Raw genomic sequence first — 49,250 nt, forward strand, 5'->3', positions numbered from 1 at the left:
ACTGGATTAAATGCGGGTACATGTTATGATTTTTATGTAAGAGGTGTTTGCTCGGCAACTGATACTGGACCATGGTCTCCAGTAAAAAATGCAACTACATTACCAGGTTGTGGAGGAGGTTTCTTCGATACTGGAGGGCCTACTGCAATTTACGGAAATAGTGAAAATTCAACTATTACAATATGTCCAACTAATCCTGGTGATATTGTTACGGTAACTTTTACATCATTCGATACTGAAGCAACATGGGACGGATTATATGTTTTTGACGGAAATTCAGTTGCTGCTCCGCAAATAGCTAGCACAAACCCTGCAGGAAATGTACCTGGAGGATTGGCTGGATCTTATTGGGGTACTGCAATTCCAGGGCCATTTACATCATCAAGTACAGATGGTTGTTTAACTTTTAGATTTAGAAGTGATACTAGTGGTACAGCAGCTGGTTGGAGTGCTAATGTGACTTGTGGGCCACCACCACCATGTGCTAAACCAAAATTGTTAACAGTTTCTAATATAACACAAACAACAGCAATATTAGGTTGGAACCAACCATTAAACCCTAATGGTAGCCAAGCTACAACATGGCAAGTTTTGGTTTTGCCTTGTGGATCTCCAGCTCCAACAGCTACATCTACAGGTTGGACTACAGCAACTACAAATCCTTATATAACTACAGGATTACTTCCTGGTACTTGTTATGAATATTATGTGAGAGCAAGTTGTTCTGCTACAGAGGTTAGTCTTTGGAACGGACCTAAAAACTTTACTACTTTACTTATAAATGACGAATGTATAGGGTCTATACTTGCGCCTGTAAATCAAAACACTAATTGTTTACAAACAGTTTTAGGAACTGTTAATGCAGCTACTGCATCACCAGAAGCTAATTCTTGTGGAGCAACAGCAGATAACGATGATGTTTGGTACCATTTTACTGCTACATCAACCACGCATCATATTTCATTATTAGGTGTAAATTATGCTACAAATCCTACAGGGTTGCAATATGCCTTGTACACAGGTAGTTGTGGCGCAATGACACAATTTGGAGGTTGTGTTACCGCAACAGAAGCAAACAATACAACTGGATTAACGATTGGTCAAACGTATTATGTAAGAGTATACTCTACAGCAACAACTGCTTCAACGATACAATTTGAATTATGTATAGGAACAACCCAAATTACTTGTCCTACTGCATTGCCGTTATGTGCTATAGCTCCAATTATAATACCTAATAATGTAGGAGTTCCTACGTTACCCAATCCCGTGAGTCCATATTCTACTACGAGTGCTACTGTTGGATGTTTGGGAAGTGCGCCAGCGCCAACTTTTTATTACTTAACAATACCTTCAAATGGTAATTATACCTTTTTCTTAGAACAAAATAGTAATAATACATTTACAGGGACAGGTTTAGATGTCGATTTTGCAGCTTGGGGTCCTTATGCTAGTACATCGGCAGCTTGTGGTGCTATAAGTACAACTAATGCGCCTCCTACAGGTCTTACTTGTAGTTTTTCTGCCGCATTTACAGAAACATTTACTGTAAATGGCGCAATTGCTGGACAAGTTTATGTTCTTATGATTACAAATTATTCTCAAGATAAAGGTTTTGTAAGAATTACTCAAACATCAGGCCCAATTCCGACTTTTTGTTGTCCTTATACTAACTTTAGTTATCCAGGATCATTTTTCTGTCAGAATAGTGCAAATATTTTTCCAACTCTTCAATCAGGTGGTACGGCTGGTACATTTAGCTCTACACCAGGTTTAGTAATTAATCCAGTAACTGGGGAAATAAATATTGGAGCAAGTGCTTTAGGTTCTTATACTGTTACTAATACTATTGTAGGTGCAGGTAGTTGTACAACATCAGCATCTACTTGGCTTATTAAGATATCTGCACCAGCAAATGCTACTATAGCATATAGCGCACCAGTCTATTGTAGTAATGATACTGTTATAAAAAATGTAACACAAACAGGTACAGCAGGCGGTAATTATTATGCCGTTCCAGCAGGTTTAACTATTAACAATACTACTGGAGCAATTAATCCAAGTACAAGTACTCCTGGTACATATACTGTAAACTATGCTATTGCATCAGTTGCTGGTTGCCCAACATTTTTAGCAACTACTTCGGTAGTTATAACAAGATTACCAGTTGCAACATTCAACTATGGTTTATTACCATATTGTCAAAATGGAGGTAACGCTTCACCAACATATACTGGTGGTGGTGTTGCGGGAGTGTTTACTTCAACAACAGGTTTAGTAATTAGTCCTACAACAGGAGTTATAGATTTGACAACTAGTACACCAGGTACTTATACAGTTACAAATACAATTGCAGCTTCGGGAGGTTGTGGAATTGTTGTATCTACAAATACAATAACAATTACAACATTACCAATTGCAACCTTTAACTATATTGGTTCTCCGTATTGTCAAAATGTAGGAACTGCGTCTCCAACGTTTATAGGTGGTGGTTTTGCAGGAGCATTCACTTCTACAACAGGTCTAGTTATAAATGGAGCTACTGGCGATGTAGATTTAGCTGCAAGTACCGCAGGAACGTATGTTGTAACAAATACAATTCCTGCTACAAATGGTTGTCCTCAGATTATAGAAACAGCAAGTATTACAATTAATCAAAATCCAACAGCAACAATAGCTTCATCGGATGCGGACAATACAATTTGTAGTAATGATTCGGCAACTATAATTGTGACACCAACAAATTATACTACTGGTGCTACCTATTCCTGGACTTTAAATGGGAATCCTATTGCAGGAACGACAAATACTGTTCCAGTAACTACAACAGGAACTTATGCTGTAACAATAATGCTTAACGGATGTACGAATGTTATACCATTATCATTAGCGTTTACAGTTAGTCCAATTCCGAGTTTTACATTATCAGGGATCAACACTGTTAAATGTCTTAATGAGACTGCAGTACTTTCAGTAGTGCCTACAAATTTTTCATTAACTGATCCAACAATAACTTACACATGGAGTTATAATGGAACTGTAGATGCTTCACTAACAACAAGTTCTATAAATGTTACAAACTATGGTACTTATTCAGTAGCTATTAATAATTTAGGTTGTACAACAACTCATCAAATAGATGTAACTCTAGACACAATAGATATTCCAATTGGAACAAATGGAGAATGTGTAGGTACAAATTATATTTTGACGGCATCTCCTATAAATGGATCATTTACACCAGGAATTGGTAATGTTTCCTATGTTTGGACAAACGGATCGGGTACTGTAGTTGGAACAAATGATAATACATTTAATGTTTCTGATTATGTTAGAAATAACCCATCAATAACTTTTCCAACAACATTTACAGTAACAATTAACACAATACCTGAAGGTTGTTCAGATTCTCAATCATTTGTTGTTGAAAGTTCAGTATGTACTATACAAAGGGGTATTTCTCCAAACGGAGATGGGGATAATGATTATTTTGATTTAAGAGGGTTAAACGTAAAACAATTAGAGATCTTTAATAGATACGGAAAGAAAGTTTATAGTTTAGCTAATTATACTAACCAATGGAATGGACAATCTGAGAATGGTCATGAATTACCAGACGGTACGTACTATTATGTGATAGATCAAAATAATGGAGAGACTAAGACAGGTTGGATTTACATTAATAAATAATTAAAAATAATGGTAGATTGTTTAAAAAGCAGTCTGCCATTTATTAAAATAAAAATAGACTAAAATGAAAAAATTATTTTTCACGTCAATTCTAGCGTTACTAGCTTTTTTTGATGCTCATGCCCAACAAGATCCGCATTATACACAATATATGTATAATATGAATGTTATAAATCCGGCTTATGCAGGATCAAAAGAAAATTTATCTATAGGACTTTTGTTCAGAAAACAATGGGTTGAAATAGAGGATGCCCCAACAACATTTACCGCTACAGGACATTCTCCTGTTGGTAAAAATGTAGGTGCTGGACTTTCTATAATTAGCGATAAGATTGGACCTGTAGAAGAAAGTAATGTCTACGGGGATTTTTCATACACATTAAAACTTGGTGATGAGGCTAGATTAGCAATGGGAATGAAAGCTGGAGTGTCTTTACTAAAAGTAAACAATGGTATAATATCTCCAACTTTAGCAGTTCCAACAGATGGTGCTTTTGCAGCAAATACATCAACAGCTAATCTAAACATTGGAGCAGGATTATTTTATTATACAAATAAATATTATTTAGCTTTTTCTATTCCTAATATGTTAAAATCAGCACATTTAGATTATAATGGAGTGCAATATGGATCTGAGATTCAACATTATTTTTTAACTGGAGGATATGTTTTCGATTTGAGTCCAACATTAAAATTTAAACCATTTTTTATGGTTAAATCTGCTTTTGGAGCACCCGTTTCTTTAGATTTATCGACAAATTTCTTGTTTTTTGAAAAATTTGAAATAGGAGCAAGTTATAGATTGCAAGATTCATTTGGAGCCATGGTAAACTATAAAATATCTGATGGTATTCGTGTAGGTTACGCTTATGATCATATCGTTTCGGATTTGAAAGTGGCTACACCATCATCACATGAATTTATTTTATTATTCGATTTGAATTTCCCTAAGAAAGTATCAACATCGCCACGTTATTTCTAATATAAACGAACTCAAAATGAAAAATATATATATAACTTTAAGTTTTGTCCTAGCCTTAACAAGTCTTAAGGCACAAAATAAAGATACAAAAACTGCAGATAAACTTTTTGAACGTTACGAATATGTAGATGCGACTAAAGAATATTTAAAATTGACAGATAAAGGTAAAGCCGATAATTATGTTTTTAAACAATTAGGAGATTGCTATTATAATGTTTTTAATTCTATTGAAGCAGAAAAATGGTATGCACAAGCAGTTACAAAGCAACAAGATGCGGAAACGTATTTTCGATATGCACAAATGTTAAAAGCAAATACAAAATATAATGATGCTAATGAGCAAATGAAAAAATTTGCATCTTTAGCGCCAAATGACAAAAGAACCCAAAACTTAAATGAGGATGGTACTTATTTAAATAAATTATTGGGAAAAGCTAAGTTATTTGATTTACAATCATTAGAGTTTAACTCTAAATATTCAGATTTTGGAGCGTATCTAAAGGATAATGTTATTTATTTTGCAAGTGCAAGAAATACAGCTAGGAAAAGTTACCAGTGGAATGACCAACCGTTTTTAGATATTTATAAAACCGATTATAAAGATGGTAAAGTAAATAGTTTGTCAGTTCCTGCGGATGATTTAAATACTGCATATCATGAAGGACCTGTTACTATTAGTAGTGATGGGAATACATTGTATTTTTCTCGTGAAAGTTTCTTTGATAAGAAATTTGTAAAAACCCAAGACAAAAAGTTAAAATTGGGTAAAATGAATATTTTTAAAGCAACTAAAGAAAATGATAAATGGACAAACATAGTGCCAGTATCATTTAACTCAAAAGAGTATAATACAAGTAGTCCTTCCTTAAGTAGCGACGGAAAAACATTATACTTTATTTCTGATATGCCAGGAACATTAGGGAAAACTGATGTTTGGAAAGTTGCTGTTAATGAAGACGGAACTTTTGGAACACCAGAAAATTTAGGAGAAAATGTAAATACAGAAGGAAACGAATTATCAGCATTTATAGCGGATAATAACATTCTATATTTTGCTTCTAACGGAAAGAAAGGATTAGGTGGATTAGATGTTTTTGCTTTTGATACAACTAAGAACAATGAGGCAATAAATCTTGGAAAACCTGTAAATAGTGAAAAAGACGATTTTGGTTTTACGTTCAACCAATCGCAAAATATTGCTTTCTTGTCTAGTAATCGTGACGGGGGAAAAGGCGATGATGATATTTATCTTGCATTGCCTGTGTGTAATGTGGATTTAATAGTAACGGTACATGATAAAAAAACTGGATTGGTTTTATCAAACGCAAAAATCACTATTGTTGATGAAAATAAAAATGTGGTTTCGAATCTGATTTCTAACGATATGGGAATCGTTAATTCTCAGTTAGAATGCAATAAAGCATATTTGCTTAATGTAGATAGAGATGGTTATATAAGTGATGTTTTCTCTATGGATAAAGCCAAAGGAGGAGAATTGGCATTGAATGCTGATTTAAGCCCTACTGAGGCGATTGTTACTGAAACAGAAGTAATACTTAATGATATCAACTTTGAGTTTAATAAAAGTAATATAACGCAACAAGGAGCATCTGAATTAGATAAGTTAGTTGCTGTGATGAATCAATATCCAGAAATGGTAATATTTGCTAAATCCCATACAGATTCGCGTGGTGATGATAAATATAATATGAATTTATCTGATCGTAGAGCAAAATCTACTGTTCAATATGTAATTTCTAAAGGAATTGAAGCAACAAGAATTTCTGGGAAAGGTTTTGGAGAATCTGAACCAAAAGTAGATTGTGGTAATGATTGTACTGAAGAACAATTTGCACAAAATAGACGTTCTGAGTTTATGATTGTTAAGAAATAATTTAATAATTAAAAAAAAAGAAAACCATTTAAGAAGTAATTTTTAAATGGTTTTCTGCTAAAATAAAAAAAGCCCTAAACAATATTATTTAGGGCTTTTATAATTGATTTAAGAGAGATAATTTACAATTCCAATGCTCTCTTAGGATTGTTATCCATCAATAATTCCATAGGGTTTTCTAAAGCTTCTTTTACAGCAACTAAGAACCCAACAGACTCACGACCATCAATAATTCGGTGATCATAAGAAAGTGCTACGTACATCATTGGGTGAATTTCCACTTGACCATTTACCGCAATTGGACGCTCGATAATGTTATGCATTCCCAAGATTCCAGATTGTGGAGGATTGATAATTGGTGTAGATAACATACTTCCGAAAACACCACCATTTGTAATGGTAAATGTACCGCCTGTCATGTCATCAACGGTAATTTGCCCGTCACGAGCACGAATAGCCAAACGTTTGATTTCAGCTTCAACACCACGGAAAGTCAATAATTCTGCATTTCTAACTACTGGAACCATCAATCCTTTTGGGCCAGAAACTGCAATCGAAATATCAGCAAAATCGTAAGCTACTTTATAATCGCCATCCATCATCGAGTTTACGTCTGGGAACAGCTGCAATGCTCTAGTTACCGCTTTGGTAAAGAAAGACATATAACCCAATCCAACACCATTATGTTTGGCTTTGAATGCATCTTTATATTGATTACGAATATTGTTTATAGGAGTCATATTAACTTCATTGAATGTAGTTAACATAGCCGTTTCATTTTTAGCAGCAACTAAACGTTCTGCTACTTTACGACGCAACATAGATAATTTTGTACGTTCTGAACCACGTGAACCACCCGTTGGTGTTCCCATAGAAGGCACCGCATTTACAGCATCTTCAGTAGTGATTCTTCCAGCCTTTCCTGTTCCAACAACATCAGATGTTTGTATGTTTTTTTCGTCTAATATTTTTCTTGCTGCAGGCGAAGGTGTTTGTGCAGCATAAGTTTTTTGCTTCGCCTGTTCGCTAGCGCTCGAGTCAGCTACTGGAGCAACTTTTGGTGCTTCTGTTTTAACCTCAGCTTTTGGCGTTTCTACAACGGGTTTAACTTCAGCAACTGGAGCCGAACCAGATGGTTTTACAGCAGATGTATCTATTAAACATACGACTGCACCAACTGCAACTGCATCACCTTCTTCCGCTTTTAGCGTAATAATTCCGCTAGCTTCTGCTGGTAATTCTAATGTGGCTTTGTCCGAATCAACTTCAGCAATGGCTTGGTCTTTTTCTACATAATCGCCATCTTTTACTAACCAAGTTGCGATTTCAACTTCTTTGATTGATTCCCCTGGTGATGGGACTTTCATTTCTAAAATCATTGTATATTTATTTTAAATGATGAATTTTTATTTTAAACTATTGAAACAAATCTTTGTCAAAAACCATTCTTATCGCATCAGCATGACGGCGTTTTGCTCTTGTATAACTTCCTGCTGCAGGTGCTGCATATGCTTTTAGGGATGCCAATCTCCATTTTATGAAATCGAAATTCATTAACATAAAACTGTAAGCCCCCATGTTTTTAGGTTCTTCCTGCGCCCAAACATAATCGTTTGCGTTAGGATAACTTGCTACAATAGCTTTTAGTTGCTCGATTGGCAATGGAAACATTTGTTCTATTCTAACGACTGCAACATCGTTTCTTTTTAGATTTTCTCTTTCGGCAGTGATGTCGTAATAGAATTTTCCAGTACAAAAAACCAATGTTTTTACTTCTGATTTTTTTACTGAAATATCGTCGATTGTTTCTTGAAATTGACCATTTGCGATTTCGTCTTGCGTAGATACGCATCTTGGATCACGAAGCAAACTTTTAGGTGTAAAAACAACTAATGGTTTGCGATATTTTGTAAGCATTTGTCTTCTCAATAAATGGAAGAAATTGGCTGGTGTTGTACAATCGGCAACCACCATATTGTGGCGTGCACAAAGTTGCAAATAACGTTCCATTCTTCCTGACGAATGCTCTGCTCCTTGCCCTTCGTATCCGTGTGGTAACAATAAAACAATACCGTTTTGGTTGTTCCACTTGTCTTCACCACACGAAATATATTGGTCTATCATAATTTGTGCGCCATTACTGAAATCGCCAAATTGTGCTTCCCAAATAGTCAAAGCATTCGGATTAGCGAGTGCATAACCATAATCGAATCCTAAAACTCCGTATTCTGAAAGGTGTGAATTGAAAATATTGAATTTTCCTTTTTTCCCTTTTATATCATTTAATAAAATAACTTCTTCTTCAGAATCTTCTACTTTTACAACAGCGTGACGGTGCGAAAACGTTCCTCTTTCTACATCTTGTCCAGAAATACGAACATCATAACCTTCAGTTAGAAGTGAGCCATAGGCTAATGTTTCGGCAGTTCCCCAATCGATAGTATTGTTGTCGTACATTGTTTTTCTATCGTTAACAATTTTAGAAATTTTATTGATAAATTTCTTGTCCGATGGCAATGTTGAAACAGTTTCAATAATAGAATTTAATGTGTTTTTATCAAATTTAGTATCAACCTTTTGAAGCATTACATCGTCAGAAACTTGTACAAATCCAGTCCATTCATTTTGCATAAATGGCGTAATTACTGTCAATGATTTCTTGCGAGAAGCTTCTAGATTGTCATCTAAATCTTGCTTGTATAGTGTTTCTAATTCTTTTACAAAATTACCATCGATGATGTTTTGTGCCAATAATTTCTCAGCATAAATATCACGTGGATTTTGGTGTTTTGCAATGATTTTATATAATAATGGTTGTGTAAATCGAGGTTCATCTCCTTCATTATGACCGTATTTTCTGTATCCTAATAAATCGATAAAAACGTCACGACCAAATTGCATTCTGAAATCTAAAGCAAAAAGCATAGCATGTACAACAGCTTCAGCATCATCAGCATTTACGTGTAATACGGGTGATAATGTTACTTTTGCCACATCGGTACAATAAGTTGAAGATCTTGCATCATGATAATTTGTTGTAAAACCTACTTGATTATTGATAACAATATGTATGGTTCCTCCAGTTTTGTAACCATCTAGTTGCGCCATCTGGATAATCTCATACAATATTCCTTGTCCTGCAATTGCAGCATCACCATGAACGGCAATAGGCAATACTTTGGAAAAATCATTAGGAAAATATTTGTCTTGTTTGGCACGAGTAATTCCTTCGATAACCGCTCCAACCGTTTCAAGATGTGAAGGATTTGGCGCTAAATTGATATTTATATTTTTTCCTGAACGTGTTTTTCTGTCAGATGTTAATCCCAAATGGTATTTTACATCACCATCAAAATATTCTTGATCGTAATCTTTACCGTCAAATTCTGAGAATATATCTTGAGTTGATTTTCTGAAAATATTGGCTAAAACATTCAAACGACCACGGTGTGCCATTCCCATTACAAATTTTTCGACACCTTTATCAGCAGCAGCTTCAATAAGTGCATCTAAACCAGCAATTATAGTTTCTCCACCTTCTAATGAAAATCGTTTTTGACCTACATATTTGGTATGTAAAAAGTTTTCGAAAGAAACTGCTTCATTTAATTTTTCAAGGATAATTTTCTTTTCTTCGTTATTAAAATTTGGAAGATTATCATTGATGTTTAACTTATCCTGAATCCACTGAATAACTTCAGGATTTCTCATATACATGTATTCGATACCAATATGTTGGCAATACACATTTTTTAGATGAACAATTATTTCTTGTAAAGTTGATGGTTGGTGTCCTAGTATTTTAGCGGCATCAAAGACGGTACTCAAATCGGCATCAGAAAGACCAAAATCTGATAATTCTAATGTTGGTGTATAATGTCTTCGTTCACGAACTGGATTGGTTTGGGTAAATAAATGACCTCGAGTTCTATAACCATCAATTAATTTCAGAACATTAAATTCTTTAAGAATTTTATCAGAAACTTTACCATTATCTACATTCGCTACAGCGATATTAGACATTTGTGAAACAACATTTTCTTCGTTGTATGTTGTCATTCCAAAATCAAAACCTTGAAAAAAACTTCTCCAAGAAGGCTCTATGCTATCTGGATTTTCAAGATATTGATCGTATAATTGTGCGAAAAATTCAGTGTGAGCTGCGTTTAAAAAAGAAAACCTATCCATATTGTCTATTAAATGAACATTATATTAAATCTGTAGCAAAAATATAACATTTACAACAAATACATTCTGTTTTTTTATACTTTTATGCTGTAATAATTAACGCATTTGCAATATGATTTTTAAAAGCTTTAAAAACACCTCAAGAATCTATTTAATTTTAGGTTTGTTTACTTTTAGTTTAAGCGGTTTTTGTCAGGATTCAACTAGTGTTAAGAAAAAAAGTGAGTTTTGGAAAAAAGTCCAAATTGGAGGAGGTTTGGGACTTAATGTGGGTGGAGGTTTTACAGATATTACTGTTGCTCCAAGCGCTATTTATAATGTAAATGATTATGTTTCTTTAGGTGTAGGTGTTCAAGGAAGTTATGTCTCTATAAAGAATAATTATAATTCGTTTATTTACGGCGGAAGTTTGATAGGATTAGTTAATCCGATTGAGCAAATTCAATTTTCGATAGAGTTGGAACAACTAAGAGTAAACAATACTTATGAAGCAATACCAAATTTGATAAAAAATAGTTTTTGGAATACAGGATTATTTCTCGGTGCAGGATATAGAACTAATAATGTAACAATTGGGGCGCGTTATAATGTTTTGTATAACGAAAATGATGATGTGTATGCTAATGCATTCATGCCATTTATTAGGGTTTATTTTTAATGATTAATTAATGTTATAAAATGAAATTTAAGCATTTCACTTTGTTAAATTCGCATAAAATAATTTACATTAAAAAATGAAAAAAGTTTGTAGTTACTTCCTTCTCCTCTTATGTGTTCAATCATTTTCTCAAAATTCTATTTTACAATCTGGTCCAATGGTTGGTTATTGCGAGATGAAAGAAGCTGTTATTTGGTTACAAACAAAAAAGGATGCATCCGTTAAAATTGAATATTTTACGATTGATAAACCTTCGGAAGTTTTTTTCTCAGATAATTACACAACAACTAAAACCGATGGTTATACTTACCACATAGTTTTAGATAAACTACAACCTGGGAAAAAATATAAATACAATGTTTTTATTGATAATAAAAAACAAGTATTGCCTTATGAAACTTCATTTTCTTCAAAAAAACTATGGGAATGGCGTGAAGATACTCCCGATTTTACAGTAGCTTTTGGTAGTTGTAATTATGTGAATGAACCAGAAGTTGATCGACCAGGAAAAGGTTATGGAAGTAACCACGAGATTTTTGGAGCAATTGCTAATAAAAATCCAGACATTATGATTTGGGGAGGAGATAATATGTATTTGCGTGAGGTAGATTGGGATAGTAAAACCGGAATCTATTATCGAAATACTCATTCTCGTTCTATAAAAGAAATTCAGCCTTTGCTGGCAAAAACTCAAAACTTTGCCATTTGGGACGATCATGATTTTGGTAATAATGATAGTGATCGAAGTTTTTACAACAAGTATATAACTCAAAAGGCCTTTCGAGATTTTTGGGCAAATAAAATGTATGGTTCAGATTCAAGTCAAGCCGAAGGTACCTATTCGACTTTCAATTGGGGAGATGCACAGTTTTTTATGCTTGATGATCGATTTTTTCGCTCTCCAAATGACCGAATTACAGGAGACCATACCATGTTAGGAACAATTCAGTTTAATTGGTTGATAGATGCATTGTCTGCATCAAAAGCTAGTTTTAAAATTATTGTTATTGGCGGACAAGTTCTCAATTCGATTGGAGATTCAGAAAATTATGGACATTATCCAGAAGAAAAAGCCAAACTTTTAAAAGAACTTTTAGATAATAAAATAAAAGGTGTTTTATTTTTAACAGGCGATAGGCATTATGCCGAATTAGCAGAAATGGATAGAGAAAATACTTATCCGTTGTATGATTGGACAGTTTCTCCTTTTACATCTGGTGTTGCAAAAGAACGTGAAACTAATCCTTTAAAAGTTCAAGGCAGTACATTTTTTAAACACAATTTTGGTTTAATCTCATTTTCTGGTAACAAAGAAAATCGCCAAATGAAATTAACTTTATTTGATAAAGATGGCGTTGAGCTATGGAATAAAGTGATTTTAAAAAAGGAATTAGAATAATTTTAATATTTATTCCTAAACCAAACCTTCATCCATTCTCGTTTTAAGACTAGAAATGCCACTTGAGCAGAAAGTTCCGAAATATCTGAACCGTCAAGTTTCTTAATTTGATCTTCGGAAACATCTATGATGTATAGTAAATTAAGGTATTCGGCAAATTTGTATTGAATTAATCTATAAATTTTTTCGTGCAATTGTATTTTTAACTCTTCAGGAGTTGTACTCATCGGGAAATCTATTGCTTCATTTGCTAAATTAAAATCTTTGTTAATTTGTTCGATCAATTTTAGATATAAATTCTCTGTTTCCGCTTCAGAAAGTAATAAATCGGTCGATATAGGAGTTATATAATTAGACATTTCTACTCATTAGATTTTCACCAAAAACCCTTAACATCATCTTTTTTTCATTAGAGATGTTCATTTTTTCTAAAGTTTCAAAAGCTTTAAAAGTGTAGTCTTGAATTGCTTCTTGGGTTGCCTCTGATGCTTTAGTCTGATTAAAAATTTCTTTTACAGAAGCTATTTTATCTGTATTATCCGAAGGTTGAATAGAAAATAAATGTAACAATTGTTCTTTTTCTTCAGTCTGAGAAAATTCTATTGCTTTAAGATACAAATACGTTTTTTTGTTCTCGATAATATCACCACCTACTTGTTTTCCAAAAGTTTCTGGATCGCCAAAAGCATCTAAATAATCATCTTGCAATTGAAAAGCAATACCTAAATTAAGACCAAAATTATAAATTAGATTGGCATTTTCTTCAGAAGTTTCTGCTACAATTGCTCCCATTTTCATGGCTGCACCAACTAAAACTGCGGTTTTATATTCAATCATTTTTAAGTATTCCGCAATAGTAACGTCATCACGAGTTTCAAAATCCACATCATATTGTTGTCCTTCGCAAACTTCGAGAGCAGTTTTGCTAAATAATTTTGCTAAATCACGAAAAATCTTTGGTTCATATTCTTCAAAATGTTGGTAAGCCAGAATTAGCATCGCATCTCCTGACAAAATTCCTGTATTAATGTTCCATTTTTCATGAACCGTTTCGTTCCCACGTCGCAAAGGAGCATCGTCCATAATATCGTCATGAACTAATGAAAAATTATGAAAAACTTCAATAGCTGTAGCTGCTGCCAATGATTTTTGACAATCTACATCAAAAATTTCGGTTGCCATTAATGTCAAGATTGGACGCATCCGTTTTCCACCAAGAGATAAAATATATTCTATTGGTTTGTAAAGATTTTTAGGCTCCTTGGTTAAATGTAATTTCGAAAAATAATGAGAAATAAGTTCTTGATAATGAGAAATTGGGTGCATTAATTCTGAGTTTAGAGTTTAAAGTTTCAGGTTGTACAAAGTAACTCAAAAAAGTTTAAAATCTGAAACTTAAATATTTTTATGTTAAATAAATGTAAATACTTTGGAAACTATTGTAGTATTTAAAGTTTCCAATATATATTTGCATCAGAATTTAAAAAAATAAAAGAATGATAATTACACTAATTATAATTTCAGTATTTGTTGCCGTAGTTTACCTGTTTATTCAACAAGATCAATTTGGGAAAAGGCCAAGTGGTAATAGATTAGAATTAATAAAAAAATCTCCTAATTATAAGAATGGGACATTTCAAAACCTTAGTCATACTCCAGATTTAACAGAAGGAGCATCTTTTTACTCGGTAATGAAAGAGTTTTTATTTAATAAAAATGAATTCAAAAAACCAAACCAAATTATCCCATCCACAAAAACCAATTTACTAGAACTAGATCCATTAGAAAACTTAGTTATCTGGTTTGGACATTCGTCTTATTTTATGCAAGTTGATGGTAAAAAGATATTAGTTGATCCTGTTCTCAGTGGTTCAGCCTCTCCACTTTCCTTTACAAATAGAGCATTTAGCGGAACTGATGTTTATACAACAGATGATTTTCCTGAAATAGACTACCTTTTTATTTCGCACGATCATTGGGATCATCTAGATTACAAAACTATTATTAAGCTTAAACCAAAAATCAGAACAGTTATTTGCGGATTAGGAACTGGAGCTCATTTTGAACATTGGGGTTTCAATAGCGATTCAATAATCGAAAAAGATTGGAATGAAACTATTATACTTGAAGATGGTTTTGAGGTAAATACTGTACCTGCAAGACATTTTTCGGGTAGAAGTTTTATTAGAAACAAAGCACTTTGGACCTCTTTTGTATTGCAAACACCAACATCAAAATTATTTATAGGCGGAGATAGTGGTTATGACAGTCATTTTATTGAAATAGGAAAACAATTTGGACCATTTGATTTGGCTTTTTTAGAAAACGGACAGTACGATAAAAGTTGGAAATATATTCACATGACTCCAAAGGAAGTTGTTCAAGCAGCTATTGATTTAAATGCTAAAGCATTATTCCCGGTGCATTCATCAAAATTTGTATTAGCCAATCACGACTGGAATGAGCCTTTGAAGACAATAAACGAATTAGTAAAAGCTACCAATATTCATTTGATTACTCCAATTATAGGTGAAAAAACGATACTAAACGAAAAAAAAGTATTTCCAAAATGGTGGGAATTTTCTAATCAAGTAGTTCACGAATCAATTTAAACTAAAATTTAAAAAATAATAATTATGACATTAGCACATTGGACTATAGATTCTCGTCAATCAGATGTTATTCTTAGAGCCAGACATTCAGTAATTGCTTATTTAGCAAGTTCAATAAATAAGTTTAAGGGTTCTATTAATGTAAAAAATGATGCTTTAGAAGATGCATCAGTAGAATTTGAAATTGATATAAATCACAAAAGTGGAAGACTAGAAAAAATTGAAACCAACTTTCGATTAAAAGATTTGTTTGATACAACTCAGAATCCAATCATCAGTTTTAAATCGACTTCATTTGAGAAAGTGAATGCTAATATCAATTTTATAAAAGGATATTTAACTATAAATAACATTACAAAAATCGTAGAGCTTGATGCTGTGTTAATTGATTTACAAACTTATAATGGTACTTCAAAAGCAATATTTGAAGTTGTTGGAAAAATAAATCGCAAAGATTTCGGATTGTCATACAATTCATTTAGTGAACCTAACAGAATGACGATTGGGCAAGAAATTACTATAAATGCCAATTTAGAATTTCTAAGTAAAATGAACTAATGTTAAATTTATGTAAATACTAAGGAAACTATTTTGGTATTTAAAGTTTCCATATTACATTTGCATTCGAAATATTAAATTCTGTTGAATTAACAGACTCAAAAAATAAATTCAAAAAAATGAAAGAGAAAATCATCAAAAAAGCAACAGATATGTTCTTGAAACTAGGTTTCAAAAGCGTTACTATGGATGATATTGCTTGTGAAATGTGTATTTCTAAAAAAACAATTTATAAATATTTTAGTAATAAAGAAAAGCTTATCGAAGAAGGTACAGAAGTGATTCATCAAAAAATTCATACCCTTATGGATGAAGTAGTTGCTAGAAATTATAATGCCATTGAAGAAAACTTTGAGATGCGTGAAATGTTTAAGGAAATGTTCCAATCGTTTGACCATTCACCAGCTTATCAACTAAAAAAACATTACCCAGAAATTTATGAAAAAATGATCGCTAATGAAATAGAAGACTGTAATTATATGTTTACTCAAAATGTATTAAAAGGAATCAAACAAGGACTTTACAGACCTGAAACTGAAGTTGAAATAGCAGCTCGTTTTTACTACACGCTTATTTTTTCAATAAATGAAAATACACAATTAGAGAGTGAAGCTTATAAAATTGAAGGTAAAGCATTAGAATATCATACAAGAGCTATTGGAACTAGCGAAGGAATTAAAGAACTAGAAAAACAATTATCAATCCATTTATTATAACAAATATGAAAAACACAAAACTTTTATTGCTTTTGTTTTTTGCAATTTCGGTTTATTCACAAGATGATAAACCACTTACATTAAAAGACGCCATAAACTATGCACTTGAAAACAAATCCGATGCTAAAAAAGCAAAGCTTAAAGTTGAAAACAGCGAATATCAAATTCAGGAAGTTCGATCAAGAGCATTACCTCAAATATCTGCTAATGGGAATTTAACTTACAATCCAGTAATTCAATCAACATTTATCGATGCTAGTGCTTTTGGCGGAGAACCAGGAACAGTTATAAAAGCTCAATTTGGTCAAGCTTGGAGTTCAACCGCTGGTTTGTCGCTAACTCAAAATTTGTTTGATCAATCAATTTTTACAGGATTAAAAGCAGCAAAATCTACCCGAGAGTTTTATCAGATTAATCAGCAATTAACAGAAGAACAAGTAATCGAAAGAGTTGCAAATGCCTATTATCAAGTATATGTGCAACGTCAAAAACTAATCGTAATAGATACTACTTTCAAAAACACTTCAAAAGTTAAAGAAATAATCAAAGTTCAATTTGACAATGGTTTGGCTAAGAAAATTGACTTGAATAGGATTTTGGTTAAGCTTTCTAACATTAGCACACAACGTCAGCAAATTGCAAATGCTATCAAACTTCAAGAAAATGCATTAAAATTTTATATTGGAATGCCAATGGAAACCAAAATAAACTTTCCAACGACAACTTTTGAAGTAACACCTCAAGTACTTTCTGAAGCTCTAAATACTGAAAATAGAACAGAATATTTGCTTTTGAAAAAAAACGAGCAACTTTTAGACTATCAAAAAAAATCAATAATTGCTGGTTATTATCCAACTTTATCACTTAATGGAAACTACAATTTTATTGGTCAAGGAAAAAAGATGCCGTTAGGTGCACTTCCGTCAGATGGTGTTTATTGGACTAATTTTTCTTCAATTGGATTAAATTTAAGAGTTCCAATATTTACCGGATTTGGAACACGTGCTAAAGTTAGACAAGCTGAAGTGGAATTAAAGAAAATTAAAGAAGATTTAGCCGATACTAAATTAGGTTTAGATATGGCTTACGAAAATGCAAAACTTCAAATTGATAATAGCTTAGAAACTATCAAATCTCAAAAAGAAAATGCAACGTTAGCTCAAGAAGTTCTTGACAACACTAAAAATAATTATTATCAAGGTTTAGCATCTTTAACCGATTTATTAGATTCTGAAAATGCACTAACCGAAGCTCAAAACAACTATACTTCTGCTTTATTAGATTACAAATTAGCAGAAATTCAATTAATAAAATCAAAAGGCGAATTAAAAACATTAACTAAATAAAAACATGAAAAAGAATATAATCACAACCCTAGTAATTGTTGGTGCAATAGTTTTAATAGCTTTTGTATTAATGAAAAACAAAAGAGAAAATCAAGCTAAAATTGATGTTGTTGCTGAAAAAAATGCGGCCGTTTCCGTAAAGATTGATACCGTAAAAACAGAAAATATTTCTTTAGACTTTAGTGCTAATGGAAATTTTGAACCCGCACAAGAATTATCATTTACATCTGAAAAATCAGGAAAAGTCATCAAAGTTTTAGTAAAAGAAGGAGATGTTGTTCATGTTGGACAAACGCTTGCAATTCTAAGAAGCGATGCTATAAACGTTAACAATCAAACAGCAAACGCAAGCTATCAAACAGCCTTAACGGACTACAATCGATATGAAAATGCTTATAAAACAGGTGGTGTAACTAAACAACAATTGGATCAAGCTAAAATGCAATTAGTAAATGCAAAAGCAAATTTAAGCCAAGCAAATATTAACCTTGGTGATACTAATGTGAAAGCAACTATAAACGGTATTATTAATAAAAGATATATCGAGCCAGGTTCATATGTTTCTACTATGCCAGCAATTACATTGTTTGATATTGTAAATGTTTCAAAATTGAAATTAACAGTAACCGTAAACGAAACTCAAGTAGCAAATTTAAAAGTTGGAACTACAACTAAAGTGACTTCAAGCGTATATCCAGATAAATCATTTTCTGGAAAAATTACCTTCATTGCTCCAAAAGCTGATAGTAGTTTGAGTTTTCCTGTAGAAATTGAAATTTCAAACAATGCTTCAAATGATTTAAGAGCTGGAATGTACGGAACTGCAGAGTTTTCTTCTAATAAACAAAAACAAAGCTTAATGATAGTTCCTAGAATTGCTTTTGTAGGAAGTGTAAGTAGCAATCAAGTTTTTGTGATTGAAAAAGGAGTTGCAAAATTAAAAACTGTAACTGCTGGAAGAATTTTGGGTGATAAAGTTGAAATTTTAAAAGGATTATCCAATGGTGAAACTGTAATTACAACAGGTCAAATTAACCTACAAGACGGAAACCCAGTAGAAGTTATCAAATAATTTCATTGCTCAAACAAATAGATAAAAAAATATGAAAATAGCAGAAATATCCATAAAACGTCCCTCATTAGTTATTGTGCTTTTCACAATACTAATACTCGGTGGAATCTTCAGTTACAAGCAACTAGGCTATGAACTAATTCCGAAATTTAGTACAAATGTAATCACTGTTTCAACAATATATCCAGGAGCTTCTCCAAGTGAAATTGAAAACACTGTTACTAAAAAAATTGAAGATGCAATCGCTTCTCTAGAAAACATCAAGAAGATAGATTCCAAGTCTTACGAAAGTCTTTCTATCGTTTCTATCACATTGACATCTAATGCGAATGTAGATATTTCTATGAACGATGCACAGCGAAAAATAAATGCAATTCTGAATGATTTACCAAAAGATGCTAAAGCGCCGTCACTAAATAAATTTTCTTTAAGTGATTTACCAATTATTACTCTTGGTGCTAATGGTAAAATGGACGAAGCCTCATTTTATGATTTAATTGACAAAAAAGTAGCTCCAGTTCTTTCTCGTGTACAAGGTGTCGCACAAGTAAATATTATTGGTGGTCAAGAACGTGAAATTCAAGTAAATCTTGATGCTAAGAAAATGCAAGGTTATGGTTTATCCGTTCCACAAGTGCAACAAATTATTTTATCATCCAATTTGGATTTTCCAACGGGTAATATTCAAACTCGTGAGCAAAAAATATTAATTCGTTTAGCGGGTAAATACAAAAGTGTTGACGAATTACGAAATTTAGTAGTTTCGTCACAAAACGGAATTCAAGTTCGCTTACAAGACATTGCTGATGTTCAGGATTCTCAAAAAATTGCAGATAAAATTGCTCGTATAGATCAAAAAAATGCTATTGTATTACAAATTGTAAAACAATCAGATGCTAATGCAGTAGCTGTGAGTGAATTGATAGCTAAAACAGTAAAAAAACTAGAAGAAGATTATAAAATAAATGGTTTAAAACTAGAAACTGCTAAAGACAGTACTGTTTTCACTTTAGAAGCAGCTGATTCTGTACTTCATGATTTATTAATTGCAGTATTATTAGTTGCTTTTGTAATGTTATTTTTCTTGCACAGTATAAGAAATTCATTAATTGTAATGGTTTCTATTCCAGCATCATTAATAGCAACTTTTATTGGGATTTACTTATTAGGATATACTTTAAACTTAATGAGTTTACTTGGATTATCATTGGTTGTTGGTATTCTGGTAGATGATGCGATTGTAGTTCTTGAAAATATTTACCGACACATGGAAATGGGTAAAAACCGTGTTCGTGCTGCTTATGAAGGAACTGCCGAAATTGGTGGAACTGTAACTTCGATTACATTGGTAATTGTAGTAGTATTTTTACCAATTGCCATGAGTTCTGGATTGGTATCTAACATTATTACGCAATTTTGTACGACTGTTGTAATTTCTACTTTATTATCATTATTAGCTTCATTTACTATAATTCCGTGGTTGTCTTCTCGTTTCGGAAAACTAGAACATATCGAAGGTAAAAATCTATTCGGAAGAGTTATTCTTGGATTTGAAAGCTATTTAACTCGTTTTATCAACTGGATTTCTGGTTTATTAACATGGTGTTTAGATCATTATAAAACTACATTGGCAATTGTTTTATTTATATTTTTTAGTTCTATTGCTTTAATTCCAGCAGGCTTTATTGGGGGTGAGTTTTTTGCTTCTTCAGATAGTGGTGAGTTTTTAGTTCAAATAGAAATGCCGAAAGATGCTTCGATAGAACAAACGAATTTTATGACGCAAAAAGCAGAAGCTTACTTGAAAAATCAAAAGTATGTTAAAAGTCAAATTACAACTGTTGGACAAACTAGTTCAGGAATGGGTGCGTCTCAATCGACTGCATACAAATCGGAGATTGATGTAAAAATGATTGATCAAGCAAGTAGAACTGATGATGCTTCAGTTTATGCTGCAAGAATAAAAAGACAATTAGAAAAAGTATTGGTTGGTTCTAAAGTTAAAACCGTTCCAGTAGGTATTTTAGGAACTGCGGAAGATGCAAAATTAGGATTAATTGTTACGGGTCCAAATTTGGAAAGTGCCATGAAATTTGCTAAATTAGCAGAAGACGAATTACGAAAAATTCCTGGAACTACCGAAATTAAATTAACTGTTGAAGATGGAAGTCCAGAAATCGATGTTAAAGTAGATCGTGATAAAATGTCTTCATTAGGATTAACGCTTCAAACAGTTGGTATGACTATGCAAACAGCTTACAGCGGAAATACTGATGGTAAATTTAGAGCCGGTGAAAATGAATATGACATCAACATTAAATACAATGCTTTTGACAGAAAAAATATTACAGATGTTGGTAATTTGATTTTCATAAATAGTCAAGGACAACAAATTAAATTGTCTCAATTTGCTGCCATTACTCAAGGTTCTGGTCCAAGTCAATTGGAACGTAGAGATAAAACAGCTTCGGTAACTGTACAAGGTCAAAATGTTGGAGTACCAGCAGGTACGATTGTAACACAATGGCAAGAAAAACTTGATAAGTTGCAAAAACCAACTGGAGTAAATTATATTTGGGGTGGAGATCAAGAAAATCAAAGTGAAGGTTTTGGTACGTTAGGAATTGCTTTATTAGCAGCTATCATATTAGTTTACCTTGTTATGGTTGGATTATATGACAGTTTTGCGCATCCATTTGTAGTATTATTTGCTATTCCACTTTCGTTTATTGGTGCGATGCTAGCTCTAGCATTAACGAATAATACCTTGAACATCTTTACCATTTTAGGTATTATTATGCTTATTGGATTGGTTTGTAAAAACGCAATTATGTTAGTAGATTATACCAATCAACGAAGAAAAGCAGGTGAAACTATTAGAACAGCTTTAATTCAAGCCAATCACGCTCGTTTACGTCCAATTTTGATGACAACAATTGCAATGGTTTTTGGAATGTTTCCAATTGCATTAGCGTCGGGAGCTGGTGCCGAATGGAAAAATGGATTGGCTTGGGTAATTATTGGTGGATTAATATCCTCATTATTTTTAACCTTGATTATTGTTCCTGTAATTTATGAAATAATGGAAAAAATAATTGCTAAACTCTCTAAAGGTGAAAAAGTAGATTATGAAGCAGAAATGGTTGCAGATTATGTCCATAAAGAATTAAGTGAAGATGGATTTAATCCAAAGCACAATCATTAAAATGAATTATATTTTATTTAGTAAAATGAATAAAATTATCAATGAAACGCAATTTCGTCGAACATAATAAACACTTAAGCGATTTCTGTAGGAAGAAATCGCTTTTTTGTTTTAAAATCGTTTATTTGTTATAAAATTACTCAGTAATGAGATGAGAAATAATTGATAGATAATGGTGTAAAATTATTAGAAACAATTTTAATGATAAAATACTTTTTAAAAAAATGGAGAGCTGTCCTAAATATAGGGCGTAAAGATAATTTGCACTATCTAGAAAAACAGCGCATAGCAACTTTAAATGCTATTTCTTTATTAATAATTTTTGGAAGTATTTTTATAACAATTATTTATTGCTCATTAAATTTTGACAATCGTTTTATAGGATTAATTATTTTACCCGTAGCACTGAGTGTTTTGTTTTGTAATTATAAAAAGAAATACAAAATAGCTCCTAATGTTGCTTTAGTTGGATTTATAATTGTGATTACAATTTGGGCTTTTTATACCAGAAGGACTGGCGCTCAATTGCTTTATATCGCTCTAGCTAGTGGTAGTGTTTCGGTTTCTAGGCAAAGAAAAATTGCTCATATTATTATGATAGCTTGTTCTATATTATTTTTTGTCTACATATATTATGATTCTGTAACTCCTTTTGTACCCAATCCCAGAATAAATTATTTTATTATAAATGCTATTCTAGCTTATACGACAGCTGGAATGATATTTTTTCAAGCGATGGTAAATTTTGATATCAGTTTGTCTATTTCAAAAAAAATGGATAAAAATTTTGAAAAACTAAACACATCACTCAAAAGCCAAAAAGAAACAGACGAAAAACTAAAAACAGTAAATGGTGAACTATCAGATTTTAATAAAAAACTAGACTACTTGGTCAAAAAATCTAGTGAAGAGTTGTATTCTTATCAGATGGCAATAAACGATAATTTAAGTTCTGTTATTACTGATTTTACTGGAAAAATTTTAAAAATAAATGATTTATATCTCGAAAAAACTGGCTATACTAGAGAAGAGCTTGTGGGAGAAAACATAGATGTTTTAAAATCAGATTATCACGATGATTCATTTTACAAGCAAATAGCTATAACCATTACTTCAGGTCAGGTTTGGAGAGGTGAATCGAAGATTAAGACCAAAGATGGAAGCGATTTCTGGATTTCTTCTTCAATACTTCCTATTAAGGATTTTGAAGGTAGAATCACCAAATTCTTAACCATTTCAGCTAATGTTACAGATAAAAAAATAGCAGAAGAAAAAGAGAAAAATGCGATAGCCAAATTATCTAAAAGCGAAAAAAGGTTTAGTTTATTGTTAGAAAATCAAACCGATTTAATAGTTATTACAGACAAACAAGGAAATAGGAAATATGTAAATAAAGCTTTTTGTGATTTTTTCGGAAAGGACAAAGATTATTTTAGAGGAACTAACTATAGAACTTTACAACCTGATAATGTTGATAAATTTTATTTAAAAGTATTCGATTCTATATCATATGAAAATCCAAAAATCACTATAGTTCTTCTCAGAGAAAATGCGTTGGGACAAAAAAGATGGATAAAATGGGATGAAATTGCTTTTTTTGATACAAACAAAGAAGTAATCGAAATACTTTCTATAGGACATGATATTACCGAAATGAAAGAAAATGAGTTTCAAAATGCTAATTATATTGCTCAATTTGAAGAATTAGCATTTAAAAATTCACACCATTTTAGAAAACCTTTAAGTAATATTATTGGAGTTATAGATTTAATAGACGACAATACGAGTAAAGATCAAACAAATGAATTGCTAAGTATAATAAAAAATGAAATAAACGATTTAGATTCCTCTTCGCAAGAGCTGTCTAATTTTATAAATACACATTCTAAAAACAGTAAGCATCAGCAAGAAATTTTTAATTTAGATTTTATCGAAGCAAAATTAAAACATTTAAAATGGAGATATAGAATACGACATTTTCTTGATGGAGAAGGTAGTCTAACTAAGAGTCAAGCGATTTCTCATCATGACTGCGATTTTGGGAAATGGTATTATAGTAAGGGCAAAGAAAAATATGGTCAGATGGAGTCTGTGCAAAAAATCGAATTACAACATGAAAAACTACATCATTTAGTTAGGAAAATTTTAGAGTTAAAATCAGAAGGAAAAACAGATGAATCTGAGATAAAATATAATGAACTAGTAGCTACATCCGACAAAATAATAATATTGCTAGACGAATCAGAACAAGCCATAAATAACGAAAACGCCTCAACTTATAGTTAAGACGTTTTGCATTTGGGTTGGTTTTTTGGTTTTATAGTGGAGAATATCGGATTCGAACCGACCACCTCTTGCCTGCCAGGCAAGCGCTCTAGCCAAATGAGCTAATCCCCCAATATTTTCCCAAATATATTGTTTTTATCTAATAATTTATACTTTTGTGAAAAATAAAAGATGCAAGATATTACTATAAAAATTACCGACCGTGAAGGGACAAAACATGAAGTACAAGCGCCAACTGACATGAATCTTAATATTATGGAGTTAGTAAGAATGTATGAACTTGCTCCAGAAGGAACTATTGGTATATGTGGAGGTATGGCTATGTGTGCTTCTTGCCAATGTTATGTGTTGAATGACGTTATATTGCCGGAAAAAGGAGACGATGAAGAGGCAATGCTCTCTGAAGCGTTTAATGTAAAACAAAATAGCAGACTGGGTTGCCAAATTCATATTACAGAAGAGTTAGAAGGATTAGAGATAGAATTGGCTCCTGAATCTTAAGTTTTATTATAATCACTCAGTTTCTGCGGACTTTCTAAATATTCTTTAACAATTTGCAGAATACCATTATCCGTAGTGTCAATAAACCACTTTATTAAGGCAATATCCCCGTTTTCAATTTCAATTCCTGTAATGCTTCTTGGGTGAACACAACTACCATCGTTAAAAAAATTTAGTTCATTTTCTTGTGGTTTAGGAAAATGTGGTCGGTGCGTGTGTCCAACAATAGTGATGAGGTTTTTGTTATTAGCAATCCATTTTTTTATTCTTCGTTCTACTTTTACAAGTTCTGTGTAGTTTTTTGCCGGACTGGTAGGGTCTTTTATACCCCAAATTTGTAAAGGTTTCCATAAAATTCGAACAAAAAAACGATTTATTTGCCAACCCATATAATTCATAAAATCTGCTTGATGGCCATGAGTTAAGAAGATTTCTTGTTCTGTTTTAGTATTTTCAAGCACAATTCCTTCGTGGAATTCAAGATTTGGCATCAACGGAAGTTTCTTCCCTTCTTTAACATCAAAATAATCAGAAAAATTCTTTTTTACAACTGCGGGGTTTCTATAAACCATGTCATGATTGCCATAAATCATATATAATTTGTTAGTATTGTAATATTTCTGAAGTTGTAAATAAACACTTTTGTTGGCTTCAAAAATATCTTTAAAAAATAAGTTTTCCCATAATTCGTCGCCATCTCCAAGCTCGATATAAGTATAATCATTTTCAAAATAATATTTTAATGCGTGTTGATATATGTTTCGGTTATTTGCAAAATCATCTGCAAAGCTTCCATCTCCACGATGACAATCGGAAAAGAAAATAAATTTTGATGAATCGTCAAAAGAGATTCTTTTTGCTTCTTTGTAAGCTCTAGTTAACCGATCTTGAGATGAAAACATATTGTGAAAATGAGTTAAATCAAATCAAAGATAATTTTTTTAGGGTAATTTGTTCTTCTATTGCATCCCAAAGGCCTATTCTTTTTTTAAGGGCTAAAACAGAAACTTCTTCAACTTCTTTCCATTTTTCGTTATTATTTCCACACAATTCTGTAATCATTTGCATAGCCATTGGTCCATGTTCGTCTGCATCTAACTCGATATGTCTTTCAAAATAATAGATTAGTTTTGACAAATCTGTTTCAGGGAAATTAATTTTAAAATTTTTAAGGATTTCGGTAAACATTGATGGAATAAGATCTTCTCTTCCAAAAGTAAAAGCCGCAGCAATTTTGTGTGGTTTTCCTTCTCCAATTATTCTGAAAGTAAAATCTAAGAAAGATTTGATATTAGCGTGTAAATCGCTTGTTTCTATTGAAGCAAAAATATCATTTGTTAGTGCAACATTTTCTAAAAAAGATTCAATTTGTAATGTGTTAGCGCTACAAGAATTCATGGCATCAATATACATTTCGAAATGACTTTGTCTTTTTCCGTCTAATGAAATGTCGGTTTCTTCGGCTAAAACAATTTCATTTATTAAATAACGAATTTCAGGATTTTTTGTTGCAAACCAAGGAGTTGTGGTGCAAGTTAATTTTGATTGTAATGCCTTTAGCAGAGACATAAAATCCCAAACAGCGTAAACATGTGTTTCAAGAAAACAATGAAGATCATTTATATTTTGTATTTGCTGATATAAAGGATGTTGTAGTAAAATGTTTTTTTGAGGTTCGATAACTTGATTAACATTTTGAATAGTCATAAATATGTAATTTTATTTTTTTAAAAAATAATAGGCACTTTATTTGTAATAAATATACCTTCAATAAAGCGAGTGTCTTTTTCTATTTCTAGATATTCTTCAGTTGATAATCTTTCCTTAAAAAATGTTTTTTTTAAATCTAAAACCAATTCAAATTCAAATTTATCTTTTTCATCTAGATAATATTCTAAATCATCTTCTTTAAAATAACGTTCTTTGTTCCAAGAAGTTTTTATAATAAAGTTTCTTATTTCTTTTGGTTTTAAAGTGATTTTAGATTCAAGTAAACGGTGGTTTTCTATAATCCATGCATCATCAGTACTTTTTCCTCCATTTTTTTTGTAATTATCTATGATAACTTTGTTTTTTGCTCGAAACTCTTCAACAAATTCTTTAATTAACTCTTTGGCTCTTGGAGAGTTGTAATCGTTAAATCCTTGCAATTTTGTTTCCCAATCTATGCCATTTTTTTCAAAAAAAGGACCGTCAAGGGGTGTAAAAACTTCATTGTGGTATATTTTATAAATTGGAAATAAAGTCATCGAACTCGCTGCATTTGCTATCAAAGTATTGGGTGCAAGAAAGAAAGAAATCGAACTATCAGATAGATTTTCTATATGGTAATTGATGCTGTAAACTCTCTTTTTGGGATTTGAATCATCTGAAGTGATTGAATCAATTTTTGCATTAATAACTTTGTTTTGAGAAAAAACAGAAAGTGAAAGCAGAAAGAGTAAGACTGATATTTTTTTCATTTAAAACTTATAATAATTTTATAAAACCATCAAATTACAACCTCGAATATCGGAATTATCAAAACGGCCTAAAACCTCAAACGTATTGTTTTTGTATTTTTTACCCAAATCTTGTGTGGCAATAAAAGCACAAGAATTAATATTGGCTAAATCGATCACGTTAATTCCACCCGTTTTTTCGCTTTCTATATAAGTTAAGGCATCTTCGGTGTCACGAACTAGTATTTGCATCCAATTTGGACATTCAAACACGCCGTCTCCAAGAGAATAAGCTTGAGATAGTAATTCAGTCATTCCGTACTCAGAATGTATCGCATTTACTCCAAAACCATTGCAAAGTTGCTCGTGTAATTCTTCGCGAATCATTTCTTTTCTTTTTCCTTTCATACCACCAGTTTCCATGATAATGGTATTTTTTAGATTAAATTTTTGTTTTTCGACCAAATCTAACAAAGCATAAGTAACACCAATCAGAATGACATTTTGTCCTGTATTGTCTAAAGCGATAAGCTTTTGAATTAATTCCTCGTGATTGTGAAGGTAAAAACCACTATCAGGATTATGGGTTAGTTTTATTAAATCATCAATCATATAAATTAGAGAAGATCCTTCTCGCTCTAAATAGGATGGAAGTAGAGCCAAAACCACATAATCTTCTATGTTTCCGTAAAACTGAGAAAAGGCGTTGCGATAACTGTCTTCATATAGAGAAACATTTGTAACTAAATGCTTACTATTAATCATTCCTGTCGTTCCACTACTGGTAAAAGTAGCTTCAATAGTTTCTCTAGAACTTAAAACGGCATGGGATTTAAAAAACTGTATAGGCAAGAAAGGAATGTCTTCAATTCTTTTTACATTGGTTTTATCTTTGTTTAAAAGACTACAAAACTGATTGTACACTTCGTTATTGTCGTATTGAAAACGAAATAGTTTCAGGGAAATTTTATCAAACTCTTTTTTAGAATCGATGTTGAATATGTCAGAAGGGGTAAACAATTAATTTTTTTTGTAAAAGTAAGGAAATAAAAAAAGTCCCACAATGTAGGACTTCAAGATTTGTTTGTGATATATTAATTTATTGAAAATTCTTTTGTTTCCGTTTTTTCATTTTCAACAATTTTAATGGTGTATGCTCCTTTTTTGAATTTCGAAAGGTATATAGGGGAGCCAATAGTTGAAGTGGTAAAAACCTTTCTTCCTTTTTTATTAAAGAAAGAAATTTTCTTCATAGTATACATATCGGAAATTATATAAATATGTTTTCCATGTTTTTGAGAATCATAACTTACAATCTTTAACCCTGAAATAGAATCGCTTTCGGAAGAAGGTTCTTTAATTATTTCGTTGTTACAAAATGTTTCAATTGTAGTCTTAGGATTTTCATTTATATAGTTTTCTGGGTTAGTAGTATTCGCTATAGAATTAAGACTTAGTAATAATAATAAATAAATAGTTTTCATCTCGTTGTTTTTTTAATGATTTAATTTCAAGACAAAATTAGCGTGATGTCTATTGGCAAAACAATATAATCGTTAACGGTATTGCTTTTTTCGACAAAATGTATTAAATGCTTAATAATAAGGAATTAAGCCCTGTTTTCTTCTAACTAAATTTAGTGATGTGAATATCATTAATTTTGTTCCTTTTTATAATTGAAAAATGGTTGTTTGTATAAGAAATGGTAGAGAGAATTAATTCTTGTTAATATTACTTGGTATAATTGCATAAAAAAAGCTCCAACAAAGTTGGAGCTTTTTAATATATTTTAAAATTCTAATTACTCGATAACTAACTTTCTAGTAGCTGTTTTTCCCTCTTCAGTAACTTTTACTACATAAACACCAGTAGTTAAACCAGCAATGTTTATTGGCGAATTAGTAACATTTGCAGAAAGAACTTGAGCTCCTAACACATTATATATTTCTACATTTTTAACTTCAAAACTATCTGAACTAATATTCAAGTTGTTTTTAGCTGGATTTGGATAGATTTTTAATCCTGAAATATTTCCAAAGTCTTTTGTTGATAATGCTACTGGAGTTACATCTGCCCAAGTTTGTCCAATTCTAATCTCATCCATTTCAACTTTCGGAGTTGTTGCCGTATTTCTTAAAAACACTGATGCAAAAGCCGTAATTGCTCCCGTTCCTGAATTATTGCTTACCGATCCCGCTGGTTCTGTACTACCGAAGCTTACAGAAGAAGGATTTACCCATAAGCTAACTGCTGTTGGCGAAGCTGCTCTGTCATATTTTATAACAACTAGATAGGTTGTTCCAAAAGTTAAATCAGTAGCGAAATCTGTAAACGTTGGCGTCCCTCCAGATGTATTCTGAATGCTTAATCTGTAGTTAGCGCCAGCATTTGTTGAATAAGCTCCAAGTCTAGCTCCCAAAGTAGTTACACCAGTACCAGCAGTAGCTCCAATTCCTGTAAAATAGTTAGGAGTTGTTGTGCTTAACTGAGTGTTGTCAATAACATTAATTAAAAGAGAATAATAGACCGTAGTTGCAGAAGTAGTGATAGCTCTGTTAATATCTCTAGGTACAGCTGTGTTATTTCCGGGTAATAAAATTCTATTTCCTGTAGAAGATAAAAGACCAGTGTAAGATAAATTACCTGACAACACATCAATAGTTCCTGCATTACCAGCGGTATTACTATGAGTTAACCAGTTGTTTGATCCAACACCATCATTAGCAGTAGTTAAATTTCCTCCTACAAAGCCTGGAACAGTATAATTAAAATCTTCATTTAAAATGTTTTGTCCAAAAGACAAAGTTGTAGCTATTAAAGCTCCTAATAAGTAAATTTTTTTCATTTTTTTCATTTTTTAATTTGGACTACAAAGATAATAGTAATTTGTTTATAAGAAAGTTATTAATGTAAATAAAACATTAAATTTTAAAAGGCAGAATATAATTAATTACTTGATAATGAGTTTTCTAGTAGCCCGTTGCTCTCCCTCTTTTATTTTTATGATATAAACCCCAGGAGATAACGTAGAAACATTTAGTTCCTTAGTAGCGATTGTAGTTTGTATGACACGTTTACCTAGTACATCAAAAATTTCAATATCTTTAGGTTCATTAGTTTTCGAAGTAATATATACGTGCCCGTTTCCTACAGGGTTGGGATATACGTTTAGATTGTCAAATTGTTGTTCTTGGGGTTTTGTGGTCAATAAAGATTGCTTTCCGTCTTGAGCTAAGGCGCCCAACGAAAACAAAAGACTAAATAATATAATATAAATGTAGTTTTTCTCCATTAAAATCTATAATAAGGTAAAGATATAAATTTAATTCAAATACTGTACCAAAAACGTTATTAAATCTTTTTTAACATTTTATTTGTCTCAATTTCCAATATGTAAGTTTTAAATTCGTTCTATTTTTTGTTTATATTTGTTTAAACTAAAACTAAAATTATGTACGAATTTATTCAAAAATTTCACTCTGGCTGGGCATATTTAGCCTTATTGCTACTAGTTGTAGCGTTTGTAAACAGTGCTTTAGGATTATTCTCTAAAAGACAATTTATGTCAAAAGACAAGAAAATTGCATTATTTGCACTTATAGTTACACACATACAACTTACAGTAGGATTGGTATTATATTTTTTGTCACCTTTAGGTTTGTCAGCTTTTGGTGACATGAAAAATGCAGCTTTGCGACTCACCTCGTTAGAGCATCCATTAACTAATATTATTGCCATCATACTAATTACAATAGGTTGGTCTAAACATAAAAAAGCATTAGAAGGTAAAAACAAGTTTAAAGCCATTACAATATTTTATGGACTAGGTTTGTTGCTTATATTAAGTAGAATTCCTTGGTCATTGTGGTTCTAATAATTTAAAGAAAGTCTTATTTATTAAGGCTTTTTCTTTTTTGGGTATGGTATTTGAGAAGTGTGTAATAATAATTAATTAAAAATTATGATGAAAGATAAATTTTTTTTGGTAATTACCACAACAATAGCAGCGATACTAATTTCTAGTTTTTCGTTCAAGAAATTCGACAAGCAATCTTTTTCTGTAAGACCAGTTCAAGATACAGTCAAAGTCGATACGATTGCGATAGACAGCCTACTTATAGAAGGCGATTTTACTTATAAATTATACAAAAAGAAAGCCCACGCATCATATTATGCTAAAAGATTTCACGGCAAGCGTACCGCAAGTGGCAGTCGTTTCGATAATAATAAACTCACAGCAGCACATCGTAAATTTCCTTTTGGAACCCTATTGCGTATTACAAATGAGCGTAACGGAAAACATGTCATTGTAACAGTAACCGATCGAGGGCCTTTTGTAAAAGGAAGAGAAATAGATTTATCACGTCGTGCTTATATGGAAATGACTTCTAATAAAGGCGGTGGTGAAACATTTGTAACTATCGAAGTGATGAAGAAAAAGTAATTTTTACCAGTTTCCAAAAGGATTGTTACTCAAATAGGCATTATAATATTTATTATCGCCAGTCACTTCTTGACCCAGCCAATTCGGTTTTTCGAAAAATTCATTTTCGTCATCAAGTTCTATTTCCGCAACGATCAAACCATTGTTTTGTTCAGCAAAAACATCTACTTCGTAGGTGTGTTTCCCTGATAGAATTTCGTATCTGATTTTGTCAATCACGCCATTTTCGCATATAGCCAATAATTTTTCGGCATCGGGCAATGGGATTTCGCTTTCCCATTCTAACCTTGTCGTTCCAGATTCGTTACCTTTACCTTTTATAGTCAGAAAACCTTTGCTCCCTTTAATTCTTACACGAACTGTTCGCTCAGGATTAGAATTTAAGTAACCTTGTACGATTCTGTTTTTGGCAACAGCCAAAGCAATAAAATCATTATTTAAAACTAAAAATTTGCGTTCTATTTCTATCATTTTTTAGGAGCTACTTCCAGCTATTCGTTACAATCTTTTGCTTTTTCTTTAAAAAGCAAAAGGATTTTCACTACTATCTGGGCTATGGATTTCAGTTCTCAAAGATATATTATTTTAAAATCAAAAGTCTGTGAATCTCTGCCTTTTCTCCGTGAATCTCTGTGAAATAATTATAAATTTGTACCATGTCAGATAATCCACAGCGAAAAATAATTCACATCGATATGGATGCATTTTATGCATCGGTCGAGCAAATGGACAATCCTGATCTAAAAGGAAAACCTTTGGCTGTTGGAGGAAGCGAAATTCGAGGTGTAGTTTCGGCAGCAAGTTATGAGGCTCGAAAATTTGGCGTTCGTAGTGCGATGAGTGGTGCTCAAGCCAAGCGAAATTGTCCTGATTTAATTTTTGTTTCCCCTCGTTTTGACAGATACAGGGAAATTTCGAAAAAAATCCAAAAAATATTTTATGACTATACTGATTTGGTTGAACCCTTATCCCTCGATGAAGCTTATCTAGATGTGACCCAAAACAAAAAAGGAAATCCTAGCGCCACACTTATTGCACAAGAAATTAGAAAACGCATTTTTGATGAAGTGGGTCTAACTGCTTCGGCGGGAATATCGGCAAATAAGTTTGTGGCAAAAATCGCTTCCGATTATAACAAACCCAACGGACAAAAAACCATTAATCCAGAAGAAATTGAAGATTTCTTGGAAGCTTTAGATATTAAAAAATTCTACGGAATAGGAAAAGTAACCACCGAAAAAATGTACCAACACGGTATTTTTACAGGAAAAGATTTAAAAAGAAAAACGGTCGAATATCTCGAGGAACATTTTGGCAAAAGTGGTGCTCATTATTATAATATTGTGCGTGGCATTCACAACAGTGAAGTAAAACCGAATAGAACGACAAAATCGGTCGCTGCCGAACACACCTTTGACACCAATCTTACTTCTGAAATATTTATGGCCGAACGATTGGAGCAAATTGCTTCTGAACTCGAACGAAGACTTCAAAAACACAAAATATCAGGAAAAACAATCACATTAAAGATAAAATATAGTGATTTTACACAGCAAACCCGAAGTAAAACCTTGCCTTATTTTGTTTCCGATAAAGGGATTATTTTTGAAACTGTTAAAGAATTATTATACCAAGAACGAATGAAAGATTCGGTGCGATTACTAGGAATTTCTCTCGCTAATTTGAATACAGAGATTAAAAAAACGATTGTGGTTCAGTTAAGATTTGAGTTTTAATAACACATTTTTTGACAAAAAAATAGTCTATTTTTGCCTAAATTCTCCAAAAAAACAACATGGAGAAATCTTAAATTTATACTATGATAAGATTCCTTTCATTTTTTTCACTATTCCTTTTTTTATTTTCATGTTCATCGACAACTTATCGTAAGCTAAATTATGTACAAACAGCTGGATTGGATTTTTCTAAAGGGAAATGGTTGCTTGGTACTATTGAAGTTGATGCATATGTTAGAAAAGAATTAACCGAATTGGTTTTAAAGGATCTTTCTACTCATCTTAAAGAGAGATTTTCCTTTTCTTTAAAAGAGAAGTCTTTATTATTACCCGTTAAAGTGCCTTTCAATCCTAGTAAATCAGAAATATTAGATTTGAAAAAAGGAACTGGATACGATTTTTATATCAATATCAAATGTCAAGATAAACGAAATGATATAAGCAATTTCGATTATTTAGCACATGATTATTATATTAAACAAATGACTTTTGCAATAGTATTTATGGAGGTTTACGATTTAAATCAAGGCACAATCATCTACAAGCAAGGGTTTTATGGAGCTATTGATGAAGATTCTGGGCTGAGTTTTAGTGGTCCAAAACGTCAAATATTGTTAGGATGTTATTCCAGATTAATGAAAGACATTGAGAAACGCTCGATTGGTGTTTTTCATTAGTTTTTTTAGAAGAAAGAGGTGTGATGTTTTAAATCTTAGGAGTCCTATTAAAAACTTTCATTTGTCCGAAACATCTTTGAAAACACAAACTATTCTTATTAGGCTTTCTTGTTAAATAAAATAACCCAACAAATTTTATGTGTTGGGTTATATTCTTTATGTAATTTTTAAAAATTACTCAATCTCTGAAACTCTCAATGTGTTTACCATTCCTTTTTCAGTTACTGGCATAGCAGCTAAGTTTATTAAGAAGTCGCCTTTTTCTACAAATCCTTTTACACGAGCTATTTCATTTACATCGGTCACAGTATCATCGGTGCTTACAAATTTGTCATAGTAAAATGATTTTACACCCCAAAGCAAATTAAGTTGGGTAAGAATCCTTTTGTTAGATGTAAAAACCAATACATGAGCAGATGGTCGCCATGCAGAAATCTGAAAAGCAGTGTATCCACTATTGGTTAAGGTACAAATTGCTTTGGCATTGATAGCATTTGCCATAGTTGCTGCATGGTGGCAAATTGTTTTGGTAATAAAACGATTGGTACGAATTTGCGGTGTGTTTTGAGGCACGTGGATTAGCGGTGAGTCTTCGACAGCCTCGATAATTCGGGTCATTTGCTCAATTACTTGAACAGGATAATTTCCAACTGATGTTTCTCCGGAGAGCATTACTGCATCGGCACCATCCATAACAGAGTTGGCAACGTCATTTACCTCGGCACGAGTTGGTGTAAGGCTTGTAATCATGGTTTCCATCATTTGTGTGGCAACAATTACTGGAATTCGAGCCGTTTTAGCTTTCAGAATCAAATCTTTTTGTACTAATGGCACTTCGTGAGCAGGAAGTTCTACACCCAAATCACCACGAGCTACCATCAATGCGTCAGAATACGCAATAATTTTGTCAATATTTACCAATGCTTCGGGCATTTCGATTTTGGCTATAATCGGAATTTTATATTCTGAATGTTTTTCGATTAGTTCTTGTAAATCTTGCAAATCTTTTGGCGTTTTTACAAACGAAAGTGCTATCCAGTCCAATTTATGTTCGATTGCAAAAATGGCATCTTTAATGTCTTTTTCGGTCAATGCTGGCAATGAGATTTTGGTGTTTGGAAGGTTCACGCCTTTTTTAGATTTCAATGGGCCACCTTGAATAACTTTGCACAAAACCTCTGTTGTTCCGTTTGTTTCTAATGCTTCGAACATTAATTTTCCGTCGTCGAGCAATATTTTTTCGCCTGGTTTTACATCTTTCGGAAATTCTTTATAGTTCATGTAAACCCTATCGGCAGTTCCAGGAATGTCAGCAATAGTTTGAAACGTAATGATGTCACCTGGATTTACCACCACATCTTCTTTCATCACACCAACACGGAGTTTAGGGCCTTGCAAGTCGCCAAGAATGGCTGTTGTGTAGCCAAATTCTTCGTTTAATCCTCGAATTATATCTATTTTAGATTTTACATCTTCATAATCTGCATGCGAAAAATTAACTCTGAAGACATTTACCCCAGCTTTAATCATATCGTTTAATACTTCTTTTGTACTACATGCTGGACCAAGTGTAGCTACAATTTTAGTTTTTTTATTTGTTGGCATTTCTTAAAAAATTAAATTATTTTTTGATTTTATTTCGTTTGCGTTTACTTCATAAACGGCACTTATAGAATCAATTTTGTTTATTTTGCTTATAATATCTTTTATTTTGTATTGAGAATCGTGTTCTATTTTTAGAAAAAAATCTACTTTTTTTAGTTCAGAAACTAAGGAGATTCGTCGTGTAAAATTTTTGTTTTCAAATAAATTTGCGACTATGTCTTCATTAGGTAAATCGATTTTTTGTTTATTTTGAATTAAATCCCAAACCACCATTTTCTCATCATCATCGTAAGTAAAACGAGAAAAATGGGTTAACTTTTCCTGAATTTCGACAGGAATTTCATTTTCGTTTTTACTGAGCGAAATAGTTAATTTCTGATTTAGTTTAAATGCTAATTTGTAATCTTCTTGTGAGGTATGAATGGCAATTAAGTTATAATCGACTTGATCAAAATCCTCAAGATATAATTTATGAATCGCCATAAAGTACTAAAAATAAGGTGTAAAGATAGTATTTCTATTAGTTAAAAACCAGTTAACAAATTTAGGTTTTTGTTAAATTGTTAACTATAACGTTATAGTTTTAAAATAAATGGATTATTTGCCATCTATTTTTGTTTGAAATGCAAAATACGCTCTTTTTGACGCTATTTCTTCTGCTTTCTTTTTTGATGTCGCTCGAGCTTTTGATATAACTTTATTATCAATACTCAATTTTACTCCAAAATATTTTAGTTTTCCTGCATCGTTATCTTCATAAATATCATAATGAAATTGTCTTTTTTCCTTCTGACACCATTCTATAACAAGACTTTTGTAACTAATGACTTTTCCCTCTAGTTTGTCAATATCTACATAAGGTTTGATTACTTTTTTATGAATAAATTTCTCGCAGTACACAAAACCTCTATCTAGATAAATCGCTCCAATAAATGCTTCAAAAAGATTTCCATGTATATTTTCTCCAAAATTTTGAATGGTCACTTTACTTTCTAAAAACTGAATCAAATTAAGGTCTTTTCCTAATTCGTTCAAGTGTTCTCGACTTACAATTTTAGACCGCATTTTAGTTAGATAACCTTCATCTCCGTCTGGAACCATGTTGAATAAATGAGCAGCAATAACACTTCCTAACATGGCATCACCCATAAATTCTAGTCGCTCATAATTCATTGGATTGCCTTTTTCATCTAATTTATTCATAGATCGATGCGTAAATGCTTTGCGAAAATGAATAAGATTTGAAGGTTTGAATCCTAATATTTTTTCGAGTTTATCAAAAAAAAGCCCGTCCTCTGTAGAACGGGAATTTGAAAATATTTTTTTAATAATACTCATGCGAGTAATTAAACTAATTTTTTAAATAAAACACAAGCATTGTGACCACCAAAACCAAAAGTATTACTCATAGCCACTTTTACATCTCTTTTTTGAGCCACATTTAGTGTTAAGTTTAATTCTGGGTTAATGTTTTCGTCGATAGTTGTGTGGTTTATTGTTGGAGGAACTATTCCGTGTTTGATAGATAGTATAGAAGCAATGGCTTCAATAGCACCAGCAGCACCAAGCAAATGTCCAGTCATCGATTTTGTCGAATTGATATTAATGTTTTTAGCATGTGCTCCAAAAACATGGCTTATCGCTTTCAATTCGGCAACATCTCCAAGCGGAGTTGAAGTTCCGTGTGTATTGATATGGTCTACTTCTTCAGGATTCATTCTTGCATCACGAAGTGTATTATTCATTACTGCAATAACACCTAATCCTTCTGGATGTGGTGCAGTAAGATGATATGCGTCAGATGACATTCCGCCACCACCCACTTCACAATATATTTTTGCGCCACGAGCAATCGCGTGTTCATATTCTTCTAAAACTAATGCACCAGCACCTTCGCCAAGAACAAATCCGTCGCGAGTTGCGTCAAATGGTCTTGAAGCAGTTTCTGGACTGTCATTTCTAGTAGATAAGGCTTGCATCGAATTAAACCCACCCATTCCTGCAATAGTAACAGCAGCTTCTGAACCTCCAGAAATAATGATGTCGCACATTCCCAACCTAATATAATTGAAAGCATCAATTAATGCATTTGCAGAAGAAGCACAAGCAGAAACTGTAGTATAATTTGGACCCATAAAGCCATTTCTCATAGAGATATGAGCAGGAGCAATATCAGCAATCATTTTTGGTATAAAGAAAGGGTTAAATCTCGGTGTTCCGTCGCCTTTAGCATAACTTAAAACTTCTTCTTGAAAAGTTTCTAGCCCACCTATTCCAGCTCCCCAAATAACTCCAACCCTGTGTTTGTCTACATTAGTATCGGTTATTCCAGCATCTTTTATAGCTTCTTCACTTGCAGCAACGGCATATTGAGCAAATTTATCCATTCTTCTAGCTTCTTTGCGATCCATAAAATCTTCAATATTGAAGTTCTTTACCTCGCAAGCAAACTTAGTTTTGTGTTTTTCGGTATCATAATAAGTGATGGGAGCAGCGCCGCTTTTCCCACTTATTAATGCGTTCCAATATTCTTGAATGTTATTTCCAATAGGTGTAAGTGCACCCAATCCTGTTACTACTACTCGCTTTAATTGCATAGTTTAGTTCGTTTTGTTTAATATAAAAAAACCCAAAGTACTTTTAATTATTACTAAAAGAAACAATGGGGTATTACATAAATATTTTTATGATTGTAATACAATCAGTGTTTTTTACAAATCTACAAAAGATTTTAAAGACATTTGAAAAAATAAAAAAACACCTGTAAGGTATTTCACTTACAGATGTTTGAAAATATTATTTTTTAGCTTCTTCGATGTAAGAAATCGCTTGACCTACCGTAGCAATGTTTTCAGCTTGGTCGTCTGGAATTTGAATATCAAATTCTTTTTCGAACTCCATTATTAGCTCAACAGTGTCTAATGAATCAGCTCCTAAATCGTTTGTGAAGCTTGCTTCTGTTACAACTTCGTTTTCGTCAACGCCTAATTTGTCTACGATAATCGCTTTTACTCTTGATGCAATGTCTGACATAATCTTTAATTTTAAATTTTAATTGATGGCAAAAATAAAAAACTTTATCTTAAAACCACATTTTAGTTAATAAATCTGACAACGAATTTAAAAAAATATTTTCACAAAGAGCAATTATTTTTATTTATTATCATTTATTATTCTTTTTTTTGCGCAATATAAATCACAGTATAAATGAAAAAGGTTGTAATATTTGCTTCTGGGTCGGGTTCTAATGCCGAAAATATTGTTTTATATTTTAAAAATAATATTCAAATAAACGTAGCCACAATATTTACTAACAATGTACATGCCAAAGTCTTAGACAAAGCAAATTACCTTGAGGTTCCAACCGAAGTATTCAATAAAATTGAGCTTTCTGATGGTACTGTTTTAGAAAAAATAAAAAAAATAAAGCCAGACTTAATTGTTCTGGCAGGTTTTCTGCTAAAATTTCCAGAAAGTATTATTGAAACCTTTCCTAATAAAATAATAAATATTCATCCTGCTTTGCTTCCAAAATATGGAGGAAAAGGAATGTATGGGATCAATGTGCACACAGCAGTTTTAGAAAACAAAGAAGCAGAAACTGGAATCACTATTCATTATGTAAATAAAAATTATGATGAAGGTGAATTTATCTTTCAAAAAAGTATTTCAATTATAAAGTGCAAAACGCCAGAAGAAATTGCTCAAAAAATTCACGAATTAGAAATGGAATATTTTCCAAAAGAAATAGAAAAACTCTTAACAAGCTAAAAGTTGAATCACGAAGTACATATATATACTGATGGTGCTGCCAAAGGGAATCCTGGTCCAGGAGGCTATGGTGTTGTGATGGAATTGGTTGGAACTACTTTCAAAAAAGAATTTTATGAAGGTTTTCGTTACACAACCAATAACAGAATGGAATTGTTAGCAGTAATCGTGGGTTTAGAAAAACTAAAAAACCCCAACATGAAAGTTTTAGTTGTTTCAGACTCTAAATATGTAGTAGATTCTGTCGAGAAAAAATGGGTTTTAGGTTGGGAGAAAAAAGGATTTGTAAATCGGAAAAATTCAGATTTATGGAAACGTTTCTTAATTATTTACAGAAAGCATCAAGTCGATTTTAAATGGATAAAAGGACATAACAATCATCGACAAAACGAACGATGTGATGAATTAGCAGTTTTTGCATCAAATCAAAAAACACTTTCTATCGATGCGTTTTATGAGAGGGAAGAGAATAAAATTTTGTGATAAACTTTACAACTTTCAATCGTTGCAACTTTGTAACTTAAAAACTATCTTTGCACTTTAATTTGAAACTAAAGATAATGAATAAATTATTAATTGTTGGAACCGTTGCTTTCGACGCTATTGAAACTCCTTTTGGAAAAACAGACAAGATTTTAGGTGGTGCAGGAACATATATAGGGCTTTCGGCTTCCCATTTTAACTTGCAATCAGCAATAGTTTCGGTTGTAGGGGACGATTTTCCACAAGAATATTTAGATTTATTAACTTCAAGAAATATTGACATTTCAGGTCTTGAAGTAGTAAAAGGCGGAAAAACGTTCTTCTGGAGCGGAAAATATCATAACGATATGAATTCAAGAGATACGTTAGCTACAGAATTAAATGTTTTAGCAGATTTCAACCCAATTGTACCAGAAAATTTCAAAAATGCCGACGTGGTTATGTTAGGAAACTTACACCCAATCGTGCAATCAGGGGTTTTAAATCAAATGACCGAAAAACCAAAATTAGTAGTTTTAGACACTATGAATTTTTGGATGGATTGTGCTTTGCCAGAATTGTTAGACGTAATCAAACGTGTTGACGTAATTACAATTAATGATGAAGAAGCACGTCAGTTATCTGGAGAATATTCTCTAGTAAAAGCTGCAGCGAAAATTCATGCAATGGGACCAAAATATGTAGTGATTAAAAAAGGAGAACACGGAGCGTTAATTTTCCACAACGAACATATTTTCTTCGCGCCAGCTTTGCCTTTAGCAGATGTTTTTGATCCAACTGGAGCAGGAGACACTTTTGCAGGTGGATTTGCAGGATTTATTACTCAACAAGGAAATGTTTCTTTTGAAACTATGAAAACCGCTATTATTCAAGGTTCTAATTTAGCTTCTTTTTGTGTAGAGAAATTTGGAACCGAAAGAATGTTAGAACTAAAAGAAGATGAAGTGAAAAGCCGCTTGAAACAATTCAAGTCTTTAACACAATTTGAAATAGAATTATAATAAAAAAACGCCTCGAAATTTTCGGGGCGTTTTTGATTTGACAATAACTACAAAATTACAACAACCCAATGAGTGATGCAATCAAACATGAGTGTGGAATAGCTTTTTTAAGATTATTAAAACCGCTTGAGTTTTATAAAGAGAAATATGGCACCGCTTTCTACGGAATACAAAAAATGTATCTCCTTATGGAAAAACAACACAATCGTGGTCAAGATGGCGCTGGTTTTGCAAGTATAAAACTAGATGTAGAACCTGGCGAAAGATACATAAGCAGAGTACGCTCTAATGACGCACAAGCCATACAAGATGTTTTTGCACAAATAAATTCTAGGATTAACGAAGAAATGATTGCCAATCCAGAATATGCAGATAATGTTGCGCTTCAAAAAGCAAATATTCCATATATTGGAGAGTTATTTTTAGGTCACGTTCGTTACGGAACTTTTGGTAAGAACAGTATTGAAAATGTTCATCCCTTTTTACGTCAAAATAATTGGATGCATAGAAACTTGCTATTGGCAGGAAACTTTAATATGACTAATGTCAAAGAACTTTTCAATAGTTTAGTAGAGTTAGGTCAGCATCCAAAGGAAATGGCAGATACGGTTACTGTGATGGAAAAAATAGGACATTTTCTAGATGAAGAAGTAACTAACTTATATCAAGATTGTAAAAATGAAGGATTTTCAAAAAGAGAAGCTTCAGGTATCATAGCCGAAAGACTTGATTTAGTAAAAATTCTAAAAAGAGCATCGAAAAACCTTGATGGCGGTTATGCCATGGCAGGATTATTAGGACATGGCGACGGATTTGTATTTCGCGATCCAGCAGGAATTCGCCCAGCGTATTATTATCAAGATGACGAAATTGTTGTAGTTGCTTCCGAAAGACCCGTTATACAAACTGTTTTTAATATCGATTTCGAAAAAATTCAAGAATTACAACCAGGAAATGCTTTAATAATCAAAAAAAGCGGAAAAATTTCTGAAGAAGAAATCATTACACCAACCATAAAAAAAGCGTGTTCTTTCGAAAGAATTTATTTTTCACGAGGAAGCGATGCCGAAATATATCAAGAAAGAAAAAATCTAGGAAAATTAATACTTCCAGCAGTTCTTCATGCAATAGATAATGATACTGACAACACTGTTTTTTCATATATTCCAAATACGGCGGAAACTTCTTTTTACGGATTGGTCGAAGCGGCGCAGGATTTTTTAAATCAACGAAAAAATAATTTCATTCTTGCCAATCGGGATACATTAACAACCGAATCGCTTCAAGAATTACTTTCGGTAAAAATTAGAACTGAAAAAGTAGCTATAAAAGACGCAAAATTGCGAACATTTATTACCGAAGACAGCAGTCGAGATGATTTAGTTGCTCACGTATATGATGTTACTTATGGCGTGATAAAACCAACAGACAATCTTGTTATAATAGACGATAGTATTGTTAGAGGAACGACATTAAAAATGAGTATCATAAAAATGATGGATCGTTTGAAGCCAAAAAGCATTATTGTAGTTTCATCTGCGCCACAAATTCGTTATCCAGATTGTTACGGAATTGATATGGCAAAATTAGAAGGTTTAGTTGCTTTTAAAGCCGCTTTAGAATTGCTCAAAGAAAGAAACTTATACCACATTGTCGATCAAGTTTATGCTAAATGTAAAGCACAAGAAAATCTAAAAGATGATGCAGTTGTAAATTTTGTAACCGAAATTTATGCACCATTCAAACCGCAAGAAGTTTCAGATAAAATTGCCGAAATGCTTACAGAAGATTCTGTAAAAGCAGAAGTTAAAATTATTTTCCAAACAGTAGAAGATTTGCATATTGCTTGCCCTAAGAATTTAGGAGACTGGTATTTTACTGGCGATTATCCAACACCTGGAGGAAACCGAGTAGTAAACCGAGCTTTTATGAATTTCTACGAAGGTAAAGACGCTCGAGCTTACTAAACAAGGAAAGCTACAATTCAACGAGTATTTGTACAATTCAACGATTTAATTTGGTGACCGTGCAAACTGCGTATACTTTAGTACTACCATTACATAAGTAGGTTAAGTTTATGGTAGATTTGGGGCAAAAAAGGTAGAACTAATAATTCTACCTTTTTTATTTTAATAAAATGAAAAAATAAGATCTAAATTATTTTAGTTTTAAAATAATAAAAAATAATTTTTTTATTCTAACTAAATTAGGTTAGAAAGGCTCTAACAATATTTAGTTAGAAAAGAACATCACTTCTTCAATCAACGATTTTATATACAATTGAACGATTTTTTTTGGCAAAAAATCCTAGTAAGTATACTTTTACCTCACCATTACATAAGTAGGTTAAGTTATGGTAGATTTGGGGCAAAAAAGGTAGAACTAATAATTCTACCTTTTTTATTTTAATAAAATTAAGAAAATAAAAAAACGAACAAACCTCCTAAAAAGCTTATTCGTCCTATTGTAAAAAATGTTGTTTTAAGTAGATTATTTCGCCTCAGCAAAACGTCTTGCCACTTCATTCCAGTTTATTACATTAAAAAAAGCTTCAATATAATCAGGTCTTCTGTTTTGATAGTTCAGGTAATAAGCATGTTCCCAAACATCCATTCCTAAAATTGGAGTTCCACCACAACCTACGCCAGGCATTAGTGTGTTGTCTTGGTTTGGAGTTCCGCAAACTTCCAATTTTCCATCTTTTAGACACAACCAAGCCCAACCGGAACCAAATTGTGTAGCGCCAGCTTTAGCAAAAGCCGCTTTAAAGTCTCCAAATGTCCCAAAAGCCGAATCTATAGCAGTTGCTAATTCACCCGTTGGCAAACCACCACCGTTTGGAGACATAACTGTCCAGAACAAATTGTGATTAAAAAACCCACCACCGTTATTACGAACAGCCGCTTTAGTTAAATCAAGGTTTTTTAAGATTTCTTCAATGCTTTTTCCTTCAAGATCTGTTCCTGCAATCGCAGCATTTAAGTTTGTCGTATAAGCATTATGATGTTTCGAATGGTGAATCTCCATTGTTCTTGCATCAATATGTGGTTCTAATGCATCGTATGCATAAGGTAATTGTGGTAATTCGAAAGCCATAATTGTATATTTAAAATGATTAGTATATATTTAAATTCAAAATTAATCAATTAACTTTGGAATTAAAATTTCAAGCTGTTATAATTTCATTAAAAGTGTGAATTTTATAATTCTAGTTTTACCAAAAAAAGGATTTGAAGCTATTTCCCGCTTTACACTTCAATCTTTTGTTTTTTAAAGAAAAAAACAAAAGGATTTCCGTTTCAAACGAAGTTCACTAAATTCCAATGAAAATAGAAATAATGTGAAGTAATCGGGGCTAGCCATTAGTAATAAAGCCAAACGGAGTATTTTAATTCAATATTTCGAATCAGCAAAATTCGCAATTATAAAATGAAAACACCTGCATTCTCTATATATAACGCATCGGCTGGTTCGGGGAAAACCTATACTTTGGTCAAAGAATATCTAAAAATTATTCTAAAAGCCAAGCAAAATGACGCTTATAAAAATATTCTCGCCATAACCTTTACCAACAAAGCAGTTTTCGAAATGAAAACTAGAATTATAGACAGTCTTTTCGATTTTTCTAAAGACAATCCTACTGAAAAATCAATTCAATTGATGGATGATTTAGCCAAAGAAATTAACTTGAACTCCTTTCAAATCAAAACTAAAGCACAGTCGATCATAAAAAATATTATTCATAATTATGCTGCTTTCGATATTTCGACGATCGATAAATTTACCCATAAAGTAATTCGTGCCTTTGCTTTCGATTTGGGTTTGCCTATCACTTTTGATGTTTCTACTGATACAGAAAATCTCTTGCAAGAAGCCGTAGATGCTATTGTTGCAAAAGCTGGCGAAGATGAAGTGCTCACTAAATTACTCGTCGATTTTACCATGGAAAAAACTGACGATGATAAATCGTGGGACGTTTCGAGCGAAATCATGAATACGGGAAGATTAATTTTAAATGAGAATTATCGCGAAGAAATTTTATCTCTCAAAGACAAAACGATTCCAGAATTTATTGCGCTTAAAGCAAGATTAGAAGAAACTTGTAAAGATTTAGAAAACGAAAACATCAATTTAGCAAACGAAGCGATGTTGCTTATTGACAGTCAAGGAATTGATGTAAAATCTTTTTCTAGAGAAACTTTTCCCAATCATTTGGGTTTTATTCAGAGAAGCGAACTAAAACCAACACATAAAAAATTTAGAACTGTCGATGATATTGCTATCAATAAAAATGCAAAAGACAAAGACATTATTGAAGGAATTGCCGATGAACTCATTTACATATTATATAAGGTTTATAAAAACTACGAAAAGAAGGATTTTTACCAAGCTTTTCTAAAAAATATTACACCACTTTCGTTATTAAATACGGTAAGTAACGAGTTGGCTAAAATTCAGGAAGACCAAAATATTTTGTCTATTTCCGAATTTAATAAACTGATTTTTGAACACATTCAAAACCAACCAGCGCCTTTTATTTACGAACGATTAGGAGAAAAGTACAAGCATTTTTTTATCGATGAGTTTCAGGACACCTCCGAAATGCAATGGCAAAATTTGATTCCGTTAATCGACAACGCACTTTCTAGCGAAGATTTGCAAGGAATTCAAGGTTCGCTGATGATTGTAGGCGATCCTAAACAGTCTATTTACCGTTGGCGTGGCGGAAAAGCAGAACAGTTTATCGATTTGGCCAAAACCAAAAATCCTTTTAGTAATAAAGACAAAGAAGTTTTTAATCTTGAAACGAATTATCGAAGTTTCGATACTGTAATCGATTTTAATAATGATTTTTTTAAATTTTTATCACAAAAATTTTCCAACGAAGATTACAAAGATTTGTATGAAAATTGCAGTTTTCAGCAATCGAATACTAAAAAAGGAGGTTATGTAAATATTTCATTTATACCAGAAATTGATGCCGAATTCGTATCGGAAGAGGAAGATGAAAACATCGATAAAAATGACATTTACCTCAAAACCACTTTACAAACTATTAGAAAAGTAGCAACAGAAGGTTTTTTGTTTAATGAAATTGTGTTGCTAACTCGAAATAACAAACACGGCGTTTTATTAGCAAATTACTTGACTGAAAACGACATTCCTGTTATTTCGTCCGAAAGTTTATTGATAAACGCCTCGTCGGAAGTGAAGTTTATACTCAATATGCTTCGATACTTAAATGACAAAAACGATATCGAATCATTAGCCAATGCCTTGTATTATTTGGATCAAAATATCGATAGCACTATACAAACGCATGATTTTATATTTCAAGGAATTCAATACAAAGAAGAAATCGAATTAGAAAAATGGTTGGCTAATTTCGGCATACAGCTGTCATTTCAAAATAGTAGAAGAAAATCATTATACGAAATTGCAGAATTGATTGCTGCCAAATGTATCAATCCTAAAAACAACAATGCTTATGTGCAATATTTCTTGGATATTGTTTTAGAGCGTGATGTAAAATATCAAATGAGTATTTCCGATTTCTTAGATTATTGGGATAAAAAAGCTGAAAAACTGAGTATTCCATCTGCTGAAGGCTCTAATGCGATACGGATTATGACCATTCACAAATCGAAAGGATTGGAATTTCCAGTAGTTATTTTTCCTTTTGTAGAAGAAAATTATAGTGCGCCAAAAAGAGAAAAAATTTGGATTGATTCTCAATCTGACGATTTAGATTTCGATAAATTCCTCATAGATAAATCTAGCAAAGTAGCCGAATACGGAGAAAATGCAGCTGCAATTTACAGTCAGAAAACACAAGAAGATTTGTTAGATAATATAAATGTCTTGTATGTAGCATTAACAAGGGCTGAGGAACAATTATATGTTATTTCGAGTATAAAAGAAAGGAATAAAGCAGGAGATTTGCCTAACAATTCGGCCTCGTTATTTATTGCGTTTTTAGAAGATTGCAAAGACTTCAGTTTAGATGTTTTGAATTACGAATTTGGCAATCCAAAAAGAATTTCAAAACAAAAACCATTAGAAGCCAAACGAAAAAATATCGAAGTAGTAAATTCGGTTATTAATCCGAATGCTATAAAAATCGCACAACGAGAATCACTCATGTGGGGAACACATCAGCAAGAAGCGATCGAATTTGGAAATGTTTTACATGAAATCTTAGCAGGAGTAAAAACCAAAAATGATATTTCATTGGCCATAAAAAAAGCATTAGAAAACGGACTTATTACAGAAAACCAACAAGACGAAGTTGAAAAAACAATTATCGAAATTGTTTTACATCCAGAATTAAAAGATTTTTTTGATGAAAAAGGTCAAATTTTTAATGAACAAACTATTATTAAAAAAGATTCAAAAACCATAAAACCAGACCGAGTTACTATTTCTGGACAAAACGCTTACTTGTTGGATTATAAAACAGGAAAACACCAACCTAAACACGAAAATCAACTAAAAGAGTATGAGTTTGCATTGATAGAAATGGGATATAATGTGCAGAAAAAATCACTCATATATATAGGAGAGAATTTAGAAATAGTACATTTGTAGAAAAATAATCAACAGCAAAATATTAAAAGTTTCTCGAAACCTTAAACTTTAAATCATAAAAATGTACGGAAAAATCAAACAACACTTACAAAACGAGTTAAACACAATCGAAGAAAACGGAATTTTCAAAAGAGAAAGAGTTATCACTTCACCACAAGGAGCAGAAATCACGGTGAATGGCAAAACCGTTCTTAATTTCTGCGCCAATAATTATTTAGGATTATCATCGCACCCAGAAGTAGTTCAGGCGGCAAAAGATGCTTTAGATTCTCATGGTTTCGGAATGTCGTCGGTTCGTTTTATTTGCGGTACACAAGACATTCATAAAACATTAGAACAAAAAATCGCTAATTTCTACGGAACAGAAGACACTATATTATATGCAGCCGCTTTTGATGCTAATGGAGGCGTTTTCGAACCCTTATTAGGAGAAGAAGATTGTATTATTTCAGATAGTTTAAATCACGCATCAATTATAGATGGAGTTCGTTTGTGTAAAGCAGCGCGTTATCGTTATGAGAATTCCAATATGGAAGATTTAGAACAACAACTAATAAAAGCGACTGAAGCAGGAACTCGTTTCAAATTAATTGTAACCGATGGTGTTTTCTCTATGGACGGTTTGGTAGCACCATTAGACAAAATATGTGATTTAGCCGATAAATATGATGCAATGGTTATGGTTGATGAATGTCACGCCGCTGGATTCATTGGTGCAACCGGAAAAGGAACGCTCGAGGCTAAAGGGGTAATGGGTCGCGTGGATATTATTACAGGAACATTAGGTAAAGCACTTGGTGGCGCAATGGGAGGATATACAACGGCTAAAAAAGAAATTATCGAAATTTTGCGTCAACGTTCACGCCCATATTTATTTTCAAACTCATTAGCACCAGCTATTGTTGGAGCTTCTATCAAAGTTTTTGAACTGTTAGAAAAAGACACCACACTTCGTGATAAATTAGAATGGAATACCAATTATTTTAAGGAAGGAATGCGAAAAGCGGGGTTGGATTTCATAAACGGAGACTCTGCAATTGTTCCAGTGATGCTTTATGATGCAAAATTATCTCAAGTTATGGCTGAAAAATTGCTAGAAAAAGGTATTTATGTCATCGGATTCTTTTTTCCGGTTGTTCCTAAAGACAAAGCAAGGATTAGAGTTCAGCTGTCTGCTGCACATACAAAAGAGCATTTAGACAAGGCTATCAAAGCTTTTACAGAAGCTGGAGCAGCTCTAAATATTATTAAAAAATAATTTTTTTTCACTTTTTATCTAACTTTTTTAACAATTCATTTTGTAATTAATAATTTCCTAGTTACTTTTGTCACAATAACGTAATGTAATCAAATAAAATTAAGTATGAAACATCTTAACAAACTTTTTGTTTCCATGT

Annotated in this window: 41 protein-coding genes and 1 tRNA gene (1 of these 42 only partly in view); 23 read left to right on the forward strand and 19 right to left on the reverse strand. The window is 32.3% G+C overall.

Annotation, left to right across the window (positions count from 1 at the left end):
- The 3 genes from ABI549_RS01365 to ABI549_RS01375 form a co-directional block, all read left to right on the forward strand.
- Nucleotides 1-3,690, forward strand: partial view of a fibronectin type III domain-containing protein gene (locus ABI549_RS01365; protein ID WP_348074650.1) — the 3' portion only. Its footprint begins 2,322 nt before the window's first position; only the last 3,690 of its 6,012 coding nucleotides appear in the window; its start codon lies off the left edge, out of view; it ends in the stop codon at nt 3,688-3,690.
- Nucleotides 3,691-3,754: 64 nt separating this feature from the next.
- The gene (locus tag ABI549_RS01370) at nt 3,755-4,672 is read left to right on the forward strand and encodes a type IX secretion system membrane protein PorP/SprF (protein ID WP_348074651.1); all 918 of its coding nucleotides are present in this window, start codon (nt 3,755-3,757) and stop codon (nt 4,670-4,672) included.
- Between the two features lie 16 nt (nt 4,673-4,688).
- On the forward strand, nt 4,689-6,566 hold the full coding sequence (locus tag ABI549_RS01375) for an OmpA family protein (RefSeq protein WP_348074652.1): 1,878 nt from the start codon (nt 4,689-4,691) through the stop codon (nt 6,564-6,566).
- 122 nt (nt 6,567-6,688) lie between these two features.
- Here the strand turns inward: ABI549_RS01375 and odhB are convergent, their stop codons facing one another.
- Both odhB and ABI549_RS01385 read right to left on the reverse strand, forming a co-directional pair.
- Nucleotides 6,689-7,945, reverse strand: coding sequence for a 2-oxoglutarate dehydrogenase complex dihydrolipoyllysine-residue succinyltransferase (gene odhB / locus ABI549_RS01380; protein WP_348074653.1), 1,257 nt, complete (start codon nt 7,943-7,945; stop codon nt 6,689-6,691).
- Nucleotides 7,946-7,982: 37 nt separating this feature from the next.
- Nucleotides 7,983-10,754 (reverse strand): 2-oxoglutarate dehydrogenase E1 component, encoded by a 2,772-nt coding sequence (locus ABI549_RS01385; RefSeq protein ID WP_348074654.1) that lies wholly within the window; start codon nt 10,752-10,754, stop codon nt 7,983-7,985.
- A gap of 112 nt (nt 10,755-10,866) precedes the next feature.
- Here ABI549_RS01385 and ABI549_RS01390 point away from each other — a divergent pair, with 112 nt between their 5' ends.
- Together ABI549_RS01390 and ABI549_RS01395 are read left to right on the forward strand one after the other, a co-directional pair.
- On the forward strand, nt 10,867-11,412 hold the full coding sequence (locus tag ABI549_RS01390; RefSeq protein WP_348074655.1) for a hypothetical protein: 546 nt from the start codon (nt 10,867-10,869) through the stop codon (nt 11,410-11,412).
- 76 nt (nt 11,413-11,488) lie between these two features.
- The gene (locus tag ABI549_RS01395; RefSeq protein WP_348074656.1) at nt 11,489-12,811 is read left to right on the forward strand and encodes an alkaline phosphatase D family protein; all 1,323 of its coding nucleotides are present in this window, start codon (nt 11,489-11,491) and stop codon (nt 12,809-12,811) included.
- Between the two features lie 2 nt (nt 12,812-12,813).
- Here ABI549_RS01395 and ABI549_RS01400 read toward each other — a convergent pair whose 3' ends face one another.
- Both ABI549_RS01400 and ABI549_RS01405 read right to left on the reverse strand, forming a co-directional pair.
- The gene (locus ABI549_RS01400; protein WP_348074657.1) at nt 12,814-13,170 is read right to left on the reverse strand and encodes a hypothetical protein; all 357 of its coding nucleotides are present in this window, start codon (nt 13,168-13,170) and stop codon (nt 12,814-12,816) included.
- Entirely contained in the window at nt 13,163-14,137 is a 975-nt protein-coding gene (locus tag ABI549_RS01405) for a polyprenyl synthetase family protein (RefSeq protein WP_348074658.1), read from the reverse strand. Before ABI549_RS01405 ends, ABI549_RS01400 begins: the two co-directional genes overlap by 8 nt.
- A 170-nt stretch (nt 14,138-14,307) precedes the next feature.
- On the opposite strand from ABI549_RS01405, the gene ABI549_RS01410 reads away from it, so the two are divergent.
- From ABI549_RS01410 to ABI549_RS01440, 7 genes are all read left to right on the forward strand, one after another.
- On the forward strand, nt 14,308-15,423 hold the full coding sequence (locus tag ABI549_RS01410; protein ID WP_348074659.1) for an MBL fold metallo-hydrolase: 1,116 nt from the start codon (nt 14,308-14,310) through the stop codon (nt 15,421-15,423).
- 24 nt (nt 15,424-15,447) lie between these two features.
- Nucleotides 15,448-15,981 (forward strand): YceI family protein, encoded by a 534-nt coding sequence (locus ABI549_RS01415; RefSeq protein WP_348074660.1) that lies wholly within the window; start codon nt 15,448-15,450, stop codon nt 15,979-15,981.
- 119 nt (nt 15,982-16,100) lie between these two features.
- Entirely contained in the window at nt 16,101-16,697 is a 597-nt protein-coding gene (locus tag ABI549_RS01420; protein ID WP_348074661.1) for a TetR/AcrR family transcriptional regulator, read from the forward strand.
- A gap of 5 nt (nt 16,698-16,702) precedes the next feature.
- Nucleotides 16,703-18,043, forward strand: coding sequence for a TolC family protein (locus tag ABI549_RS01425; RefSeq protein ID WP_348074662.1), 1,341 nt, complete (start codon nt 16,703-16,705; stop codon nt 18,041-18,043).
- 4 nt (nt 18,044-18,047) lie between these two features.
- Nucleotides 18,048-19,115, forward strand: a complete 1,068-nt coding sequence (locus ABI549_RS01430; protein ID WP_348074663.1) for an efflux RND transporter periplasmic adaptor subunit — start codon at nt 18,048-18,050, stop codon at nt 19,113-19,115.
- A 31-nt stretch (nt 19,116-19,146) separates the two neighbouring features.
- Nucleotides 19,147-22,320: an efflux RND transporter permease subunit gene (locus ABI549_RS01435; RefSeq protein WP_348074664.1), complete on the forward strand. Its 3,174-nt coding sequence runs from the start codon at nt 19,147-19,149 to the stop codon at nt 22,318-22,320.
- Nucleotides 22,321-22,521: 201 nt separating this feature from the next.
- Nucleotides 22,522-24,606, forward strand: a complete 2,085-nt coding sequence (locus ABI549_RS01440; protein WP_348074665.1) for a PAS domain S-box protein — start codon at nt 22,522-22,524, stop codon at nt 24,604-24,606.
- A 37-nt stretch (nt 24,607-24,643) separates the two neighbouring features.
- Here the strand turns inward: ABI549_RS01440 and ABI549_RS01445 are convergent.
- Nucleotides 24,644-24,717, reverse strand: a tRNA-Ala gene (locus tag ABI549_RS01445).
- Between the two features lie 60 nt (nt 24,718-24,777).
- Here ABI549_RS01445 and ABI549_RS01450 point away from each other — a divergent pair.
- The gene (locus tag ABI549_RS01450; RefSeq protein ID WP_348074666.1) at nt 24,778-25,107 is read left to right on the forward strand and encodes a ferredoxin; all 330 of its coding nucleotides are present in this window, start codon (nt 24,778-24,780) and stop codon (nt 25,105-25,107) included.
- On the opposite strand, the gene ABI549_RS01455 is transcribed toward ABI549_RS01450, so the two are convergent.
- The 7 genes from ABI549_RS01455 to ABI549_RS01485 all read right to left on the reverse strand — a co-directional run bounded on the left by ABI549_RS01455 (nt 25,104) and on the right by ABI549_RS01485 (nt 30,840).
- Complete coding sequence (locus tag ABI549_RS01455; RefSeq protein WP_348074667.1) at nt 25,104-26,009, reverse strand: metallophosphoesterase; 906 nt, start codon at nt 26,007-26,009, stop codon at nt 25,104-25,106. The two genes, ABI549_RS01450 and ABI549_RS01455, sit on opposite strands and share 4 nt — an antisense overlap.
- A gap of 19 nt (nt 26,010-26,028) precedes the next feature.
- Nucleotides 26,029-26,814, reverse strand: coding sequence for a DUF3050 domain-containing protein (locus tag ABI549_RS01460; RefSeq protein WP_348074668.1), 786 nt, complete (start codon nt 26,812-26,814; stop codon nt 26,029-26,031).
- A 20-nt stretch (nt 26,815-26,834) separates the two neighbouring features.
- A complete protein-coding gene (locus ABI549_RS01465) occupies nt 26,835-27,569 on the reverse strand; it encodes a hypothetical protein (protein ID WP_348074669.1) in 735 nt (244 codons plus the stop codon).
- 18 nt (nt 27,570-27,587) lie between these two features.
- The gene (locus tag ABI549_RS01470; RefSeq protein ID WP_348074670.1) at nt 27,588-28,568 is read right to left on the reverse strand and encodes an acyl transferase; all 981 of its coding nucleotides are present in this window, start codon (nt 28,566-28,568) and stop codon (nt 27,588-27,590) included.
- Nucleotides 28,569-28,642: 74 nt separating this feature from the next.
- Complete coding sequence (locus ABI549_RS01475; protein WP_348074671.1) at nt 28,643-29,032, reverse strand: hypothetical protein; 390 nt, start codon at nt 29,030-29,032, stop codon at nt 28,643-28,645.
- 317 nt (nt 29,033-29,349) lie between these two features.
- A complete protein-coding gene (locus ABI549_RS01480; RefSeq protein ID WP_348074672.1) occupies nt 29,350-30,393 on the reverse strand; it encodes a T9SS type A sorting domain-containing protein in 1,044 nt (347 codons plus the stop codon).
- Nucleotides 30,394-30,498: 105 nt separating this feature from the next.
- The gene (locus tag ABI549_RS01485) at nt 30,499-30,840 is read right to left on the reverse strand and encodes a T9SS type A sorting domain-containing protein (protein ID WP_348074673.1); all 342 of its coding nucleotides are present in this window, start codon (nt 30,838-30,840) and stop codon (nt 30,499-30,501) included.
- 159 nt (nt 30,841-30,999) lie between these two features.
- On the opposite strand from ABI549_RS01485, the gene ABI549_RS01490 reads away from it, so the two are divergent.
- Together ABI549_RS01490 and ABI549_RS01495 are read left to right on the forward strand one after the other, a co-directional pair.
- Nucleotides 31,000-31,422 carry a hypothetical protein gene (locus ABI549_RS01490; protein WP_348074674.1) on the forward strand — a complete coding sequence of 141 codons (423 nt, stop codon included), beginning with the start codon at nt 31,000-31,002 and terminating at the stop codon, nt 31,420-31,422.
- Between the two features lie 87 nt (nt 31,423-31,509).
- Nucleotides 31,510-31,992 (forward strand): septal ring lytic transglycosylase RlpA family protein, encoded by a 483-nt coding sequence (locus ABI549_RS01495; protein WP_348074675.1) that lies wholly within the window; start codon nt 31,510-31,512, stop codon nt 31,990-31,992.
- A gap of 3 nt (nt 31,993-31,995) precedes the next feature.
- On the opposite strand, the gene ABI549_RS01500 is transcribed toward ABI549_RS01495, so the two are convergent.
- Entirely contained in the window at nt 31,996-32,463 is a 468-nt protein-coding gene (locus tag ABI549_RS01500; protein WP_348074676.1) for a CYTH domain-containing protein, read from the reverse strand.
- A 185-nt stretch (nt 32,464-32,648) separates the two neighbouring features.
- Between ABI549_RS01500 and dinB the strand changes: the two genes are divergently transcribed.
- On the forward strand, nt 32,649-33,728 hold the full coding sequence (dinB, locus tag ABI549_RS01505; RefSeq protein WP_348074677.1) for a DNA polymerase IV: 1,080 nt from the start codon (nt 32,649-32,651) through the stop codon (nt 33,726-33,728).
- A gap of 83 nt (nt 33,729-33,811) precedes the next feature.
- Entirely contained in the window at nt 33,812-34,405 is a 594-nt protein-coding gene (locus ABI549_RS01510) for a hypothetical protein (protein ID WP_348074678.1), read from the forward strand.
- A gap of 174 nt (nt 34,406-34,579) precedes the next feature.
- On the opposite strand, the gene pyk is transcribed toward ABI549_RS01510, so the two are convergent.
- The 5 genes from pyk to ABI549_RS01535 all read right to left on the reverse strand — a co-directional run bounded on the left by pyk (nt 34,580) and on the right by ABI549_RS01535 (nt 39,043).
- The gene (pyk, locus tag ABI549_RS01515) at nt 34,580-36,010 is read right to left on the reverse strand and encodes a pyruvate kinase (RefSeq protein ID WP_348074679.1); all 1,431 of its coding nucleotides are present in this window, start codon (nt 36,008-36,010) and stop codon (nt 34,580-34,582) included.
- A gap of 3 nt (nt 36,011-36,013) precedes the next feature.
- Nucleotides 36,014-36,493 carry an IPExxxVDY family protein gene (locus ABI549_RS01520; RefSeq protein ID WP_348074680.1) on the reverse strand — a complete coding sequence of 160 codons (480 nt, stop codon included), beginning with the start codon at nt 36,491-36,493 and terminating at the stop codon, nt 36,014-36,016.
- A 114-nt stretch (nt 36,494-36,607) separates the two neighbouring features.
- The gene (rnc, locus tag ABI549_RS01525; RefSeq protein ID WP_348074681.1) at nt 36,608-37,348 is read right to left on the reverse strand and encodes a ribonuclease III; all 741 of its coding nucleotides are present in this window, start codon (nt 37,346-37,348) and stop codon (nt 36,608-36,610) included.
- An 8-nt stretch (nt 37,349-37,356) separates the two neighbouring features.
- Nucleotides 37,357-38,607 (reverse strand): beta-ketoacyl-ACP synthase II, encoded by a 1,251-nt coding sequence (gene fabF, locus ABI549_RS01530; RefSeq protein ID WP_348074682.1) that lies wholly within the window; start codon nt 38,605-38,607, stop codon nt 37,357-37,359.
- A 199-nt stretch (nt 38,608-38,806) separates the two neighbouring features.
- Complete coding sequence (locus tag ABI549_RS01535; RefSeq protein WP_007137004.1) at nt 38,807-39,043, reverse strand: acyl carrier protein; 237 nt, start codon at nt 39,041-39,043, stop codon at nt 38,807-38,809.
- Nucleotides 39,044-39,217: 174 nt separating this feature from the next.
- Here ABI549_RS01535 and ABI549_RS01540 point away from each other — a divergent pair, with 174 nt between their 5' ends.
- The 4 genes from ABI549_RS01540 (at nt 39,218) to ABI549_RS01555 (ending at nt 43,232) form a co-directional block, all read left to right on the forward strand.
- Entirely contained in the window at nt 39,218-39,781 is a 564-nt protein-coding gene (locus ABI549_RS01540) for a phosphoribosylglycinamide formyltransferase (RefSeq protein WP_348074683.1), read from the forward strand.
- A 3-nt stretch (nt 39,782-39,784) separates the two neighbouring features.
- Nucleotides 39,785-40,264 carry a ribonuclease HI gene (gene rnhA / locus ABI549_RS01545; RefSeq protein ID WP_348074684.1) on the forward strand — a complete coding sequence of 160 codons (480 nt, stop codon included), beginning with the start codon at nt 39,785-39,787 and terminating at the stop codon, nt 40,262-40,264.
- A 77-nt stretch (nt 40,265-40,341) separates the two neighbouring features.
- Nucleotides 40,342-41,265, forward strand: a complete 924-nt coding sequence (locus tag ABI549_RS01550; protein WP_348074685.1) for a PfkB family carbohydrate kinase — start codon at nt 40,342-40,344, stop codon at nt 41,263-41,265.
- Nucleotides 41,266-41,333: 68 nt separating this feature from the next.
- Nucleotides 41,334-43,232, forward strand: a complete 1,899-nt coding sequence (locus ABI549_RS01555; protein WP_348074686.1) for an amidophosphoribosyltransferase — start codon at nt 41,334-41,336, stop codon at nt 43,230-43,232.
- 523 nt (nt 43,233-43,755) lie between these two features.
- Here ABI549_RS01555 and ABI549_RS01560 read toward each other — a convergent pair.
- The gene (locus ABI549_RS01560; RefSeq protein ID WP_348074687.1) at nt 43,756-44,361 is read right to left on the reverse strand and encodes a superoxide dismutase; all 606 of its coding nucleotides are present in this window, start codon (nt 44,359-44,361) and stop codon (nt 43,756-43,758) included.
- Nucleotides 44,362-44,694: 333 nt separating this feature from the next.
- Here ABI549_RS01560 and ABI549_RS01565 point away from each other — a divergent pair, with 333 nt between their 5' ends.
- On the forward strand, nt 44,695-47,853 hold the full coding sequence (locus tag ABI549_RS01565; protein ID WP_348074688.1) for a UvrD-helicase domain-containing protein: 3,159 nt from the start codon (nt 44,695-44,697) through the stop codon (nt 47,851-47,853).
- 61 nt (nt 47,854-47,914) lie between these two features.
- On the forward strand, nt 47,915-49,111 hold the full coding sequence (kbl, locus tag ABI549_RS01570; RefSeq protein WP_348074689.1) for a glycine C-acetyltransferase: 1,197 nt from the start codon (nt 47,915-47,917) through the stop codon (nt 49,109-49,111).
- Nucleotides 49,112-49,250: the final 139 nt, after the last annotated feature.

It is taken from the genome of Flavobacterium sp. (genome assembly GCF_039932285.1).
In the GTDB taxonomy this organism is placed as follows: domain Bacteria; phylum Bacteroidota; class Bacteroidia; order Flavobacteriales; family Flavobacteriaceae; genus Flavobacterium.

Bases quoted from the DNA above. Each gene is read 5' to 3' on its own strand.
- ABI549_RS01520 (WP_348074680.1), bottom strand. From the start codon at position 36,493: ATGGCGATTCATAAATTATATCTTGAGGATTTTGATCAAGTCGATTAT.
- ABI549_RS01455 (WP_348074667.1), bottom strand. From the start codon at position 26,009: ATGTTTTCATCTCAAGATCGGTTAACTAGAGCTTACAAAGAAGCAAAA.
- ABI549_RS01560 (WP_348074687.1), bottom strand. From the start codon at position 44,361: ATGGCTTTCGAATTACCACAATTACCTTATGCATACGATGCATTAGAA.
- ABI549_RS01510 (WP_348074678.1), top strand. From the start codon at position 33,812: ATGATAAGATTCCTTTCATTTTTTTCACTATTCCTTTTTTTATTTTCA.
- pyk (WP_348074679.1), bottom strand. From the start codon at position 36,010: ATGCCAACAAATAAAAAAACTAAAATTGTAGCTACACTTGGTCCAGCA.
- ABI549_RS01500 (WP_348074676.1), bottom strand. From the start codon at position 32,463: ATGATAGAAATAGAACGCAAATTTTTAGTTTTAAATAATGATTTTATT.
- rnc (WP_348074681.1), bottom strand. From the start codon at position 37,348: ATGAGTATTATTAAAAAAATATTTTCAAATTCCCGTTCTACAGAGGAC.
- ABI549_RS01565 (WP_348074688.1), top strand. From the start codon at position 44,695: ATGAAAACACCTGCATTCTCTATATATAACGCATCGGCTGGTTCGGGG.
- ABI549_RS01540 (WP_348074683.1), top strand. From the start codon at position 39,218: ATGAAAAAGGTTGTAATATTTGCTTCTGGGTCGGGTTCTAATGCCGAA.
- ABI549_RS01485 (WP_348074673.1), bottom strand. From the start codon at position 30,840: ATGGAGAAAAACTACATTTATATTATATTATTTAGTCTTTTGTTTTCG.
- ABI549_RS01450 (WP_348074666.1), top strand. From the start codon at position 24,778: ATGCAAGATATTACTATAAAAATTACCGACCGTGAAGGGACAAAACAT.
- ABI549_RS01435 (WP_348074664.1), top strand. From the start codon at position 19,147: ATGAAAATAGCAGAAATATCCATAAAACGTCCCTCATTAGTTATTGTG.
- ABI549_RS01390 (WP_348074655.1), top strand. From the start codon at position 10,867: ATGATTTTTAAAAGCTTTAAAAACACCTCAAGAATCTATTTAATTTTA.
- ABI549_RS01490 (WP_348074674.1), top strand. From the start codon at position 31,000: ATGTACGAATTTATTCAAAAATTTCACTCTGGCTGGGCATATTTAGCC.
- ABI549_RS01550 (WP_348074685.1), top strand. From the start codon at position 40,342: ATGAATAAATTATTAATTGTTGGAACCGTTGCTTTCGACGCTATTGAA.
- ABI549_RS01555 (WP_348074686.1), top strand. From the start codon at position 41,334: ATGAGTGATGCAATCAAACATGAGTGTGGAATAGCTTTTTTAAGATTA.
- ABI549_RS01400 (WP_348074657.1), bottom strand. From the start codon at position 13,170: ATGTCTAATTATATAACTCCTATATCGACCGATTTATTACTTTCTGAA.
- ABI549_RS01415 (WP_348074660.1), top strand. From the start codon at position 15,448: ATGACATTAGCACATTGGACTATAGATTCTCGTCAATCAGATGTTATT.
- fabF (WP_348074682.1), bottom strand. From the start codon at position 38,607: ATGCAATTAAAGCGAGTAGTAGTAACAGGATTGGGTGCACTTACACCT.
- ABI549_RS01495 (WP_348074675.1), top strand. From the start codon at position 31,510: ATGATGAAAGATAAATTTTTTTTGGTAATTACCACAACAATAGCAGCG.
- ABI549_RS01535 (WP_007137004.1), bottom strand. From the start codon at position 39,043: ATGTCAGACATTGCATCAAGAGTAAAAGCGATTATCGTAGACAAATTA.
- odhB (WP_348074653.1), bottom strand. From the start codon at position 7,945: ATGATTTTAGAAATGAAAGTCCCATCACCAGGGGAATCAATCAAAGAA.
- ABI549_RS01430 (WP_348074663.1), top strand. From the start codon at position 18,048: ATGAAAAAGAATATAATCACAACCCTAGTAATTGTTGGTGCAATAGTT.
- ABI549_RS01395 (WP_348074656.1), top strand. From the start codon at position 11,489: ATGAAAAAAGTTTGTAGTTACTTCCTTCTCCTCTTATGTGTTCAATCA.
- ABI549_RS01370 (WP_348074651.1), top strand. From the start codon at position 3,755: ATGAAAAAATTATTTTTCACGTCAATTCTAGCGTTACTAGCTTTTTTT.
- ABI549_RS01460 (WP_348074668.1), bottom strand. From the start codon at position 26,814: ATGACTATTCAAAATGTTAATCAAGTTATCGAACCTCAAAAAAACATT.
- ABI549_RS01440 (WP_348074665.1), top strand. From the start codon at position 22,522: ATGATAAAATACTTTTTAAAAAAATGGAGAGCTGTCCTAAATATAGGG.
- ABI549_RS01475 (WP_348074671.1), bottom strand. From the start codon at position 29,032: ATGAAAACTATTTATTTATTATTATTACTAAGTCTTAATTCTATAGCG.
- ABI549_RS01385 (WP_348074654.1), bottom strand. From the start codon at position 10,754: ATGGATAGGTTTTCTTTTTTAAACGCAGCTCACACTGAATTTTTCGCA.
- ABI549_RS01375 (WP_348074652.1), top strand. From the start codon at position 4,689: ATGAAAAATATATATATAACTTTAAGTTTTGTCCTAGCCTTAACAAGT.
- ABI549_RS01405 (WP_348074658.1), bottom strand. From the start codon at position 14,137: ATGCACCCAATTTCTCATTATCAAGAACTTATTTCTCATTATTTTTCG.
- dinB (WP_348074677.1), top strand. From the start codon at position 32,649: ATGTCAGATAATCCACAGCGAAAAATAATTCACATCGATATGGATGCA.
- ABI549_RS01480 (WP_348074672.1), bottom strand. From the start codon at position 30,393: ATGAAAAAAATTTACTTATTAGGAGCTTTAATAGCTACAACTTTGTCT.
- kbl (WP_348074689.1), top strand. From the start codon at position 47,915: ATGTACGGAAAAATCAAACAACACTTACAAAACGAGTTAAACACAATC.
- ABI549_RS01425 (WP_348074662.1), top strand. From the start codon at position 16,703: ATGAAAAACACAAAACTTTTATTGCTTTTGTTTTTTGCAATTTCGGTT.
- ABI549_RS01465 (WP_348074669.1), bottom strand. From the start codon at position 27,569: ATGAAAAAAATATCAGTCTTACTCTTTCTGCTTTCACTTTCTGTTTTT.
- ABI549_RS01410 (WP_348074659.1), top strand. From the start codon at position 14,308: ATGATAATTACACTAATTATAATTTCAGTATTTGTTGCCGTAGTTTAC.
- ABI549_RS01420 (WP_348074661.1), top strand. From the start codon at position 16,101: ATGAAAGAGAAAATCATCAAAAAAGCAACAGATATGTTCTTGAAACTA.